This window comes from Streptomyces sp. NPDC002701 (assembly GCF_042889045.1).
Classification (GTDB): domain Bacteria; phylum Actinomycetota; class Actinomycetes; order Streptomycetales; family Streptomycetaceae; genus Streptomyces.
Genome location: NZ_JBIAQL010000011.1, coordinates 111,320 through 168,990, shown reverse-complemented (window position 1 = coordinate 168,990; position 57,671 = coordinate 111,320). Strand labels below are relative to the sequence as shown.

Below are 57,671 nucleotides of genomic sequence, written 5' to 3'. Positions count from 1 at the left end.
GCCGTCAGCAGGTAGGGCACCGCGGCCAGCGCGAAGGCGGCGGCGTGCGTGGACGCCGACCCGACCGCCGCGTAGACGCCGAACACGGCGATGGTCGTCAGGTCGGTGCCCACCCCGGCCACCGAGGTCAGGGTGGCCCGGCCGGTGCTGCCGATACGTTCCTGGAGGCGGGCGTCGGCCAGGACGCTCGCCAGCTGGAACCCGCAGAAGGCGAGGGCCAGCAGGGCGATGGCGGCCGGGGTCCGCGCCGCCGCGCCCGCGGCGAGCGCCAGCGCCGAGCCCGCCAGGAGCGCGGCGAACCCGCCCCTGCCCAGCCGCCGCCCCGCGCCGGCGAGCAGCCCGCCGACGGTCGCCCCGGCCCAGATCAGCAACAGCCAGTGCGAGACGCGGTCCTCGGCGACCCCGGTCTCCTGGACGAGGAGGGGGGTGTACTCGTCGAGCGCGCCCCACACCGCCGTGACGGCCGGTACGAGCAGCAGCGCGGCGCGTACGGACCGGTCCGCGCGGGCCTCGGCGAGCCCGGACCGCAACGGCGCGGCCCATCCCTCGCCGGAGCCCGCGGCCGTACTCGGCCTCCGGTGCTCCGGGAACCGTGCCGCGGTGGCCGCCGCCAGCAGACAGGCCAGCACGCTGGCGAGCCCGACCGCGTGGTAGCCGCCGAACGCGAAGACGGGCCCGGCGAGGCCCATCGCCGCCATCACGGCCACGAGTCCCGCCGCACGGGCCCGGCCCATGACGCGTCCGTAGTGGTCACCGGCTCCCCGCCGGTCGAGTTCCTCGTACACCAGCGCTTCCAGCGCGCCGGAGCCGAGGGCGCCCTTGGCGCCCCACAGCACGAAGCCCAGGGCGAACGCCCAGTACGACGGGACGAGCACCCAGAGCGTGAATCCGGCGGCGGTGAGCAGCGGCCCGCACCACAGGAGCGTCCGCCGCGAAACGGCGTCGGCCCAGGCGCCGGAAGGTATCTCCAGCACCACACCGGTGACGGACCAGACGGCGAACAGCGACGAGATCTGCCAGACGGTGAGCCCGTTGTCGGCGAACAGCAGCGCGTACACCGGGTAGAGCAGCACGAAGTCGTCGAGGAACGCGTAGGCGTACAGCGTGGCGGTGAGCCGCCGCGCGGAAGAGAGTGACATGAAGCCTTCCCGAAAGGACCGCGGAGAGTTCGGACGCCGGAGGTACGACGCCCGAGGCGGCCCTCGAGAGGCACAGGCACAGAATCAATGTCGCCAGGTCATGCCCCCATGCTAGGGCGCATCCCCACTCCGGCCCAACGATTTACCCGCACGGGCCCCGCGCCCCTACGGAGCGCCCCGTAGGGGCGCGGGGAACTGCGCGACAAGCCCCCACGGCCCCGCGGATACCCGACAAGCACCCCCACCCCCCACCCCCTCCCACCCCCAAGCGGAGCGCTACGTGGGGGATCCGGAGGAGAACCGACGCAACAAGGGCGAGAGCACCAGCACGGACTTCGTCCGTTCCACGAACGGCTCCCCCGCGATCCGCTCCAGCACCCGCTCGAAGTGCCGCATGTCGGAGGCGAAGACCTGCACGACCGCATCCGCCTCCCCTGTGACGGTGGACGCGGCCACCACCTCCTGGTACCGCTCCAGCCCCCGCTGGATGGTCTCCGGAGACGTGTTCCTGCGGCAGTAGATCTCGACGAACCCCTCGGTCTCCCACCCGAGCGCCGCGGGATCGACCCGAACCGTGAACCCGGTGATCGCCCCGGTGGACCGCAACCGGTCCACCCGCCGCTTCACGGCGGGCGCGGACAGCCCGACCTCCTGCCCGATGTCGGCGTAGGAGCGCCGGGCGTCCTCGGCGAGGGCGTGCACGATACGTTCGTCGAGATCGTTCAGCACTGCGGATGGATCACTTCTCTTCGCTGGACGCGCTGACCGCGCTGGTCACACCGGCTGCCCCTGCCACGAGCCACACCCTCCGGCAACCGCCCCAGAAGTAGAACACGCCCCCGGCACCAGAGCCCGGCACCCCGTCAGAGGCACACCGTACAGAGGCGCGCCCCTCAGGGGCGCGGGGAACTGCGCGCCCAGCCCCCACCGCCCCGCACATACCCACGACCCCCAGGGGGCCCGCCCCCACGCTCAGCCCCGAGCCCGGGTTCCGCGTCAAAACGCGAACCCAGGGCTCACCCCCAACTCGCATGCAACGGCTTGCCCTCCGCATACCCCGCCGCACTCTGCACGCCCACGACCGCCCGCTCCGCGAACTCCGCCAGCGAGTTCGCCCCGGCGTACGTGCACGACGACCGCACACCCGCGATGATCGAGTCGACCAGGTCCTCGACCCCCGGCCGGGCCGGGTCGAGGAACATCCGGGACGTCGAGATCCCCTCCTCGAACAACGCCTTGCGGGCCCGGTCGTACGCCGACTCCTCCGACGTACGGTTGCGCACCGCCCGCGCCGACGCCATGCCGAACGACTCCTTGTAGGGCCGCCCGTGGGCGTCCTGCTGCAGGTCGCCCGGCGACTCGTACGTACCGGCGAACCACGAGCCGACCATGACGTTCGACGCGCCCGCGGCCAGTGCCATGGCGACGTCACGGGGGTGCCGCACCCCGCCGTCGGCCCACACGTGCTTGCCGAACTTCGCCGCCTCGGCCGCGCACTCCAGGACGGCCGAGAACTGCGGGCGGCCCACGCCGGTCATCATGCGCGTGGTGCACATGGCGCCCGGTCCGACACCGACCTTGACGATGTCCGCGCCGGCCTCGATCAGGTCGCGTACGCCCTCGGCGGCGACGACGTTGCCCGCGACGACCGGCACCTGGGGGTCGAGTCCGCGGACGGCTCGGACCGCGGAGATCATCGACTCCTGGTGACCGTGGGCGGTGTCCACGACGAGCGTGTCGACGCCCGCCGCGAGCAGCTGCTTGGCCTTGCCGGCGACATCGCCGTTGATACCGACGGCGGCCGCGATGCGCAGCCGGCCGTCCGCGTCGGTGGCCGGTGTGTAGAGGGTGGCGCGCAGGGCGCCCTTGCGGGTGAGGATGCCGGCGAGCCTGCCGTCCTGGTCGACGGCCGGGGCGTACCGCCGGTTGGCGTGGTCGAGCCTGTTGAACGCCTCGCCCGGCTCGATGTCCGCGTCGAGCAGCAGCAGGTCACGGGACATGACCTCGGAGAGCTGGGTGAAGCGGTCGACGCCGCTGAGGTCGGCGTCGGTGACGACACCGACGGGCCTGCCCTCGCCGTCCACCACGACACCGGCGTCGTGCGCGCGCTTGGGCAGCAGGGACAGCGCGTCGGCGACGGTCTGGTGCGGGGCGAGGATGATCGGGGTGTCCAGCACGAGGTGGCGGCTCTTGACCCAGGAGACCACCTCGGTGACGACCTCGATCGGGATGTCCTGCGGGATGACGACGAGACCGCCGCGGCGGGCCATGGTCTCGGCCATCCGGCGGCCGGCGATCGCCGTCATGTTGGCGACCACGAGCGGGATCGTGGTGCCGGTGCCGTCCGGCGAAGCCAGGTCGACGCCCTGCCGCGAGCCGACCGCGGAACGGCTCGGCACCATGAAGACGTCGTCGTACGTGAGGTCGTACGGAGGCTGGATGTCGTTCAGGAAACGCACGTGCTGCACATCCCAGTCGATCAGAGGTGGCCCCCGAACAGGTCAGCCCGGGGGAAGAGCACGTACCTCATTGTCCCATGTCGGGTGGTCGGCACGCCCCGGGCCGATCGTCCAGGCCGGTCAGGGGGTCACTAGTGGGATCCTCCAAGGGCCAGCGCCACGGTGAGCAGTCCCTCCGGGGCGCGGTCCGCCGCCTGGGCGAAGACGTCCTCCGCGACCGTCCACTCGTCGGGCCGCGTAGCCGCGTACGCCCGCCAGCCGGTGACGACGACGAGCAGCCCGCCCTCGCGGGCGGCTCCGGGCCACACGGTGGGGTCGCCGAGGCTGTCGGCGAGCGCGTCCCAGTTGCCGCCGAACCACTCGGGCAGCTCCAGGGCGCGTGCGCAGCGCTCCATGAGGCCCGCCCTGTCCGCGATCCCGTCGAGGTCCAGCGTGACCACGTGACGGCTCGGCGCCTCGTGGTCCGGCACGTCGTGCGTCATCTCAGCACCGCCCTGAACGAGTTGTGGTGATCATCCGTGCGGGTGGACCTCGTCGTCCCCGCCCTGCGCGCTGCCGGACCGCCCGCGGGGTCCGGCCGGACGAGGGCCGCGCACCCGCTCGCCTCGGCCGGGGATCAGAGCCCGTCGGGGTCGGCCCGGTCCAGGGCCGGACGCGGGGTCGGGCCCGTCGTCATCAGGGCGTCCGCGGCGGCCGTGTCCGTCACCAGGCTGGTGACGAGCCCGGACCGCAGCACCGCGTCGATGGCGCCCGACTTGCGCTGCCCGCCGGCGATCGCGACGACCTCGGGGATGCGCCGCAGCCGGTCGGCCTCGACGGTGATGCACCGCTCCCCCAGGTCGCGCCCGACGCGGCGGCCCTCGACGTCGAAGAGGTGCGCGGACATCTCGGCCTCGACCCCCAGGGAGGCGTAGTGGGCGCGCTCCTCCTCGCTGAGCATGTCGTGCACCGTCGAGATGCCGGCCTCCCAGGACCCGATGGACACGCAGGCCACCGTGACCTTGTCGAAGTACTCGAAGGCCCGGGCGATCCCCGTCTGGCTGCGCAGGGCGGCCGCGGTGGCCACGTCCGGCAGCAGCATCGGCGCGTAGATGGGGTGGGCGTCGCCGCCGGAGACCTGGGCGGCCCGGCGGACGGCCTCGACCGAGCCGCGCTCGGCCGTCCCGGCGTCGTAGACACCCGTCAGCTGCACCACCGTGCACGGCGGCAGCCGGTCGAGCGCCGCCGCCATGTGGATGGTGGAGCGGCCCCAGGCGAGGCCCAGCACGTCACCTTCGGCGACCAGCTCACCGAGCAGGTCGGCGGCCACCTCGCCGAGGTTCTCCGGGTCGGGCGACTCCTCGGCCTCGGCCGGGGACTCGACGACGACGGCATGCCGCAGGCCGTAGCGGGCACGCAGCGCGTCGGAGCGCTCCGCGTCCAGCTCGGCGGGGACACGGATCTCGATCCTCACGAGATCCCGTTCGAGAGCGGTCTCCAGGACCCGGGCCACCTTGAAGCGGCTGACGCCGAACTCCTCGGCGATCTGGATCTTGGATTTGCCCTCGAGGTAGAAGCGGCGGGCCATGGCCGCCGCCTGGACCAGCTCGGCGGGTCCCATCCGCATGGCTGACCGGCCCGCCGACATACCCGACACGGCGATCTCCTCACTGCTGTTCACACTCTGGATTCGCCGTTCATCCTTGCAGATCCGGCGTACTTGATCAGCCCTGAGGGGCGGCGTTCACGTTCCCTTGGTTCAGTGGTCGCATGCCCATGCCGCCTGGGCCGTCGCCTGCTCCGCCTGCGTGCGCAATGCACGTACCGCCTGGGCGGGGTCGTCGGCCCCGTAGACGGCCGAGCCGGCGACGAAGACGTCGGCCCCCGCCTCGGCGCAGCGCTCGATGGTGGAGGCCGAGACTCCGCCGTCGACCTGCAGCCACAGCTCCAGACCGTGCTTGCTGATGAGCTCGCGGGTGCGGCGGATCTTGGGAAGCATGATGTCGAGGAACGACTGGCCTCCGAAGCCGGGCTCGACGGTCATGATCAGCAGCATGTCGAGCTCGGAGAGCAGATCCTCGTACGGTTCGACGGGCGTCGCGGGCTTGAGCGCCATGGAGGCACGGGCGCCCTTGGCCCGGATCTCGCGGGCGAGCCGCACGGGCGCCGCGGCCGCCTCGGCGTGGAAGGTGACGGAACCGGCACCCGCTTCGACGTACTGGGGCGCCCACCGATCGGCGTCCTCGATCATCAGATGGCAGTCCAGCGGCGTGTCCGTCGCTCGCGCCAGTGCCTCTACGACCGGCACGCCGAGCGTGAGGTTCGGGACGAAATGGTTGTCCATCACGTCGACATGCAGCCAGTCGGCCCCTTCCACGGCTTGTGCCTCCTCGGCGAGGCGGGCGAAGTCGGCGGACAGGATGCTGGGGTTGATCTGCGCGGCCATGCCACAAGCCTGCCATGCCCGGCGCCGGTTGCCCTCCCCGGTCCCCGGCCCCGGCCGGCCGGTGGGCACCGGCCCGGCCGCCGAGCCCGACGACGAGTCCGCCGCAGTGGCCGACGGACCGCAGCGCACGACTGTCGTACGGGCCCGTCACGCCCGTCCACCGGTGCCCGCTCGGCATGTCCGTGCCCCCGCGGCACAGGACGGCCCTGCCGCGGTGGGCGCGGCGGTGCCGGAGGACGACGCCGACAGCGGGTTCCGGCTCAGCCCGTTCGCCGGATCAGGGCCAGGTACATCGCGTCCGTGCCGTGCAGGTGCGGCCACAGCTGGACGTCCGGGCCGTCGCCCAGGGCCGGGACGTCCGGGAAGAGCGGCCGGGCGTCGAGGAGTTCGGCGTCCTGCTGCTTGAGCACGTCGTCCACCACGGCCCGGGTCTCGGCGAGGTGCGGCGAGCAGGTGGCGTACCCGACGACACCGCCGACCCGCACGGAGTCCAGCGCGGTACGCAGGAGACCGCGCTGCAGGGGCGCGAACCCGTCCAGGTCGGCGGGCCGCCGCCGCCAGCGGGCCTCGGGGCGCCGCCGTAGGGCGCCGAGTCCCGTGCAGGGCACGTCCATCAGGACACGGTCGAAGGTGCCCGATCGCCACGGCGGCCGCGTCCCGTCGGCGGCGATGACCTGGTATGGACCGGGGTTGCCGGCGAGTGCCTTCGCGACCAGCCCGGCCCGGTGCGGCTGCTTCTCGGAGGCGAGCAGCACGGCCCCGCGCTCGGCGGCGAGTCCGGCGAGCATGGCCGCCTTGCCGCCCGGCCCCGCGCACCCGTCGAGCCAGGCCCGGTCCGGCCCGTCGAGGGGCGCGTTGGCGAGGGCGAGGGCCACCAGCTGGCTGCCCTCGTCCTGGACGCCGGCCCGCCCTTCCCGTACGGCGTCGATGGCACCCGGCTCGCCGCCCTCGGACAACCGCACGGCGTACGGCGACCAGCGCCCCGGCAGCGCGCTCTCCTCGCCGAGCGTGCCGAGGAGCTCGTCCGCGGTGGCGCGCCCGGGCCGGGCGACCAGGGTCACCTCGGGCCGCTCGTTGTCGGCCTCCAGCAGGTCCTCGATCCCGGCACGGCCGCCGCCGAGCGAGTCCCACAGCGCGGAGACGATCCACCGCGGATGCGAGTGCACGACGGCGAGGTGGTCCTCGGCGTCCTCCTCGTAGGGCGGCGCGACCTGCTCGATCCAGGCGTCCAGCTCGTGCTGCGAGATCTTGCGCAGGACGGCGTTGACGAACTTCGCCCGCCCGTCGCCGAGCACGATCCGCGCGAGGTCGACGGTCGCCGACACGGCGGCGTGCGTCGGGATCCGCGTCCCGAGCAACTGGTGGGCGCCCAGACTCAGCACGTCCAGCACCGGCGGGTCGACCTCGCGCAGCGGCCGGTCCACGCAGGCGGCGATGACGGCGTCGTACGTGCCCTGCCGGCGCAGTGTCCCGTAGACCAGCTCCGTCGCCAGCGCCGCGTCCCGCCCGTCGAAGTCGCCCTTCTCGCGGGCCTTGCGCAGCAGCGGCGGCAGTACGAGGTTCGCGTACGCGTCCCGCTCGTCCACCGCCCGCAACGCATCGAAGGCAAGCATCCGCACGGGGTCCTTCTTGGGACGGCGGTACGGCTTGCCCTGCTGACGACCCCGACGAGGCTGCTCACTCACGAAAAAGGTGCTCCGGCTCAGTGGAAGAGATACCTCCCCAGATTACGTCGCCCTGTCGGGTCGCCCCTCCAGGGGCGCCCCACAGGGGCGCGGGGAACTGCGCGACCAGCCCCCACCCACCCGCAGGTGACACGACACCCAGCCCACCCGCACGTCACCGACGGAGGTCACCCCACCACCTCGCCGGAGGCGATCCGCACACCCCGGGCCCAGTCGGCCGCCCGCATCGGCTTCTTCCCCTGCGCCTGCACCCACGACAACTCCACCGCGTGCGAGCCGGTCCCCACGTACACGGTGTTCTTCCCGACCCCCAGCGCCCCCGGCGCCAGGTCCGTCCGCTCGGGCACCGGCGCCACCTGGATCAACTTCAGCCGCTCGCCGCGGAACACGGTCCACGCCCCGGGCGCGGGCGTGCACCCCCGTACGACGCGGTCGACCCGGAGCGCCGGCGCGGCCCAGTCCACCCGGGCGTCCTCGACGGTGATCTTCGGTGCCAGGGTGACCCCGTCCGCCGGCTGCGGCACGGCCTTCAGCGTGCCGTCCTCGATCCCGTCCATGGTCGCCGCGAGCAGCCCGGACCCGGCGAACGCGAGCCGCGTCAGCAGGTCCCCGCTGGTGTCGGTGGACCGCACCTCCTCGGTGACGGTCCCGTAGACGGGCCCGGAGTCGAGCCCCTCCTCGATGAGGAAGGTGGACGCGCCGGTGATCTCGTCCCCGGCCATGACCGCGTGCTGTACGGGCGCCGCGCCGCGCCAGGCGGGCAGCAGCGAGAAGTGCAGGTTGACCCACCCGTGGGCGGGGATGTCGAGCGCGACCCGGGGCAGCAGCGCGCCGTAGGCGACGACGGGGCAGCAGTCCGGGGCGATCTCCCGCAGCCGTGCGAGGAAGTCCTCGTCCCGCGGCCGCGCCGGCCTGAGCACCTCGATCCCGGCCTCCTCCGCGCGCTGCGCGACGGGGCTCGCGACGAGCCTGCGCCCCCGCCCGGCCGGCGCGTCGGGCCGCGTCACGACGGCGGCGACCTCGTGCCGCCCGGAGGCGATCAGGGCGTCCAGAGCGGGAACGGCGACCTCGGGGGTACCGGCGAAGACGAGCTTCATGGGTGGCAGTCGGCCTCTCGGGCGAGTTCAACGGGCAGCGCACCAGTCTATGGGCCGCGGTACCGGAGGGCCCCCGGCGGCCACGGCTCCGTATCCGCCGTCCCGGACGGCAACGCACGACGACGACCGGGCGCCTCCCCCGCTCGTCCGGCGCACGTCGGCCCCTGCTGCCACCGGCGGGGGCCGGCCGCCCTGCAGGACCGCCACACGGCTGACGCGGGCGACGAAGTGCTGGTCAGAGCGGTGTCGAGCCGAGCACTCAGCCGATCGCCGGGGGCGTACGGATGCGCCCCCACGCCCCTGCTGCGTGACCACTCACCCGGAAACGCGTTGGTCAAGAAAGAGTTGACCAAAACGGGCCGTAATCGCGGCCCGGACCTTTTCAACGCCGGTTCGAGAGGCTTGTTCATGGCCGACCACGCAACCCACGACGCCCAGGCTCGGGCCAGCCTGCACTTGCTGGTGCGGGACATCGAGCGGGTCCGCCGGCAGGTGGACGCACTGCGCACGCTGACAGCCCAGCTGGGCAACGTCTACCGCCCGCGCCGCTCCGGCCCCTCCACGGGCTTCGTCGTCTACGGACGCGCTCCCGCTCCGACCGTCCGCCTCGCGCAGGAGCTGCGGGACAGCGTCGAGACCCTGGTCACGGCCGCCGTGGACTTCGACCGCTCACTGGGCTTCTCGTGGGACGCGGTGGGCTCGGCCCTCGGGGTCACGAAGCAGGCGGTGCACCGCCGTTACGGCGCCCGCCGGGCGACCGCTCAGGCAGCCGCCGAGGCCGAGCGCGCGACCGAGCCCTCGGGAGCCCGCATCGCCGTCAACACCGGCATGCCCACGGTCCCGGCCGCCCGTTCCATGCCGATGCCGATGCCCATGCCGACCCAGCCGACGGCGGGCAGTCCCACCCTCCGCGAGGAGGCCAGGCCGTCCCTTCGCGAGGAGGTCAGGCCCCCTCTCCGCGACGAGGTCAGGCCCAACGCCTTCCCTGGTCCGCGCAACGGCTGACGTACGCGTCTGTCAGCGGCGAAGCACCAGCTCCCCGTCTGCCCCCGGACGCACTCGGGGGCAGACGCGTACACGGCCTCACCCGATGTCGGGCGGGTCGATCCGGATCCGGACCGCCTCGCTGCCGCCCCCGCCGCGCGCCATCCGGGCAGCCTGCGCACTCTTCAGGGCGAACGCCAGCGCGGCCCCCTTCCCCGGCGGCACCCGGATCAGCGCCCGCTCCCCCTGCTCACCCGCGGGCGGCGCCCCCGCCCGCCGCGGCCAGCCCGGATCCGGCGCGGGCACCGGCACAGGGCCCAGCACCTCCGCGTCGCTCGGCAGTTCGACCGCGGCGAGGAACCCGGCGAGCGCCTCCGTGGTCCCGGACACGGACGCCATCCGGGAGACCGGCGGGAAACCCAGTTCGGCCCGCTCGGCCAGCTCACGGACGGCGTGCCCGACCGGATCCCACCGCACCAGCGCCTGCACGGGCCGCAGGGTCGGCTCGGCGACGACCACCACGGTCCCGCCGTCGCGCTGCCCGCGCACCAGCGCCGCCGCCTCGATCCAGCGCCGCAGCGCCTCCTCACCGGCCCGCAGGTCCGGCCGCCCGAGCATCGCCCAGCCGTCGAGCAGCAGCGCCGCCGCGTAGCCGCCCTCGGCGACGGGCTCCGCGCCGGGCGTACTGACGACGAGCGCGGGCGACCCCGGCACCGTGTCCAGCACCTGTTCACGCCCCGAGGTCCGCACGGGCACGGCGGGGAACGCACGGCCCAGCTCCTCGGCGGTCCGCCGCGCCCCCACGACCTGCGCCCGCAGCCGGAACCCGCCGCACTCGGGACAGTGCCAGCCACTCTCCTCACGCCCGCACCACCCGCACCGCAGGCCCCCGGCGTCCTCTCCCTGCAACGGTCCCGCGCAGTGCCGGCACCGCGCGGGCGCCCGGCACTGCGCGCAGGCCAGCCGCGGTACGTAACCCCGCCGGGGCACCTGGACCAGTACGGGCCCCTGCTTCAGCCCTTCGCGCACGGCCTGCCAGGCGAGGGTGGGCAGCCGCGCGGCCCGGGCCGCCTCGTCGCGCGCGAGATCCTGGTCCCCGACGGTCCGTACGAGCGGCGCGGCGGCCCGTACCTGCTCCCGCTCGGCGACGATCGGCGCCGCCCAGCCGCTCTCCACGAGCTGTGCGGCCTCGACGGTGCAGCTCCAACTCCCCAACAGGAAGGCGCTCTTGTCGTGGGCGGCCCGCAGCAACAGCACTTCCCTGGCGTGCGGCTGCGGGGCGTGCGGTTCGCTGTGGCTGCTGTCCCCGTCCTCCCAGAGGGCCACCAGCCCCAGGTCCCGGACGGGCGCGAACATGGCGGCCCTGGTCCCCACCACGGCCCGTACGGACCCGCGCCGTACCGCCAGCCACTGCCGGTAGCGCTTCTCGGGCCCGGCGTCGGCGGTGAGCACGGCATGCCGCCCCTCCCCCAGGACCGAGGTCAGCGCGGCGTCGACCCGGCCGACGGCCCGCCCGTCCGGCACGACGACGAGCGCGCCACGTCCCGAGGCGAGGGTCGCCGCCACGGCCCGGGCCAGCTCCTCGGCCCAGCCGGGCCCGGGCAGCGCGTTCCACACGGCCCTGGGCGCCCCGCCGCCCGCGAGCGACTCGATGAAGGCGGCACCGCGCGCATATCTGGCCCAGGGCCCCGGCGCGGGGGTCCCGGGGACGGGCAGCGGCTCGGGCGACGGCTTCGCCTCGGCCCGTGCGTTGCGCGGCGGGACGGCCAGTTGCAGGACGTCGGCCAGGCTCCCCGCGTACCGGTCGGCGACGGCCCGGGCGAGGCCGAGCAACTCCTCGCTCAGCACGGGCTCGGGCGACACGACGTGGGCCAGGGCCGCGAGGGGTCCCGGGTAGTCGGACTCGGCCAGCCGCTCGACGAGGAACCCGTCGATCAGCCCGCCGCCCTCGCGCCGCCCCTCCCGCACCCGGTGTCGTCCGGCCCCGAACCGCACCCGCACCCGCACCCCGGGCTGCGCGTCGGCGTCGAGTTCCTCGGGCACGGCGTAGTCGAAGTACCGGTCGAGGTGCAGGACGCCCTTGTCGACGAGGACCCGGGCGACGGGCAGGTTCTTGGCGACGGCGGCCCCGCGCCAGGTCCGCGGCTTGGCCCGCGGCGCCTTGCGCACGGCGTCCCGGATCAGCGCGAGCTGCTCGGGCGGCGCCCCGTCGCCCCCCGTGTCCGCCTGCCCGTCCTCGCTGCTCACACCAGCATTCCTACCAGACCCCACCGACAGCGCCGCGCGCCCGGGAACGCCGGGGCCCGGCACCCCTCCGGGATGCCGGGCCCATGAGCAGAGAGGACTGCCCGGGTGGAAGGGCTACAGCCCCGCCGCCCTGCGCAGCGCGTCGACCCGGTCCGTCTTCTCCCAGGTGAAGTCGGGCAGCGGGCGCCCGAAGTGGCCGTACGCGGCGGTCTGGGAGTAGATCGGGCGGAGCAGGTCGAGGTCGCGGATGATCGCGGCCGGGCGGAGGTCGAAGACCTCGGAGATGGCCGTCTCGATCTTCTCCGCGTCGATCTTCGCGGTGCCGAAGGTCTCGACGAAGAGACCGACGGGCTCGGCCTTGCCGATCGCGTAGGCGACCTGGACCTCGCAGCGGGAGGCGAGGCCCGCCGCGACGACGTTCTTGGCGACCCAGCGCATGGCGTACGCGGCGGAGCGGTCGACCTTGGACGGGTCCTTGCCGGAGAAGGCGCCGCCACCGTGGCGGGCCATGCCGCCGTAGGTGTCGATGATGATCTTGCGGCCGGTCAGGCCGGCGTCGCCCATCGGGCCGCCGATCTCGAAGCGGCCGGTGGGGTTGACCAGGAGGCGGTAGCCCTCCGTCTCCAGCTTGATGCCGTCGTCCAGGAGGGCCTTCAGTTCGGGCTCCACCACGAACTCGCGGATGTCGGGCGCGAGCAGCGAGTCCAGGTCGATGTCCGACGCGTGCTGCGAGGAGACGACGACCGTGTCCAGGCGGACCGCCTTGTCGCCGTCGTACTCGATGGTGACCTGGGTCTTGCCGTCGGGACGCAGGTAGGGGATCGTGCCGTTCTTGCGGACCTCGGAGAGGCGGCGCGACAGGCGGTGCGCGAGGTGGATCGGGAGCGGCATGAGCTCCGGGGTCTCGTCCGTCGCGTAACCGAACATCAGGCCCTGGTCGCCGGCGCCCTGCTTGTCGAGCTCGTCCCCTGCCTCACCTGCGTCGGAACCCTCGACCCGCTTCTCGTACGCGGTGTCGACACCCTGCGCGATGTCGGGCGACTGGGAGCCGATCGACACGGACACGCCGCAGGAGGCGCCGTCGAAGCCCTTCTTCGACGAGTCGTAGCCGATCTCGAGGATCTTGTCGCGCACGAGCTGTGCGATCGGCGCGTACGCCTTGGTCGTGACCTCGCCGGCCACGTGGACGAGGCCGGTCGTGATCAGGGTCTCGACGGCGACCCGGGACGTCGGGTCCTCTCTCAGGAGCGCATCGAGGATGGTGTCGCTGATCTGGTCAGCGATCTTGTCGGGGTGACCCTCGGTCACGGACTCCGAGGTGAACAGGCGACGGGACACAACGCTCCCTGTGGTTGCAGCGGCTGCTGGCTGATCATTGGCGGACGGCCGGGAGCTGCGCCCGGCGTCGTCCGAGAACAGCTTATCGGTCGCACTTCGCCGCAGGGCTACCGTCTCGCCTCTCGGAAGCGCTGTGACCTGCGGCACGAGCATTCTGCGACACGAGGACACGTCTGCGCCAGGCTCCCACACCCTGTGTGTGCCGGATTCGAGGGGCGCTCGAGACGAATGCGACGCTCAGCCCAGCCGGCGCGCCACGAGGTCCCACACGGTTTCGGCCAGCGCCTCCTTCGGCCCGTACGGCACCGGGGTCTCACTGCCGTCGGCGCCGAGCACGACCGCCTCGTTCTCCTCGGAGCCGAAGGTCTTGCGCTCACCGACCTCGTTGACGACGAGGAGGTCGCAGCCCTTGCGCCGGAGCTTCGTCCGGCCGTTGGCCAGCACGTCGTCCGTCTCGGCGGCGAAGCCGACGATCACCTGTCCGGTGCGGGCACGGTCCGCGGAGATCTCCGCGAGGATGTCGGGGTTGCGGACGAGAACGATCGGCTCCGGTTCCTGCCCGTCCTTTTTCTTGATCTTGCCCGCCGCGTAGGCCGCGGGCCGGAAGTCGGCCACCGCGGCCGCCATCACCACGGCGTCGGCGTCCGGGGCCGCCTTGAGCACGGCCTCGCGCAGTTGCACGGCGGTACCGACCTCGACGACGTCGACGCCCGCCGGGTCCGGCATCCCGGTGTTGGCGGCGATCAGCGTGACCCGGGCGCCCCGGGCGGCGGCGGTGCGCGCGAGGGCGTACCCCTGCTTCCCCGAGGAGCGGTTGCCGAGGAAGCGGACCGGGTCGAGGGGCTCGCGTGTGCCGCCCGCGCTGACGACGACGTGCCGGCCGGCGAGGTCCGCCTCGGCCGCGCCGCGCGCGAGCACCCGGCGGCAGGTCTCGAAGATCTCCACGGGGTCGGGCAGCCGTCCCTTGCCGGTGTCGACGCCGGTCAGCCGGCCCACCGCGGGCTCGATGACGACGGCGCCCCGGCGGCGCAGCGTCGCCACGTTCTCCTGGGTGGCCGGGTGCTCCCACATCTCGGTGTGCATGGCGGGCGCGAAGACGACCGGACAGCGGGCGGTGAGCAGCGTGTTCGTGAGGAGGTCGTCGGCGAGGCCGTGGGCGGCCTTCGCCAGCAGGTCCGCGGTGGCGGGCGCGACGACGACCAGGTCGGCCGTCTGGCCGATCCGCACGTGCGGCACCTCGTGGACGTCCGTCCAGACCTCCGTCGAGACCGGGTGTCCGGAGAGGGCGGACCAGGTGGCGGCGCCGACGAAGTGCAGCGCCGACTCCGTCGGTACGACCCGCACGTCGTGGCCCGACTCGGTCAGTCGGCGCAGCAGCTCGCACGCCTTGTAGGCGGCGATGCCACCGCTGACTCCCAGCACGACCTTCGGCTTGTCCACGTCTCTCCCCGACCTCGGCACCCGTACGTCCCCATCACACACCACAGGCCCGGCAGACGTACTGCCGGGCCTGTGGACAACTGAGCTGTGAGCCGAAAATACTACTGAGCCGGGCCCTCGATGGCCTCCGACGTCAGCAGGCCGGCGTTGATCTCCCGGAGGGCGATCGACAGCGGCTTCTCGTGGACGTGCGTGTCCACGAGGGGACCGACGTACTCGAGGAGACCCTCACCGAGCTGCGAGTAGTACGCGTTGATCTGGCGGGCGCGCTTGGCCGCGTAGATCACGAGGCTGTACTTCGAGTCGGTTGCCTCGAGGAGCTCGTCGATCGGAGGGTTGATGATGCCCTCGGGAGCAGTGATGGAAGAGGACACGCTCTGCCTTCCGAAAAGTGGAAATTGACCTTGAAGGTGACCTTTAAGATCAGACAACTTCCATCAAGGCTAGCAGCTCACGAGCCACGTCCTCGACGGAGGTGTTGACCAGGGTGGTGTCGAACTCCGGCTCGGCAGCCAGTTCGATCTTGGCGGCCGCCAGCCGGCGTTCGATGACCTCGGGCGGCTCGGTGCCCCGCCCGGTGAGTCTGCGCACCAGCTCCTCCCAGGAGGGAGGAGCCAGGAACACCAGCAGGGCCTCGGGCATGGACTCGCGGACCTGCCGGGCTCCCTGGAGGTCGATCTCCAGGAGGACCGGCTCGCCCGACTCCAGCCGTTCGAGCACGGCATCGCGGGGCGTCCCGTAGCGGTTGCCCGCGAACTCGGCCCACTCGAGCAGCTCGCCGTTGGCGATCAGCTTGTCCATCTCCTCGTCGCTGACGAAGAAGTAGTGGACACCGTGCTTCTCCCCGGGGCGCGGCCTGCGGGTCGTCGCCGACACCGAGAGCCATACCTCGGGGTGTTCCTTGCGCATATGGGCGACGACCGTGCTCTTGCCGACCCCGGAGGGGCCGGAGAGCACGGTCAGCCGCGGACGTACGTCCGGGGGTACGGGGGACGTCCCCCGGGGTGTTGCAGCCATGCGGCGATTATCCAGGTTCTCAGGGGTGCCCGAGAACGTCAGGCCGCACCGCCGCCGAACTCGCGCTCCAAAGAGGCGATCTGGTTGGAGCCGAGACCCCGCACACGCCGGCTCTCGGAGATCCCGAGCCGTTCCATGATCTGCTTGGCGCGGACCTTGCCCACGCCGGGCAGGGACTCGAGAAGGGCGGAGACCTTCATCTTGCCGATGACGTCGTTCTCCTGGCCCTGCTTGATGACCTCGTGGAGGGAGGCGCCGGAGTGCTTGAGTCGATTCTTGACCTCGGCCCGCTCCCGGCGAGCCGCGGCGGCCTTTTCGAGCGCGGCTGCGCGCTGTTCAGGGGTAAGGGGCGGAAGAGCCACGCCTACGTCACCTCGGATGTCGAACTGTCGGATACGGACCGGTGAGGAACCTGATCGCTCCACACCTGGTGAGCAACGAGCAACGCTTCTGCCCGTCGACTCTCGTCGGAGACTAGCGGGCAAGTCCGCCGGAGTCAGCGAGAACAGCGGAAAAGTCCTGGTCAGCCTCTATGGAGTCAGACATTCCAGACAAAACACCCAGGATTTGAGCATGTATTCAGACGCTCGGCGCCCGGAAGTCGCGTGCCGAGGGCGCGGCGCCGGCCACTAGGCCGCCTCCACCGCCGCCCTGATCTGTTCCGCGAAGAGGTCGGATGACGCGCGTAGCGCGTCGATGCCGGGCCCGTGCCGCAGGACTCCGCGGCTGACGTTCGGCACCACCTGGCGCACCGCCGCCCCGAAGACCCGGGGCAGGTCGGCCGGCGTCGCGCCCTGGGCGCCGATGCCGGGAGCGAGGAGCGGGCCGTTGATGCCGAGGTCGTAGGAGGACAGATCGCCGAGCGTGGCGCCGACGACCGCCCCGAAGGAGCCCATCGGGGTCTGTCCCGCGTTCTCCTCGGCGAGGTGCGCCAGCATGGTCGCGCCCACGTTCCGCCGCGCCGTGTCGGCATGCGGGGGCCGGACCGCGTGCTGCACCTCGGCGCCCTCCGGATTGGAGGTCAGCGCGAGCACGAAGAGCCCCGCGCCGTTCTCCCGGGCGAGTTCGACCGCGGGCCGCAGCGACCCGTAGCCGAGGTACGGCGAGACGGTGAGCGCGTCCGAGAAGAGCGGCGAGCCTTTCTCCAGGAAGGCGGCGGCGTACGCGGCCATGGTCGAGCCGATGTCACCGCGCTTGGCGTCCATGACGACCAGCGCCCCGGCCGCGCGCGCCTCCTCGACCGACTTCTCCAGCACGGCGACGCCGCGCGACCCGAAGCGCTCGAAGAACGCGCTCTGCGGCTTGAGCACGGCGACCCGGCCGGCCAGCGCCTCCACGACGGTGCGGCTGAACCGCTCCAGGCCCGCGACGTCGTCGTTCAGACCCCAGTCGGCGAGCAGGGAGGCGTGCGGGTCGATGCCGACGCACAGAGGACCCCGCTCGTCCATGGCGCGGCGCAGTCGGGCACCGAAGGGTTCCGGGCTCATACGGTCGTCTTCCTCACGTCGGCGCCGACCGCGTCGGCGAGGGTGGCGTACGGGCTCGTACGAAGGCGTGCGGCGAGGCCCTTGTGGATGCCGCGCGCCCAGAACGGGCCCTCGTAGACGAAGGCGCTGTAGCCCTGGACCAGGGTGGCGCCGGCCAGGATGCGCTGCCAGGCGTCCTCGGCGTTCTCCACGCCGCCGACGCCCACCAGGGTGATCCTGTCCCCCACGCGCGCGTAGAGGCGTCGCAGCACCTCCAGGGAGCGTGCCTTGAGAGGCGCGCCGGAGAGCCCGCCGGTCTCGGCGACGAGGGAGGTGCCGGACCGCAGCCCCAGCTCCGCGCGCGCGATGGTGGTGTTCGTGGCGATGATGCCGTCCAGGCCGAGCTCGACGGCGAGGTCGGCGACGGCGTCGACGTCCTCGTCCGCGAGGTCGGGCGCGATCTTCACGAGCAGCGGCACGCGGCGCGTGGTGACGGTCCGGTCGGCGGCCTCGCGGACCGCGGTGAGCAGGGGCCGCAGCGACTCGGTGGCCTGGAGGTTGCGCAGTCCGGGGGTGTTCGGCGAGCTGACGTTGACCACGAGGTAGTCGGCGTGGGGGGCGAGTCGCTCGGTGGACTTCACGTAGTCGGCGGCGGCCTCGGCCTCCGGGACTGCCTTGGTCTTGCCGATGTTGACGCCGAGGACCGTCCTGAGGACGGGCGTGCGGGTGCGCAGGCGCTCCGCCACGGCCGCGGAGCCCTCGTTGTTGAACCCCATGCGGTTGATCAGCGCGCGGTCCGGCAGGAGGCGGAACAGCCGCTTCTGGGGGTTGCCCGGCTGCGCCTCCCCGGTGACCGTGCCGATCTCGACGTGGTCGAAGCCGAGCATCGCCATGCCGTCGACGGCGACCGCGTTCTTGTCGAAGCCCGCGGCGAGCCCGAACGGCCCGTGCATCCGCAGTCCGAACGCCTCGGTCCGCAACTCCTCGTACCGGGGTGCGAGGACGGCGGCGGCGAAGGTCCGCAGCACGGGCACGCGGACGGCCAGCCGGATCCACCGGAAGGCGAGGTGATGGGCCTGCTCGGGATCCATACGCCGGAACACGAGCCGAAAGAAGAGCTTGTACATGGTGGGCTTCCTGATGAAGAGGCTGGTCCCGCAGCACCGCGCCCCTGAGGGGCGCGGGGCTGTATTCGATCTGCGGCTCCGCCGCGGGGCGCGACCAGCCACGACGGACCCGCAGACGAAGCACCCGCGGCAGGCGGAGCGCTCAGCCGCGCGCCGCGGTCAGATGCTCCGCGTGTTCCTGCAGCGAGCGCACACCCACGTCGCCGCCGTTGAGCGCGTCGATGCCCTGGACGGCCGCGGCGAGCGCCTGGACGGTCGTCAGGCACGGCACGGAGCGGGCCACGGCGGCCGTACGGATGTCGTAGCCGTCGAGCCTGCCCCCGGTGCCGTACGGCGTGTTGACGATGAGGTCGACGCCGCCCTCGTGGATGAGCTGGACGATCGTCTTCTCGCCGTTCGGGCCCTCGCCCTCGGACTGCTTGCGCACGACGGTGGCGTTGATGCCGTTGCGCCGCAGGACCTCGGCCGTGCCGGACGTGGCGAACAGTTCGAAGCCGTGGGCGACGAGTTCCCGCGCAGGGAAGATCATCGAGCGTTTGTCGCGGTTGGCGACGGAGATGAAGGCGCGGCCCTTGGTCGGCAGCGGACCGTACGCGCCGGCCTGGGACTTGGCGTACGCCGTGCCGAACACCGAGTCGATGCCCATGACCTCGCCGGTGGAGCGCATCTCCGGGCCGAGGATGGTGTCGACACCGCGGCCGTGGATGTCGCGGAAGCGCGACCACGGCATGACGGCCTCCTTGACGGAGATCGGCGCGTCCAGCGGCAGTTCACCGCCGTCGCCGACGGCCGGCAGCAGGCCCTCGGCGCGCAGTTCGGCGACGGTCGCGCCCAGCGAGATCCTGGCGGCGGCCTTGGCGAGCGGCACCGCGGTCGCCTTGGAGGTGAAGGGAACCGTGCGCGACGCGCGCGGGTTGGCCTCCAGGACGTACAGGATGTCGCCGGCCAGCGCGAACTGGATGTTGATCAGTCCGCGCACGCCGACGCCCTTGGCGATGGCCTCGGTGGACGCGCGCAGCCGCTTGATGTCGAAGCCGCCGAGCGTGATCGGGGGCAGCGCGCACGCCGAGTCGCCGGAGTGGATGCCGGCCTCCTCGATGTGCTCCATGACGCCGCCGAGGTACAGCTCGTGGCCGTCGTACAGGGCGTCCACGTCGATCTCGATCGCGTCGTCCAGGAAGCGGTCGACGAGAACCGGCCGGGAGGGGCTGATCTCGGTCGACTCCTCGATGTACGAGGCCAGCCGCGTCTCGTCGTACACGATCTCCATGCCGCGTCCGCCGAGGACGTACGACGGGCGGACCAGGACGGGGTAGCCGATCTCGTCCGCGATGGCCTTGGCCCCGGCGAAGGTGGTGGCGGTGCCGTGCTTGGGCGCGGGCAGTCCGGCCTCGGCGAGCACCTGGCCGAAGGCGCCGCGGTCCTCGGCGGCGTGGATGGCCTCGGGCGGGGTGCCCACGACCGGGACGCCGTTGTCCTTGAGGGCCTGCGACAGGCCGAGCGGGGTCTGTCCGCCGAGCTGGACGATGACGCCCGCGATCGGGCCCGCCAGCGTCTCGGCGTGCACGATCTCCAGCACGTCCTCGAGGGTGAGCGGCTCGAAGTACAGGCGGTCGGAGGTGTCGTAGTCCGTGGAGACGGTCTCGGGGTTGCAGTTGACCATCACCGTCTCGTAGCCGACGTCGCTCAGCGCGAAGGAGGCGTGGACACAGGAGTAGTCGAACTCGATGCCCTGGCCGATGCGGTTCGGGCCGGAGCCGAGGATGATCACCGCGGGCTTCTCGCGCGGGGCGACCTCCGTCTCCTCGTCGTAGGAGGAGTAGAAGTAGGGCGTCTTCGCGGCGAACTCGGCGGCGCAGGTGTCGACGGTCTTGTAGACCGGCCGGACGCCGAGCGCGTGCCGCACCTCGCGCACGACGTCCTCGCGCAGGCCGCGGATCTCGCCGATCTGGACGTCGGAGAAGCCGTGGCGCTTGGCCTCGGCGAGCAGCTCCGGGTGCAGCTTGTCGGCGGCGGCCAGCTCGTCCGCGATCTCCTTGAGCAGGAAGAGCTGGTCCACGAACCACGGGTCGATCTTCGTCGCGTCGAAGACCTCCTCCGGCGTGGCGCCCGCGCGGACGGCCTGCATGACGGTGTTGATGCGCCCGTCGGTGGGACGGACGGCCTCCGCGAGCAGCTCGGCCTTGTCGCCGGGCTCGCCGACGAAGGTGAACTGGCTGCCCTTCTTCTCCAGGGAGCGCAGGGCCTTCTGGAGCGCCTCGGTGAAGTTGCGGCCGATCGCCATGGCCTCGCCGACCGACTTCATGGTGGTGGTCAGCGTGGAGTCGGCGGACGGGAACTTCTCGAAGGCGAACCGGGGCGCCTTGACGACCACGTAGTCGAGGGTCGGCTCGAAGGACGCCGGGGTCTTCTCGGTGATGTCGTTCGGGATCTCGTCGAGCGTGTAGCCGACGGCCAGCTTGGCGGCGATCTTGGCGATGGGGAAACCGGTGGCCTTCGACGCGAGGGCCGAGGAGCGGGACACGCGCGGGTTCATCTCGATGACGATGATCCGGCCGTCCTCGGGGTCCACCGCGAACTGGATGTTGCAGCCGCCGGTGTCGACGCCGACCTCGCGGATGATCGCGATGCCGATGTCCCGCAGCCGCTGGTACTCGCGGTCGGTCAGCGTCATCGCGGGAGCCACGGTGATGGAGTCGCCGGTGTGGACGCCCATCGGGTCGAAGTTCTCGATGGAGCAGACGACCACGACGTTGTCGTGCTTGTCGCGCATCAGCTCCAGCTCGTACTCCTTCCAGCCGAGGATGGACTCCTCCAGGAGCACCTCGGTGGTCGGGGAGAGCGTGAGGCCCTGGCCGGCGATGCGGCGCAGTTCGTCCTCGTCGTGGGCGAAGCCGCTGCCCGCGCCGCCCATGGTGAAGGAGGGGCGGACGACGACGGGGTAGCCGCCGAGCGTCTCGACGCCCTTGAGCACGTCGTCCATGGAGTGGCAGATGACGGAGCGGGCGGACTCGCCGTGCCCGATCTTCTTGCGGACCTCCTCCACGACGCCCTTGAAGAGGTCGCGGTCCTCGCCCTTGTTGATCGCCTCGACGTTGGCGCCGATCAGCTCGACGCCGTACTTCTCCAGCACCCCCTGCTCATGCATGGAGATCGCGGTGTTGAGGGCGGTCTGGCCGCCGAGGGTCGGCAGCAGGGCGTCGGGCCGCTCCTTGGCGATGATCTTCTCGACGAACTCCGGGGTGATCGGCTCGACGTACGTGGCGTCGGCGATCTCCGGGTCGGTCATGATCGTCGCGGGGTTGGAGTTGACCAGGATCACCCGCAGGCCCTCGGCCTTGAGGACGCGGCACGCCTGGGTGCCGGAGTAGTCGAACTCGGCGGCCTGGCCGATGACGATCGGGCCGGAGCCGATGACCAGGACGGACTGGATATCGGAGCGCTTAGGCACGCTGGCCCTCCATCTGGGCGGTGTTCATCAAAGACGTGAAGCGGTCGAACAGGTAGGCGGCGTCGTGCGGGCCCGCTGCCGCCTCGGGGTGGTACTGGACGCTGAACGCGGGCCGGTCGAGCAGCCGCAGCCCTTCGACGACCTGGTCGTTCAGGCAGACGTGGCTGACCTCGGCGCGCCCGTAGGGGGTCTCGGAGACCCGGTCGAGCGGGGCGTCGACGGCGAAGCCGTGGTTGTGCGCGGTGACCTCGACCTTGCCGGTCGTACGGTCCTGCACGGGCTGGTTGATGCCCCGGTGCCCGTACTTCAGCTTGTACGTGCCGAAGCCGAGGGCACGGCCGAGGATCTGGTTGCCGAAGCAGATGCCGAACAGGGGCGTCCCGCGCTCCAGCACGGCGCGCATCAGGGCGACCGGGTGGTCGGCCTGCTCCGGGTCACCGGGGCCGTTGGAGAAGAACACGCCGTCCGGGGCGACCGCGTAAATCTCCTCGACGGTGGCGGTGGCCGGCAGGACGTGCACCTCTATGCCGCGCTCGGCCATGCGGTGCGGGGTCATGCCCTTGATGCCGAGGTCCACGGCGGCGACGGTGAACTTCTTCTCACCGACGGCCGGGACGACGTACGCCTCCTCGGTGGCGACCTCCTCGTAGAGGCTGGCGCCCTTCATCTCGGGGGCCTCGCGCACCTGTGCCAGCAGGGTGGCGTCGTCGGGCAGCGTGCCGCCGGAGAAGATGCCGACGCGCATGGCGCCGCGCTCGCGCAGGTGGCGGGTGAGCGCGCGGGTGTCGATGCCGCTGATGCCGACGACGCCCTGTGCGGCGAGTTCGTCGTCCAGTGTGCGGCGGGAGCGCCAGCTGGAGGGCACGCGCGCGGGGTCGCGTACGACGTAGCCGGAGACCCAGATCTTCCTGGACTCCATGTCCTCGTCGTTGATGCCGGTGTTGCCGACGTGCGGGGCGGTCATCACGACGACCTGGCGGTGGTACGACGGGTCGGTGAGGGTCTCCTGGTAGCCGGTCATGCCGGTGGAGAACACCGCTTCGCCGAAGGTCACCCCCACGGCCCCGTAGGCGCGGCCGCGGAAGGTCCGGCCGTCCTCCAGGACGAGTACGGCGGGCGCCGCCTGCTGCCTGCGCGAGGCGGTCCCCTGGTCGGAGGTGGTCATCGTGCGCCTTCCGTGTCGTTGCTCTTGTCGATCATGCGGTTCAGGGTGTCGACCCATGCGTGGTGCTCCGCCGCGTGGTCCGAGCGGAACCCGGAGTCGATCAGCCGGTCGCCGTGCTTCCAGGTGACGACGAGCAGCCCGCCCTCGGTGAGGACCTTGCCGGCGATGCCCTTGTCCAGCCGGGCCTCACGCAGCTGCGCGCGGGGGACGAAGAAGTCGGCCGCGCCGGGCCGTACGACGTCGAGGCCCGCGTCCGTCAGGGTGAGCTCGGCCCTGCTGCGGGTGCCCAGGCCGTGCGCCACGATGCGGTCCAGCCACTGACCTGCCGTGGTGGAGCCGTGGTAGCGGCCGGTCATGCTCAGTCTGGCCGCACCGGGCTCGCTCGGCACGACGGGCAGTTCGGGGAGGTCGCCCTGGAGGGTGCCGCGCCACTTCCAGCCCTCGCGCATCAGCCAGTAGACGAGCGCGATGAACAGGACGAGGCCGACGAGCCAGCCGATGCGGGCGGCCCAGTCGGTCACCTCGGCGGACTTCTGGTCCGCCGCGAGACCGGTGGCGCGCCCCGCGGTGAGGTCCGTGGCGATCTGCGCTGCAAGGGGGGTGAGTGATGTCACGCGAGCTTCCCGTCGACGAGCGTGGCCCTGCCCCGCAGCCACGTGTGCGTGACACGGCCCGGCAGCTCACGACCCTCGTACGGAGTGTTGCGGCTGCGTGAGGCGAAGCCCGCGGGGTCCACCTCACCACGGTATGCCGTGTCGACCAGCGTGAGGTTGGCGGGCTCACCTGCCGAGACGGGGCGTCCGTGGCCCTGCGCCCGGCCGATCGCGGCGGGCTTGTGGGACATGCGGTCCGCGACGCCGGCCCAGTCGAGCAGCCCGGTCTCGACCATCGTCTGCTGGACGACGGAGAGGGCGGTCTCCAGGCCGACCATGCCCATGGCGGCGGCGGCCCACTCGCAGTCCTTGTCCTCGTGCGGGTGCGGGGCGTGGTCGGTGGCGACGATGTCGATGGTGCCGTCGGCGAGCGCCTCGCGCAGGGCCAGCACGTCGCGCTCGGTGCGCAGCGGCGGGTTGACCTTGTAGACGGGGTTGTACGAGCGGACCAGCTCGTCGGTGAGGAGCAGGTGGTGCGGGGTGACCTCGGCGGTGACGTCGATACCGCGGGACTTGGCCCAGCGGACGATCTCGACGGAGCCGGCGGTCGACAGGTGGCAGATGTGGACGCGGGAGCCGACGTGCTCGGCGAGCAGGACGTCCCGGGCGATGATCGACTCCTCGGCCACCGCGGGCCAGCCGCCCAGTCCCAGTTCCGCGGAGACGACGCCCTCGTTCATCTGGGCGCCCTCGGTGAGGCGGGGCTCCTGGGCGTGCTGGGCGACGACGCCGCCGAACGCCTTCACGTACTCCAGCGCCCGGCGCATGATCACGGCGTCGTCGACGCACTTGCCGTCGTCCGAGAAGACGGTGACGCCGGCGGCGGACTCGTGCATCGCGCCCAGCTCGGCGAGCTTCCTGCCCTCCAGGCCGACGGTGACGGCGCCGATGGGCTGCACGTCGCAGTAGCCGTGCTCCCGGCCGAGCCGGTAGACCTGCTCGACGACGCCGGCGGTGTCGGCCACCGGGAAGGTGTTGGCCATGGCGAACACGGCGGTGTAGCCGCCGCTCGCGGCGGCGCGGGTGCCGGTCAGGACCGTCTCGGAGTCCTCGCGGCCGGGCTCGCGCAGATGCGTGTGCAGGTCGACGAGGCCCGGCAGGAGCACCCGGCCGGCCGCCTCGACGACCTCGGCGCCCTCGGCCGGGAGCCCCGTACCGATCTCGGCGATCGTCTCGCCGTCGAGGAGCACGTCCTGCCGCTCGCCGCCGAGCACCTTCGCACCACGGATCAGAATCCTGCTCATGTGACCTACTTCTCCTCGGTACGGGTGTGGGTGGCGGCGACGGCGGGTTCGTTGCCGCCGAGCAGCAGGTACAGGACGGCCATCCGGATGGAGACGCCGTTGGCGACCTGCTCGATCGCGGTGCAGCGCTCCGAGTCGGCGACCTCCGCGGTGATCTCCATGCCGCGGACCATCGGGCCGGGGTGCATCACGACGGCGTGCCCGGGCATCTTCGCCATGCGGTCGCCGTCGAGCCCGTAGCGCCGCGAGTACTCGCGCTCGGTGGGGAAGAACGCCGCGTTCATCCGCTCGCGCTGGACGCGCAGCAGCATCACCGCGTCGGACTTGGACAGCGTGCTGTCGAGGTCGTACGAGACCTCGCAGGGCCAGCTCTCGACGCCGACCGGCACCAGGGTCGGCGGGGCCACGAGGGTGACCTCGGCGCCGAGGGTGTGCAGCAGGTCGACGTTCGAGCGGGCCACGCGGCTGTGCAGGATGTCGCCGACGAGCGTGATGCGCTTGCCGGCCAGGTCCTGGCCGAGGCCCGCGTCCCGGCCGACGAGCCGGCGCCGCATGGTGAAGGCGTCGAGCAGCGCCTGCGTGGGGTGCTGGTGGGTGCCGTCCCCGGCGTTGATGACCGCGGCGTCGATCCAGCCGGAGGTGGCGAGCCGGTAGGGGGCTCCGGAGGCGCCGTGCCGGATGACGACGGCGTCGACGCCCATCGCCTCCAGGGTCTGCGCGGTGTCCTTCAGGGACTCGCCCTTGGAGACGCTCGACCCCTTGGCGGTGAAGTTGATGACGTCCGCGGACAGGCGCTTCTCGGCGGCCTCGAAGGAGATCCGGGTCCGTGTGGAGTCCTCGAAGAAGAGGTTGACGACGGTGCGGCCGCGCAGGGTCGGCAGTTTCTTGATCGGCCGGTCGGCGACCCGGGCCATCTCCTCGGCGGTGTCGAGGATCAGGACGGCGTCGTCGCGGGAGAGGTCGGCGGCCGAGATGAGATGACGCTGCATCTTTCAGGCTCCGTAAGGCAGTTCAGGTCGGGAAGCGGGCACCCGGGTGGGCCGTGCGGGCGCAGCCGGGCGGGCGGGGGCGCGAGCGGGCACGGCGTACGACGGCGGCCGTACGCCGGAGAGCTACTGCTGTCCGCCGGGGGAGGTCTGCTTCACACCGAGCAGGACGGTGTCGCGGCCGTCCTCCTCGGCGAGCTGGACCTTGACCGTCTCCCGCAACGACGTGGGGAGGTTCTTGCCGACGTAGTCGGCGCGGATCGGGAGTTCACGGTGACCGCGGTCGACGAGGACCGCGAGCTGCACGGCGCGCGGGCGGCCGATGTCGTTCAGCGCGTCGAGGGCGGCGCGGATGGTGCGGCCGGAGAAGAGCACGTCGTCGACGAGGACGACCAGGCGGCCGTCGATGCCGTCACCGGGGATGTCGGTGCGGGCCAGCGCGCGGGGCGGGTGCATGCGCAGGTCGTCGCGGTACATGGTGATGTCGAGGGAGCCGACCGGGATGGTGCGGTCGGTGATCTCCTGGAGCTTGGCGGCCAGCCGCCGGGCCAGGTGCACGCCCCGGGTCGGGATGCCGAGGAGGACCACGTCCTCCGCGCCCTTGGCGCGCTCGACGATCTCGTGGGCGATGCGGGTCAGGACCCGCGCGATGTCGGGCGCCTCGAGAACGGGCCGCGCATCGGACTCGTACTGCTGCTTCTGCTGTTCGGTGTCCATACGAAACGGACCTCCTTCTCCGCCTCACGGGACGGATCATTAAAGGACGTCGGAATTGCGCCATCCACGGTACCAGCCCGGCAACGCCCCTGATCACCCCCCTGGCACCGGTCGTGCACCCCTTGCACGCGGAGGCCGGTCCGGACCATTCGGCTTGACGAGCCAGAGTCACGCTGCGTAACCTCACAGTGAGTCACCAGCCGCGCGGCCGAGCCGCACGTCGACACAGTGTCCGGGGAGCCATATGTCCAGCGAATACGCCAAACAGCTCGGGGCCAAGCTCCGTGCCATCCGTACCCAGCAGGGCCTTTCCCTCCACGGCGTCGAGGAGAAGTCCCAGGGCCGCTGGAAGGCGGTCGTGGTCGGTTCGTACGAGCGCGGCGACCGCGCCGTGACCGTACAGCGTCTCGCGGAGCTGGCGGACTTCTACGGCGTCCCCGTGCAGGAGCTGCTGCCCGGCACCACGCCTGGTGGAGCCGCCGAGCCGCCGCCGAAGCTGGTCCTCGACCTGGAGCGGCTGGCGCACGTGCCGGCCGAGAAGGCGGGCCCCCTGCAGCGCTACGCGGCGACGATCCAGTCGCAGCGCGGCGACTACAACGGCAAGGTGCTGTCGATCCGCCAGGACGACCTGCGCACCCTCGCCGTCATCTACGACCAGTCTCCCTCGGTCCTCACCGAGCAGCTGATCAGCTGGGGCGTCCTGGACGCGGACGCGCGCCGCGCGGTCTCCCACGAAGACGCCTGACCCGCACCAGCACTGAGAAGAAACGTGCCCTCGGGGTGGCCGGAACCGATCGGTTCCGGCCACCCCGAGGGCGTTTCGCACGAGAACGCCGGAGGGCCCCCAGCAAGGAACTGGGGGCCCTCCGGCGTACCAAGGGGCGCGAGGAACTGCGCGACCGGCCCCCACCGGCCCGCACCTGACGTGGGACCGAGCGGAGCGTTCAGACGTCGTCGCGCCGCAGCGACGACTTGAGCTCCTTGAACCGGCCGAGCAGCCCGTTCACGAACGCGGGCGACTCATCCGTGGAGAACTCCTTGGCGAGCTGCACCGCCTCGTCGAGCACGACCGCGTCCGGAGTCCCGTCCACCCAGATCAGCTCGTACGCGCCGAGGCGCAGGATGTTGCGGTCGACGACCGGCATCCTGTCGAGCGTCCAGCCGACGGCGTACTGCGAGATGAGCTCGTCGATGCGCTTCGCGTAGGACGCGTAGCCCTCGACCAGCTGCATCGTGAACTCGCTCACCGGCGGCTGCCGGGTGTCGGTCCTGGAGTGCCGGATCCAGTCCGCCAGGACCGTCACGACGTCCACGCCGCGCTGGTCCCCTTCGAAGAGGATCTGGAAGGCGCGCTTGCGGGCCGTATTGCGGGCAGCCACGGTTAGCTGTTCACCCGGCCGAGGTAGTCGCTCGTGCGGGTGTCGACCTTGATCTTCTCACCGGTGGTGATGAAGAGCGGGACGTTGATCTGGTGACCGGTCTCCAGGGTGGCGGGCTTGGTGCCACCCGTGGAGCGGTCGCCCTGGACGCCCGGCTCGGTCTCCTGGACGACGAGCTCGACGGCGGCCGGCAGCTCGACGAAGAGCACCTCGCCCTCGTGCTGCGCCACGGTGGCGGTGAAGCCCTCGATCAGGAAGTTGGCGGCGTCGCCGACGGCCTTGCGGTCGACCATGAGCTGGTCGTAGGTCTGCATGTCCATGAAGACGAAGTACTCGCCGTCCATGTACGAGAACTGCATGTCGCGCTTGTCGACAGTGGCCGTCTCGACCTTGACGCCGGCGTTGAACGTCTTGTCGACGACCTTGCCGGAAAGCACGTTCTTCAGCTTGGTGCGCACGAAGGCCGGGCCCTTGCCGGGCTTGACGTGCTGGAACTCGACTACGGACCAGAGCTGGCCGCCTTCGAGCTTGAGCACCAGGCCGTTCTTGAGGTCGTTCGTGGAAGCCACGGTTGCGGAATCTCCTGGACTGACGTGGACGACCCCGGTGGCACGCGCACGGCTCGAAGCGTTCCAAGCTAGAGCGCGAGCAGTTCCTTGGTCGTGATGGTGAGTAGCTCGGGTCCGCCGTCCGCCTCAGGGCGCACGACGAGCGTGTCATCGATCCGGACGCCGCCCCGGCCCGGGAGGTGGACCCCCGGTTCGACGGTGACCGGCACGCAAGCGTCCAGTTTACCCATGGCCGCGGGGGCCAACTGCGGCTCCTCGTCGATTTCGAGCCCCACGCCGTGTCCGGTCGACTCGGGGAGGCCCTCCGTGTGCCCCGCGGAGTCCAGTACCTGGCGGGCCGCGCGGTCCACGTCACGGTAGGCGGTGCCGGGTACGAGGGCTTCGCGGCCGGCCCGCTGGGAGGCGAAGACGAGGTCGTACAGCTCGATCTGCCAGGCGGCGGGCGAGGTGCCGATGACGAAGGTGCGGCCGATCTCGCAGCGGTAGCCGCGGTAGGTCGCGCCCAGGCAGACGGAGAGGAAGTCCCCCTCCTCGACCCGGCGGTCGGTCGGGAGGTGCCGGCGGCGGCCCGAGTGCGGGCCCGTGCCGACCGACGTCCTGAACGCCGGCCCGTCGGCGCCGTGGTCGACGAGGCGGCGTTCCAGCTCCAGCGCGAGGTGCCGTTCGGTGCGGCCGACGAGGATCGACTCCAGGAGTTCCCCCAGGGCCTGGTCGGCGATCTCCGCGCCGATGCGCAGACAGGAGATCTCCCCCTCGTCCTTGATCACACGCAGCTGCTCGACGGCGCAGCCGACGTCGGCGAGGCGCAGCGCGGGTGCGACCGAGCCGATCGCCCGGTGGCGGCCGACCGTCAGGTGGTGTTCCTCGACGGCGAGGGAGTCCGCGCCCTGGGCGGCGGCGAGGCCCGCGGCGGCGACCGCGGGGTCGCCACCGGGGCCCGGCAGCGTGTGGACGCGCAGGGCGTCGTCCGGGCGGGCCGCGCCGGGCGCGGCCTCCGCCGGGGCGCCCTGCACGAGGAGGTCCTCGGTCCTGCCCAGGAGGAGGACCGCGCCGGGTACGGCCGCGCCGGTGAGGTAGCGGACGTTGGCGGGGCGGGAGACCAGCGCGGTGGCGCTGCCGCTCGCGTTGCAGCGGTCCCGAAGGCGGGCTCGGCGGGTCTCGTACACCTCTGGCATGTTCCGAGGGTATGAGACTTGCCCGTTTTGTGCCGTTTTGGAGAGGCCGGGCGGGGGCGGCTGAAGGCCGAGTGCCGGGTGCGGGCTTGTGGGGGCCGGTCGCGCAGTTCCCCGCCCCTCCGGGGCACGGCTCCTAGGTGGGGGCTACCACTGGGGTGGGCTGGCGATCGACCGGGACAGGACGTCGTTCAGGACCTGGGCCGTCTGGGGGACGTCCAGTTGGGAGTTGTCGATGATCGGCAGGCCCGAGCCGTACCAGCCGGCCATCCTGCCGTGGATGCGCGCGACTTCCTCGTCGGTGAGACGGCGGTTTCCGGAGCGCTTGGCGTTGCGCTCCAGGACTATCTCCAGGCCCGGCAGGAGGACGACCGGCAGCAGGCCGGGGCCGACGTGCCGCTTCCAGCCGCCGAGGCCCACCACGGGCCGGTCGGGGAAGACGGCGTCGTCGAGGATGCAGGAGATGCTGTTGGCCAGGAAGTTGCGGGCCGCGAAGCCGCAGGTGCGGCGGGCGAGACGATACTGCGCCTCCGACATGTCGTTCCAGCCCGACTGCGGGTCGGCGAACCCCGCGCGCACCCACTCACGGACGTCGTCCAGGCTGATGTGCGCCGTGGGCACCCGGCGGTGGTCCGCCCAGTACTTGGCGACGCTGGTCTTGCCCGCGCCCGCGGGCCCGATGAGCAGCACGGCGAGCGTAGTGGACGTCGGATCGGGCGTACCGGTCGCGGGCGGCGCGCTCGGCATCGGGACGGGTCCGCCCGGCGGCAACTGGACATGTCCCGTGGTGTCGGGCGTCGGCGGTACGGGAGCGTGGTGCGGGACCGCGTGGTGCGGCGCGGGCGGATGGCCCGGCGGGTGCGGTGCGGCGGGCCCGGACTGCGCTCCGGCCCCGGCTCCGGTGAAGACCGGCGGGCCCGCGGGCGGGTGCACCGGCCCAGGTCCCGCCTGCGCGCCGGCGGGCGGGACCGGGTGGTGCGGTCCCGGGTGTGGTGCGGCCCCCGACCAGCCGGCGGCCGGTCCGTGCCCCTGCTGATGGGGCGGCGGCAGCGGAGACCCCACTGCGTGCTGCATCCGGTGCCACTCCGTCTCGTACAGGCAATGGGCGCTGGCAGCGAGACACCTGCCCCGCTTCCCTACCGAACGGTACCGTCCCCGGCCGCCGTTTGGTGAACGGCCGGGGACGGCCCGAAGTGCCCGTCCGCACCCGGCGGAGCGGCGCGATGGCCGCCCGCGGGGCTATTCGCCCACTTCGCCGTAGGCGGCGAGGAGCACCGCGGGGTCGGGGCCCTCCAGGACGGTCGGCTTGGCCAGTCCGTCGAGGACGATGAAGCGCAGCAGGTCGCCGCGGGACTTCTTGTCGACCTTCATGTTCTCCAGGAGCTTCGGCCACTGGTCGTAGCGGTAGCTCAGCGGCAGTCCGACGGACTCCAGGATCGTGCGGTGCCGGTCCGCGGTCAGGTCGTCGAGGCGTCCCGCGAGACGGCCCAGTTCGGCCGCGAAGTGCATACCGACCGCGACCGCCGCGCCGTGGCGCCACTCGTAGCGCTCGTTCTTCTCGATGGCGTGGGCGAGGGTGTGCCCGTAGTTGAGGATCTCGCGCAGCCCGGACTCCTTGAGGTCGGACGAGACGACCTCGGCCTTGACCCTGACGGAGCGCTCGATGAGTTCGGCGGTGTGCGGTCCGGCCGGCGTACGGGCGCCCTGGGGGTCTGCCTCGATGAGTTCGAGGATCTCCGGGTCGGCGATGAAGCCGGCCTTGATGATCTCGGCGAGTCCCGACACGAAGTCGTGGACCGGCAGCGAGTCGAGCGCGGCCAGGTCGCACAGCACGCCGGCCGGCGGGTGGAAGGCGCCGACGAGGTTCTTGCCCTCGGCGGTGTTGATGCCGGTCTTGCCGCCGACGGCGGCGTCCACCATGGCCAGCACGGTGGTGGGGATGGCGATCCAGCGCACCCCGCGCAGCCAGGTCGCCGCGACGAATCCGGCCAGGTCGGTGGTGGACCCGCCGCCGACGCCGACGATCACGTCGGTGCGGGTGAAGCCGGACTGGCCGAGCGCCTTCCAGCAGTACGCGGCGACCTCGGCGGTCTTCGCCTCCTCGGCGTTGGGCACCTGGATGGCGACGGCCTCGAAGCCCTGCTCCGCCAGGTCGGCGCGCAGCGCGTCACCGGTCTCGGCGAGCGCCTCGGGGTGGATCACCGCGACCCGCTTGGCCTTCTCCCCCACCAGCGCGCCGAGTTCACCCAGCAGCTGCCGGCCGACCAGGACCTCGTACGGCTCGCTGCCCGCCGTGCCGCCGACGTGGATCCGCGTCACTGCCTCGCTCATGCTTCTTTCAACTCCAGTGCGTCGAGGACCGCTCGGGTGACCTCTTCGGGGGTACGGCCGTCGGTGGCGACCACGGCGCTCGCGACCTCGCCGTACAGGGGACGGCGGGCGTCCATCAGCTCGCGCCACTGCCGGCGCGGATTGACCGCCAGCAGCGGCCTGGCCGCGTTCAGTCCGGTGCGCTGGACCGCTTCCTCGACGTCCATCGAGAGGTACACGACGGGCCGGTCGGCGAGCAGCGCCCGGGTGTCCGCGTCGAGGATCGAGCCGCCGCCCAGCGCGAGGACGCCGTCGTGTTCCGCGAGGGCCCGGCGCACGGCCTGCTTCTCGACGGCACGGAAGACGGACTCGCCCTCGTCCACGAAGATGTCCGCGATGGTGCGGCCCTGCTCGGCCACGATGTCCTCGTCGGTGTCCCGGAACCGGCAGCCGAGCCGCTCCGCGAGCAGCGCGCCGACCGTGGACTTGCCGACTCCCATCGGGCCGACCAGCACGACCCTGGGACCGGTCACCGTACGACCAGGTGCTGGAGGTAGGACTCGACGTTGCGGCGGGTCTCCGGCACGCTGTCGCCGCCGAACTTCTCCGCCACCGCGTCCGCCAGGACCAGCGCGACCATGGCCTCGGCGACGATGCCCGCGGCCGGTACCGCGCACACGTCCGAGCGCTGGTGGTGCGCCCTGGTCGCCTCGCCGGTCGCCACGTCGACGGTGGCGAGGGCCCGCGGGACGGTGGCGATGGGCTTCATCGCCGCCCGCACGCGCAGCAGTTCGCCCGTCGTCAGACCGCCCTCGGTACCGCCGGAACGGCCCGAGGTACGGCGGATGCCCTCGTCGGTGTGGACGATCTCGTCGTGTGCCCGGGAACCGGGGACCCGCGCGAGGTCGAAGCCGTCGCCGACCTCCACGCCCTTGATCGCCTGGATGCCCATCAGCGCTGCCGCGAGCCGGGCGTCGAGGCGCCGGTCCCAGTGCACGTGCGAGCCGAGGCCGACCGGCACTCCGTACGCCAGGACCTCGACGACGCCGCCGAGCGTGTCGCCGTCCTTGTGGGCCTGGTCGATCTCCGCGACCATCGCCTTCGAGGCGTCCGCGTCCAGGCAGCGCACCGGGTCCGCGTCCAGCTTGTCCACGTCGGCGGGGGTCGGGAGGACGCCGTAGGGGGCCTTCGCCGCCGCCAGCTCCACCACGTGCGAGACGATCTCGATGCCGGCGGTCTCCTTCAGATACGACCGGGCCACCGCGCCCAGCGCCACCCGGGCGGCCGTCTCCCGTGCGGAGGCCCGCTCCAGGATCGGCCGCGCCTCGTCGAAGCCGTACTTCTGCATACCGGCGAGGTCGGCGTGGCCGGGCCGCGGGCGGGTCAGCGGGGCGTTGCGGGCCAGGTCACCGAGGATCTGCGGGTCGACCGGATCGGCGGCCATCACCTGTTCCCACTTCGGCCACTCGGTGTTGCCGACCATCACCGCGACCGGCGAACCGAGGGTGAGGCCGTGCCGTACCCCGCCGAGGAAGGTGATCTCGTCGCGCTCGAACTTCATCCGCGCACCGCGTCCATAGCCCAGGCGCCGCCGGGCCAGGTGGTCCGCCACCATCTCCGTGGTGACGGGCACGCCGGCGGGAAGACCCTCCAGCGTCGCCACGAGTGCGGGGCCGTGCGACTCCCCCGCGGTCAGCCAGCGCAACCTGCTCAACGGTGCTCCTCATGCTCGCGCCCTGGTACTGCGTACTGTCTTTGCGTACGCGCGTCCTCGCGTACGGCGACGGCGCGACCGGGTGCGCGGCCCTGGCCCGCCGCCCTCGATCCTCCCACGTCCGCGCCCTCGGCCCGGCCGCAGGTCCACCAGGCGGACGCCCCCGTCACGCCGCGGGTGCCGCCTCCGCGGAATCGAGAACCGGACCGGGCCGGCCTCTCCTACCGGGCCGCGAGGGACTTCTCCCCTGCCGTGCGCATCGTGTGGACCGGGGCCGGGGCGAGGCCCGTCATCTGTTCGACCTGGAGGACCGCCTGGTGGACGAGCAGGTCGAGGCCGCTGACGACGGCACCGCCGTAGGCGGACCAGCGGGCCGCGAGCTCGGTCGGCCACGGGTCGTACAGGACGTCGAAGAGGGTGGCGGGCCGCTCCGGGACGGACGGGCCGAGAGCGTCGGTGGCACCGGCCGGGGTGGTCGCGATCACCAGCGGGGCGCGCAGGCCCTGCCCGGCGTCCGCCCAGTCCGCCGTACGCACCCCGACGCCGAGCCGCTCGCCCCACTGCCGCATCTCGGCGGCGCGCGCCGCGCTGCGGACGTACGCGACGACCTCGCCCGTGCAGATGCGGGCGAGCGCGGCCAGCGCGGAGGAGGCGGTGGCGCCCGCGCCGAGGATCGCCGCGGATTCCACTTGTTCGATGCCCCGCTCGCGCAGGGCGGCGACGATGCCGGGGATGTCGGTGTTGTCACCGGCGCGGCGCCCGTCCTCGGTGAGCACCACCGTGTTCACGGCCTCGACGGAGGCCGCGGTGTCACTGATGGTGTCGAGCAGGGGAATGACGGCCCGTTTCAGCGGCATGGTCAGCGAGAGCCCGGCCCATTCGGGGCCGAGTGTGCCGACGAACTCGGGGAGTGCGGCTTCGTCGACGTCGAAGCGGTCGTACGACCAGTCGTCCAGGCCCAGTTCCTCGTACGCGGCGCGGTGCAGTACCGGGGAGAGGGAATGGTCGATCGGGGAACCGAGAACGGCGGCACGGCACCGCCGGTCCCCGTCAGTCCTTCTTGCGCCGTTCATTGAATTTCTGAACCAGCTTCTCGTGGTCGGCCAACGTCTTGGTGAAGTCGGTCTTCTTGCCGTCGATGGAGATGAAGAACATCCACGCACCGCCGTCCGGGTCCACCGCGGCCTTCAGTGCTTCCCCGCCCGGGTTACCGATGGGCCCGGGCGGCAGACCCTTGTAGAAGTACGTGTTGTACGGGTCGTCGTAGTTGCGGATCTCGTCGACGGAGATGTCGATCTCGCTCTGACCCTTGAGGTAGTTGTACGTCGAGTCGAACTCGAGTTTCTGGTTGGTGACGTCGTTCGTCGGCTTCAGACGGTTGTAGACGACGGCCGCCATCTTCCTGAAGTCGTCGTGCGTGATGCCTTCGGCCTGTACCAGGCTCGCCACGGTGACGACCTGCAGCGGATCCTCCAGGCCGAGGTCCTCGGCCTTGGCCTCCAGGTCGTACTTGGCGTACTCCTTGTTGGCCTGCGACACCATTTCCTTCAGGACGGCCTCGGGCTTCATGTCCTTGTCGGCCGGGTAGGTCGCCGGGTAGAGGAATCCTTCCAGCGGGTCCTTGATGTCGGTGTCGTCGTTCGCCCAGTCCGGCAGTCCGAGGCTCTCGTACTTCTCCTCGGCGACCTTCGCGGTGCTGCCCTTGGGGAGATCCAGCTGTTTGTCGATCGCCTCGTACACGGTGACGTTGCGCTGTCCCTCCCTGACGACCAGGTTGTTCTGGCTCTTGGGATCGAGCATCAGCTCGACAGCGCTTTCCGCGGACATCTGCTTCTTCAGCAGATAGGACCCCGGCTGGATCTTGTCCCCTTCGGAATTCTGGGACTGGGCCGCCACGAACGCGTCCACGCTCTTGACGACGCCTGCCGCTTTCAGCCGCTGGCCGATCACCGAGCCGAAAGCGCCCTTGGGAATGACGACGGTCACCTGCTCGCCCGTGCCGTCACCGGCATAATCGGGGGCCGAGCCGAAACGGTTCTGATAGAACTGGTAGCCGAAATATCCGACTCCACCGATCATCGAGGTGAAGACGAGCGAGACGACCAGGCAGGCGCAGCCGCTGCGGCTCTTCTTCTCGCCCTTTCCCTTGCTCCCCTTGCCGCCCTTGCCGCGTCGGCGGCTCTGCGGGTCGTCGCCGTCGTCGACGCCGTCATCGTCGTCGTCTCCGCCCGCGAAGAAGGCGTGCTCGCCCTGATCCGGGCCCGGGTCCCAGTCGGTGCGCTGCGGTTCCGGTTCGGCACGGCGGCGGCCCGGCGGCTCCGGCGGCGGATACGCGTCGGGGGTCCCGTACTGGTCGGGCTGCTGACCGGCGTACGCCGCGGCCTGATCGCCGTAGGGATCGTTCGGATCGCCGTTGTAGGGGACCTGCTGCTGCTGGTACTGCTGGCCCGTGCCCCAGCCGGCGTTGTACGGCTGACCGTTCTGGTCGTACTGCTGACCGCTCTGGTCATACGGTTGACCGTTCTGATCGTACGGTCGGCCGTTCGGGTCGTACTGCGGGCCGCCCTGACCGGGGTAGCCCTGTCCGCCCTGGCCGGTGTATTGCTGCGGGGAATGACCGCCGTACTGCTGCTGTCCCTGGGCGTACTGCTGCGGGCCCTGGTCGTAGCCGGCCTGCTGCCCCGCGCCCCAGTCGCCGTACTCCGGCTGCTGCGGCTGCTCCGGATGGTGCTGCGGCTGGCCGCCGTAGGGGGACTGGGCCGCCTGGGCCTCCTGTCCTCCCCATCCGCCGTCCCCGTACAACGGGTCCTCGGGATGCCACGGTTCGGAGCCCGGGCCCCGGCCATACTCAGTCATCGATCCCCTAGAGCCGCGAGGCGGCGGTCGCGCGGTGGCTGGGCTCGGCTACCGTTCGCCTCTCTCTTGTGCGGAGGCTATTCGAACACCACCGCATCGCGCGGAACGTTACCGTACCGCGATCAGATGACCACTTCGACGCCCTCGCCGGGGGATGTGCCTGACGCCCGTTCGGACTCCAGTGCCTGCTGGAGGATGATCACGGCCGCTGCCTGGTCGATGACCGATCTGCCCTTCTTGGACTTCACGCCCGAGGCACGCAGTCCCTGACTGGCCGTCACTGTGGTCATCCTCTCGTCCAGGAGCCGCACCGGAACGGGTGCGATGCCCCGCGCGAACTCCTGCGCGAAGGCCCGGACCTTCACCGCGGCGGGGCCCTCGCCCCCCTTGAGGGAGCGTGGGAGACCGACGACGACCTCGATCGGTTCGTACTCCTCGACGAGCTGCCGCAGCCGCCGGTGGGCGGCCGGGACGTCACGTCCCGGCACGGTCTCCACCGGGGTGGCGAGGATCCCGTCGGGGTCGCACGAGGCGACCCCGATCCGGGCGTCCCCGACGTCGAGGGCGAGTCGGCGTCCGCGGCGCATGACCCGCTCGCCCTCGCTCACCTGGCGGACTCGGCCACGAGACGCTCGACGGCGTCGACGGCCTCACCGATGGCCGACGCGTTCTGGCCACCGCCCTGGGCCACGTCGGGCTTGCCGCCACCGCCGCCACCGAGGGTCTTGGCGGCCGTACGCACCAGGTCACCGGCCTTGAGACCGCGCTCGCGGGCGGCCTCGTTGGTGGCGATGACCGTCAGCGGCTTGCCGTTCACCGTGGTGAACAGGGCGACCACGGCGGCCCGTCCGCCCTGGATACGGCCGCGCACGTCGAGGACCAGCCTGCGCAGGTCGTCGGCGCTCGTGCCGTCCGGGACCTGGCCGGTGACCAGGGCGATGCCCTGGACGTCCTTGGCGGACCCGGCGAGACCGGCGGCGGCCTGGAGGACCTTCTCCGCGCGGAACTTCTCGATCTCCTTCTCGGCGTCCTTCAGCTTGCCGAGCATGGCCGAGACCTTCTCCGGGAGCTCCTCGGGGCGGCCCTTGATCAGCTCCTGGAGCTGGGCGACGACCGTGTGCTCGCGGGCGAGGAAGTTGTAGGCGTCGACACCCACCAGGGCCTCGATGCGCCGTACACCCGAACCGATCGACGACTCGCCGAGCAGCTTCACCAGACCGAGCTGCGCGGTGTTGTGCACGTGCGTGCCGCCGCACAGTTCCTTGGAGAAGTCCCCGATGGTGACGACCCGGACGCGCTCGCCGTACTTCTCGCCGAACTCGGCGATGGCGCCCTGCTTCTTGGCCTCGTCGATGCTGAGGATCTCGGCGTGCACGTCCAGGTCGCGGGCGAGCACCTCGTTGATCTTCTGCTCGACGTCCGTCATCACGGCCGTGGGCACGGCGGCCGGGGAACCGAAGTCGAAGCGGAAGCGGCCGGGCTGGTTCTCGGAGCCTGCCTGGGCGGCCGTCGGGCCGAGGGCGTCGCGCAGGGCCTGGTGGGTGAGGTGCGTGGCCGAGTGGGCGCGGGCGATGGCCGTGCGGCGGCGCACGTCGATGACGGCCTGGGCCTTGGCTCCGACGGTCACCTCGCCGACCTGGACGACGCCCTTGTGGACGTACACCCCGGGGACCGGCTTCTGGCAGTCGCGGACCTCGATCACGGCACCGGTGTCGATCCTGATCCGGCCGGTGTCGCCGATCTGGCCGCCGCCCTCGGCGTAGAACGGGGTGCGGTCGAGGACGATCTCGACCTCGTCGCCCTCGGTCGCGGCCGGCGAGGAGGCACCGTCGACGAGGATGCCGACGACCGTGGACTCGCCCTCGGTGCTGGTGTAGCCGATGAAGTCGGTCTCGCCGGCGGCGTCGGCGATCTCCCGGTAGGCGCCCATGTCCGCGTGCCCGGTCTTCTTGGCCTTGGCGTCGGCCTTGGCGCGTTCCCGCTGCTCCTTCATGAGGCGCCGGAAACCGTCCTCGTCCACGGACAGGCCCTGTTCGGCGGCCATCTCCAGGGTGAGGTCGATGGGGAAGCCCCAGGTGTCGTGGAGCAGGAACGCCTTGTCGCCGGAGAGGACCCTGCCACCGGCGGCCTTGGTCTCCGTGACGGCGGTGTCGAGGATGTTGGTGCCGCCCTTGAGGGCCTTGAGGAAGGCGGCCTCCTCGGCGAGGGCCACGGTCTCGATGCGCTGCCGGTCGCTGACGAGCTCGGGGTACTGCTGCCCCATCATGCCGATCACGACGTCGACGAGGTCCTTGACGACCGGGCCGGTGGCGCCGAGCAGCCGCATGTTGCGGATGGCGCGGCGCATGATGCGGCGCAGCACGTAGCCGCGGCCCTCGTTGCCCGGGGTGACGCCGTCACCGATGAGCATCACGGACGTGCGCATGTGGTCGGTGACCACGCGCAGGGAGACGTCGGAGTCCTGGCCGGCGCCGTACTCGACACCGGTGAGCTCGGTGGCCTTCTTGATGACGGCCATGGAGGTGTCGATCTCGTACAGGTTCTGCACGTCCTGCAGGATCATGGCGAGGCGTTCCAGGCCGAGACCCGTGTCGATGTTCTGGCTCGGGAGGTCCCCGAGGATCTCGAAGTCCTCCTTCGAGGTGCCCTCGCCGCGCTCGTACTGCATGAAGACGAGGTTCCAGATCTCCACGTACCGCTCGTCGTTGACGGCGGGGCCGCCCTCGGCGCCGAACTCGGGGCCGCGGTCGTAGTTGATCTCGGAACACGGGCCGCAGGGGCCCGGGACGCCCATGGACCAGTAGTTGTCCTTCTTGCCGAGACGCTGGATGCGCTCTCTGGGGACGCCGACGACCTCGTGCCAGATGCGCTCGGCCTCGTCGTCCTCCAGGTACACGGTGATCCAGAGCTTCTCCGGCTCCAGGCCGTAACCGCCCTTGTCCTGGGGGCTGGTGAGCAGCTCCCAGGCGTACTTGATGGCGCCTTCCTTGAAGTAGTCGCCGAAGGAGAAGTTGCCGCACATCTGGAAGAACGTGCCGTGCCGGGTGGTCTTGCCGACCTCCTCGATGTCCGGCGTGCGGACGCACTTCTGGACGCTGGTGGCGCGGTCGAACGGCGGCTTGACCTCACCGAGGAAGTAGGGCTTGAAGGGCACCATGCCGGCCGGGACCAGGAGGAGGGTCGGATCGTCCGCGATGAGCGACGCCGAAGGGACGACGGTGTGCCCGCGCTCCTCGAAGAAGCTCAACCAGCGGCGACGAATCTCGGCCGACTCCATCAGTGGTCCTCATTCCGGTTGCGCGAGTACGTCGACCTCTCGACGTACGTCGGGTTCTTGCTGTACTGCGGGTCGTTGCGGTTCTCGAGGGCGGCGACGCGACGCGGGGAGGGCAGTTCGGGATCGGCGTCCAGTCCGAGGACCTCGCCGAGTTCCGCCTCGCGCTGGGCCATTCCCTCGCGGACGTCGAGTGCGAAGTCCTTGAGCCGGTGGCCCGCTTCGATCGCCTTGTTGGCGGCCTGGGCCGCGAGGCTCTCGGGCGTCAGCTGCTTGATCTTGCGGTTGACCTTGGTGGTGGCCCACACACCGGCGGCTGCGCCCGCGGTGAACCAGAACGTACGGCGGAACATCGCTGCGTCAGTCCTTCTTCCGCTTGGCCCGTCGCGCCGACGGGACGGTGCGGCCCACGATCACGGTACGACGCGCGGGCTTGGCAGGCATGTCCTCCCGGCGGCCGCCCATGGCCCGGCGCACGCCGTAGCCGAACGCCGCCACCTTCACCAGCGGTCCGCCGAAGGTCGACGCAACGGTGGTGGAGAGCGCCGACGCGTTCGACGTGACCTCCTGGACGTCGGAGGCGATGGCGTCGACCCGGTCGATCTGGGTCTGCGCCGAGCGCACGGCCGCGGAGGCGTCCGCGAGGAGCGGGACCGTCTGTTCGGTCACGTCCGCGACGAGTTTGGTGGTCGCCCTGAGCGTCTGGGCCAGCCTCGCGAGTGCCACCGCGAGGAAGGAGACCAGAATCGCCCAGAAGACGGCCACCAGAATCCCGGCCACCTCTCCACCGGACACCGCGCACCCGCTCCCTGGATCGTGCCTCACCATCGAAAAGTCGTCCTGTGACCCTATCGCGCCGGGGCAGCCGGTCCGTACCGGATTACCGCCCGCCGCAACCGGAGTTGCGTGAACGGATTGTACGGAGTGCGTATGGATGAGTACGCTCAGTTGCCCATGCGGGCTTCTCAGCGTTCTCAGCGTTCTCGGCGTCCGGGCGCGGGGGCAGGCGGTCACCCGGCCGGCAATCTGCCCCTGGAGCTCAACGCGTTCGTGGGCCGCTCGGCCGAACTGTCGCAGCTGGGCACGGCCCTCGACGCGGCGCGGCTGGTGACGGTGACCGGCCCGGGCGGGGTCGGCAAGTCGCGGCTCGCGGCGCGCGCGGCGGCCGGGTCGCGGCCGCGCGACGGGGTGTGGCTCGTGGAGCTGGCCGCGGTGCGCGATCCGGAACTGGTCGAGTACGCGGTCGTGGAGGCGCTGGGTCTGACGGACCACACCTCGCGCCCGCCGCGCCGGGTACTGCTGGAGCATCTCGCGGAGCGCCGGGTCCTGCTCGTCGTCGACGGGTTCGAGCATCTCGTGGACGCGTGCGCGTCGCTGGTCGGTGACCTGCTGAGGCGCTCCGCGGGCCTGCGGGTGCTCGCCGTGGGGCGCAGACCGCTGTCGGTGGACGGTGAGCGGGTCTTCCCGCTGGCGCCGTTGAGCGAACCGGAGGCGGCCGAGCTGTTCGCGGACCGTGCCGCCGCCGGGGCACCGCAGTTCGCGCTGGACGACGGCAACCGCGCGGACGTGCACGAGATCTGCCGGCGGCTCGACGGTGTCCCGCTCGCCGTGGAACTGGCCGCGGGACGGTTGCGGGCCCTCTCCCCCGCCCAGTTGCTGGCCCGGCTCGACGACCGCTTCCGGCTGCTGACGGGGGGCGGGCGCGACATGCTGCCGCGCCACCGGACGCTGCGTACGGCGATCGGCTGGAGCCACGAGCTGTGCACACCGCGGGAACGGCTGCTGTGGGCACGGCTGTCGGTGTTCGCCGGGCCGTTCGACCTGGAGGCCGTGGAGTACGTGTGCGGGGGCGGCGGGCTGCGTCCCGACAACATCCTCGACGTGCTCGGCGAGTTGCTCGCCCAGTCGGTCGTCACCCGCGAGGAGACCCCGGCGGGGGCGCGCTACCGGATGCTGGACACGGTCCGGTCGTACGGCGCGGACTGGCTGGAGGCCATGGGCGACGCGGCGCGACTGAGGCGGCGCCACCGCGACTGGTACCTGGGGCTGGCGACCTGGGGCGAGCTGGACTGGTTCTCGCCCCGGCAGCGCGAGGTGGCCGCGCGGGTGGAGGCGGAGCTGCCGAACCTGCGCCACGCCCTGGAGCACTGCCTCAGCGAGCCGGACGGCGGACATCTGGGCCAGTACCTCGCGGGGACCCTCTGGTACTACTGGGTCGGCTGCGGGCGGCTGTCGGAGGGACGGCACTGGCTGGAGCGGAGCGTCGGCCTGGAGACGGGCCACGAGCGCTCGCGGCTGAAGGCGCTGTGGGTGCTCGGCTACGTGGCGGTCCTGCAGGGCGACAGCGTGCCCGCGCTCGCCGCGCTCGACGAGTGCCGGCAGCGGGCCGAGCTGTCCGGGAACGCCACCGCGCTGGCCTACGCGGAGCACCGCACCGGCTGTCTGGCCCTGGTCACCGACGACATGCTCCGTGCGGAAACGCTCCTTCGTTCGGCGCTCGAGCGGTATCACGAGATCGGCGAGCTCAACAGCAACGTCCTGATGGGCCAGGTCGAGCTGGGGATGGCCCTGGCCTTCCAGGGCGACCTGCCGGGCGCGGTGCGGCTGTGCGAGGAGGTGCGCCGGGTCTGCGTGGACCACGGGGAGCGCTGGGCCCTGGCGTACGCGCTGTACGTGCTGGCGTACGCGGCCTGGACCGAGGGCGACCTGCCGGGGGCCCGGCGGCTGCTGGCCGAGTGCCTGGACACCACCCACGTCTTCCACGACCTGCTCGGCACGGTCCTGGCGGTGGAACTGCTCGCGCTGGTCACCGTGTCGGAGGGCGACGCCGGCGAGGCCGCGGTGCTGCAGGGGTCCGCGGCCTCGATGTGGCCGTCGGTGGGTCTGCCGCTGTTCGGCTCGGCGCACTACAACGCCCCGCACGAGCTGTGCGAGGCGACGGCCCGGGAACAGCTGGGCGACGAACGGTACGAGGAGTGCGTACGCGCGGGGGCGCGGCTCGGCCTGCGGGCGGCGGTGGGCCGGGCACTGGGGCACTCCCGGCAGCGGGCGCCGGGCACGTCCTGCGGGCAGCGAGGCGGTGCGGTACCCCCGGACATGCGAGAACCCGCCGCCTCGCCCACCCACAGGGGCGGCGAGGCGACGGGCTGAAGCAGGCGCGGGGCCGGTGCTGAGAGGTACGCCTGATCAGCGGGCGTAGTACTCGACGACGAGCTGCTCGTCGCAGATCACCGGGATCTCCTTGCGGTTCGGCTCGCGGTCCAGGCGGAACGCCAGGGCGCCGAGGTTCACCTGGAGGTAGCGCGGGGTCTCGCCGTCGGGGGCGAAGCCACCGGCGCGGGCGACCTCGAACAGCGTCTTGCTGCGGCTGCGCTCGCGGACCATCACGACGTCGTCGGGCCGGACGCGGAAGGACGGCTTGTCGACCTTCTGGCCGTTGACCTCGATGTGGCCGTGCACGACCATCTGGCGGGCCTGGTAGATCGTGCGGGCGATGCCCGAACGCAGGACCAGCGCGTCGAGACGGCGCTCGAGCTCGATGACCAGGGCCTCACCGGTCTTGCCCTGCGTCTTGGCGGCACGCTCGTAGGCGCGGACGAGCTGGCGCTCGGACACGTCGTACTGCGCGCGCAGACGCTGCTTCTCGAGCAGACGGACCTTGTAGTCCGAGTTCTGCTTGCGGCCACGGCCGTGCTCGCCCGGCGGGTAGGGGCGGGCCTCGAAGTACTTGACGGCCTTCGGGGTCAGCGCGATGCCGAGGGCACGCGACTTCTTGACCTTGGGGCGGGACTGGTTCGCCACTTCTTTTCCTTCTTCTCTTCGGCTGCCTCAGGGTTACGGGAGGTCGCATCCGCAACCGGGGATTCCCGTCAGGTCCGCGGGGGACATGCCGGGCAGCCGCTCCCCTGGCTGGGCACATACGTGCAGCACACGAACGGCCCACCGACCGATCCCGGAACTCCGGGTGGTGGTGGGCTGCCCGCGACACCTACAACCGGTGCGCGACGCTCCTGGATCGAAAGATCCGGCTGGGTGTCCCGCCTGAGGCGCCGACCGGGGCCGGACACGGGACTCAGCACTGCGGGGAAGTCTACAGGGTCCTGCGGCTTCCTCAGGACCGCCCTCGGCCGAGGTGCTTCCTGGTCCACTCGACCGCGTCCGCGTAGCGTGCCTCGGCGCCGTGCCGGGTCGGCGTGTAGTACTCGCGGTCCTTGAGCTCCTCCGGCGCGTACTGCTGGGCGGCGATGCCCTCCGGCAGGTCGTGCGGGTACACGTACCCCTGCGCGTGGCCGAGCTTGGCCGCGCCCTTGTAGTGCCCGTCGCGCAGGTGGGTGGGCACGGGGCCCGCGTGGCCCTTGCGCACGTCCTCCATGGCGGCGCCGATCGCCATGGTCGCCGCGTTCGACTTCGGGGCCAGGGCGAGGGCGATGGTGGCGTGGCTGAGGGTGAGCGCGGCCTCGGGGAAGCCGATCATGGCGACGGCCTGCGCGGCCGCGACGGCGATGGGCAGGGCGGTCGGGTCGGCGAGCCCGATGTCCTCGCTGGCCGAGATCATCAGCCGGCGGGCGATGAACCGGGGATCCTCGCCCGCCTCGATCATCCGGGCCAGGTAGTGCAGCGCGGCGTCGACGTCCGAGCCGCGGATGGACTTGATGAGGGCGCTGGCCACGTCGTAGTGCTGGTCGCCGTCTCGGTCGTACTTCACCGCGGCCCGGTCGACGGTCTCCTCCAGCGTCTGGAGGGTGATCTGCGGCTCGCCCTTGTCGAGCGCGGATCCGGCCGCCGCCTCCAGAGCCGTCAGTGCGCGGCGGGCGTCGCCCCCGGCGATCCGCAGGAGGTGCTCCTCGCTGTCCTCGGGGAGGGTGAGGGCGCCCTTGAGGCCACGGTCGTCGGTGAGGGCCCGGCGCAGCAGCGCGCGCAGGTCGTCGTCCGTGAGCGGTTCGAGGGTGAGGAGGAGCGAGCGGGACAGGAGGGGGGAGATGATGGAGAAGTACGGGTTCTCCGTGGTCGCCGCGATCAGCGTGACCCAGCGGTTCTCCACGGCCGGCAGCAGGGAGTCCTGCTGGGCCTTGCTGAAGCGGTGGATCTCGTCGAGGAAGAGGACGGTCTCCTTGCCGAAGCCGCCGGTGGCACGGCGGGCGCCCTCGATGACCGCGCGCACCTCCTTGACGCCCGCGGTGATCGCGGACAGCTCCACGAAGCGCTTGTTCGTCGCCTTGGAGACCACGTACGCCAGGGTCGTCTTGCCGGTGCCCGGCGGGCCCCAGAGGATCACCGAGGAGGGGCCGGCCGGGCCCCCGCCGCTCTCGCCGACGAGTCTGCGCAGCGGCGAGCCCGGCTTCAGCAGATGCTGCTGGCCCACGACCTCGTCGAGGGTGCGCGGGCGCATCCGGACGGCCAGGGGGCTGCTGGACGGGTCCTTCTCCTGGCGTTCTTCGGCTGCGGCGGTAAACAGGTCGGGCTCCACGTCGGAAACCCTATGTCACGCCACTGACAGAGCGGTCCAGCCCTTGGCGCGCAAGGGACGAGCCGGTCCCGTCAGCTGGTCCAGAAGTCCCACCAGCGCGTCAGGACCAGCATGCCGATGACCCCGATGTGCATGACCGGCAGCACCCAGGCGAACTCGCCGAGGAAGCCCTTCAGCCAGCCGGGGGCGGGCAGCACGCCGTTGCGGACGTTGTGCGCGGTCACGGCCCAGAACATGATGATGGTCGCGACCCAGGCGAGGCAGCACCACAGGCACAGCGAGTTGATGTTGTACAGCGACTGGTACTGGAGCCAGGTCACGAAACCGACGCCGAACAGCATGCCCGCGTCGAGGGTGAGCCAGTACCAGCGCGGGAAGGAGGCGCGGCCGAGCAGGCTCATGCCGACGCAGATCACCATGCCGTAGGCGACGAGGCCCAGCATCGGGTTGGGGAACCCGAAGACGGATGCCTGGTCGCTCTTCATGATGTTGCCGCAGGAGACGACCGGGTTCAGGCTGCAGCCCGGCGTGAAGTTCGGGTCCTCGAGCAGCTTGAACTTGTCGATGGTGATGACCCAGGAGGCCAGCACGCCGGCCGCGCCGGTGATCACCAGCAGCAGGGCGAGGACACGGCCTCCGCCCACGGCTCGCGGGGCACCGGCGGCGTCCTGGTCGGTGGGGACGCCTTCCCTGACTGTCGTCTTGCTCATCACGCCGTTTCCGTAGCTCGAGAGGGCTTTCCGGGCACGGTCATTGTGCCGCACGGGCGTGGGTGTCCACCGTTCGATGGGCATAAGGAAGTGCGTGCGGGTGTGCTGGGGCGGGGCTGCGTGTGCAGGGAATCGCCCGGTGGGGCGAATCCGAGGGCGCGGGGTTGACGACCGCGGGCCCCGGAGCGGTTCTCGCCCCCGCCGCCCCTTCCCGTCCCGACCCTGGGGGCTGCGCCCCCAGACCCCCCTTGTCGCGCTGCGCGCTCGTCCTCAAGCGCCGGACGGGCCGGATTTCCGGCCCGTCCGGCGCTTGAGGACCGGGGGTTCGGGGGCTGGCCCCCGAGAAATGCCCGCTTCAGCTGAGCCGGGACTCCAGTTCGGCCACGATCTCGTTCACGCCCACCGGGACCTGCTCGCCCGACTCCATGTCCTTGAGCTGGACGACCCCCTCGGCGAGATCACGCTCACCGGCCACGACGGCATACCTCGCCCCACTGCGGTTGGCGTTCTTCATGGCCCCCTTGAGCCCCTTCCCGCCGTACGAGAAGTCCGCCGCGACCCCGGTCCTGCGCAGCTCGGTCACCACACCGAACAGCACGCGGCGCGCCTCCTCACCGAGCGGCACGGCGAACACGCTGGTGGCCGGGGGCAGTTGCAGCGACACCCCTTCGGCCTCGAGCGCGAGGACCGTACGGTCGACGCCCAGTGCCCAGCCGACGGACGGCAGCGCGGGGCCGCCGATCATCTCGGACAGGCCGTCGTACCGTCCGCCCCCGCCGACCGCGGACTGCGAGCCGAGGCCGTCGTGCACGAACTCGAAGGTGGTCCGGGTGTAGTAGTCCAGGCCGCGCACCAGCTTCGCGTCGTCCTCGAAGGAGACGCCCGCGGCCGTGATCAGCTCGCGCACCTCCTCGTGGTACGCCTTGCACGCGTCGCAGAGGTAGTCGCGCAGCAGCGGGGCGCCGACGAGCTGCTTCTGGACGTCGTCCCGCTTGTCGTCGAGGACGCGCAGCGGGTTGATGTCGGCGCGGCGCAGGGTCTCCTCGTCCAGGTCGAGCCCGCGCAGGAAGTCCTGGAGCGCGGCCCGGTAGACGGGCCGGCACTCCTTGTCGCCCAGCGAGTTGAGCAGGATCCGGAAGTCGCGCAGTCCGAGCGAGCGGTACGCCTGGTCGGCCAGGATGATCAACTCGGCGTCGAGGGCCGGGTCCTCGGCCCCGATCGCCTCGGCGCCGACCTGCGAGAAGTGCCTGTACCGGCCCTTCTGCGGGCGCTCGTAGCGGTAGTAGGAGCCCGAGTACCAGAGCTTGACCGGCAGGTTGCCGAGCTTGTGGAGGTTGGCCTCCAGAGCGGCCCGCAGCACGGAGGCCGTGCCCTCGGGGCGCAGTGCCAGCTGGTCGCCGCCCTTGGTCTCGAAGGCGTACATCTCCTTGGTCACGATGTCGGTGGACTCACCGACGCCGCGCGCGAACAGCTCGACGCTCTCGAATCCGGGGGTCTCGATGTATCCGTAACCGGAGTTGCGCAGCGGGGCGGCGATCGCCTCGCGCACCGCGAGATACTGCGCGCTGTCCGGCGGGATCAGGTCGTACGTGCCCTTGGGTGCCTTGAAGGTGCTCAACGGAAGTCTCTCGTCACATTCCTCGTCGAGGAGCGGAGGTGGGGTCCGCTCCCTGGCCGGCCGCCGCCACCTGCCGCAGATACGGGTTGGTGGCGCGTTCCTGGCCGATGGTCGTCTGGGCGCCGTGGCCGGACAGCACCACGGTCGAGTCGTCGAGCGGCAGGCACACGCGTGCCAGCGAGCCGAGCATCTCGTCCATGTCGCCGCCGGGCAGGTCGGTGCGTCCGATGGAGCCGGCGAAGAGCAGGTCACCGGAGAAGAACACGGACGGGATCTCCGTGTTCGCGGGCATCCGGAACGTCACCGACCCCTTCGTATGGCCCGGTGCGTGCGCGACGGAGAAGTCGAGTCCTGCGAGCTTCAGCGCGGCGCCGTCCGTCAGCTCCTTCACGTCGTCCGGTTCGCCGACCGTGAGCTCGCCCATCAGCGGCATGCCGATCGAGCGGCCGAGCGCCCGCTCCGGATCGCTCATCATGTACCGGTCCGCGGGGTGGATCCAGGCGGGTACGTCGTGCGCGCCGCAGACCGGGACCACCGAGGCGACATGGTCGATGTGGCCGTGCGTGAGGACGACGGCGACGGGCTTGAGCCGATGCTTGGCGAGTGCTTCCTCGACTCCCTGGGCGGCCTGGTGGCCCGGGTCGATGATCACGCACTCCTCACCGGCGGCGGGGGCGACCAGATAACAGTTGGTGCCCCAGGCCCCGGCGGGGAACCCGGCAATGAGCACGTTCGTCCTTCGGTATGTCGTACGGCAGGTCGTACGGGAATGGTTTCGCTGCGGATGAGAGCCTACCGGCGCTGCCGGAACCACAGCGAACCCATATACGGTACGGGGCACACGCAGGCGGTCGGCTCACAAGACGCACGCGTCCCACCTGACGTACGAGATGACGTACGAGACGCATGAGGAGATAACCCGGTGGTCACCCAGGAACAGCGGCGGCGTCAGCTCGCCCGGGAGAAGTTCTTGCGGCAACAGCAGCGGCGTACGTCCGCCCGTCGCAAGGCCCACGCTCGTAACGCGGTGATCGCGTCGGTCCTCGGCGTGGTCGTCGTGGGCAGCGTGGTGTCGTACGCGACCGGGGTGTTCAAGCAGGACGACGACAAGTCCAACGCGGCGGCGGAGGCCACCCCGAGTCCTTCCGCGCCCAGCAAGGCCCCGGACCCCTGTGACAAGGCCGCCGGGGGCAAGGTGAAGTCGCTGAGCTACAAGAAGGAGCCGGCGATGACCATCGACAGGTCGGCGGACTACACGATGAAGCTGCAGACGACCTGCGGCGCGATAGACATCGACATGCCGGCCACGAAGGCCCCGCACACGGTCAACTCGTTCAATTTCCTGGTGGGCAAGGGCTACCTGGACCACACCAAGTGCCACCGTCTGACGACGAACGGCATCTACGTGCTCCAGTGCGGCGACCCGCAGGGCACCGGCATGGGCGGCCCCGGCTACACCGTCCCCGACGAGAACCTCAAGGACAAGCGCCTCAAGGGCGGCGTGTATCCGGCGGGTACGGTCGCGATGGCCAACCAGTACAACGCGCAGACGAAGGAAGGCCGTGACACCGGCGGCAGCCAGTTCTTCCTCGTCTATCAGGACAGTCAGTTGCCCGCCAACTACACACCGTTCGGCACGATTTCCGAATCGGGCATGAAGGTGCTGAAGAAGATCGCGGCCGCCGGTGAGAGCACTGGCCAGGGCGACGGCGCACCCAACGCGACGGTCGTGATCGACAAGGCGACCGTCACGAAATCCTGACCGCCAAGTGCGAAATTTCGGTCGCGCGGGATGCGGACAGCCGCCCCGCCGGTCGCCTATGTTGGCCGTGACGAAACTGTGGACGATGCCCGGGGGCAGTGCTGCCCCACGCAGGCATCATGTGGAGGAGGCGCTGTGAGCAGCGACCCGTGGGGCCGCGTCGACGAGACGGGGACCGTGTACGTGCGTACGGCCGACGGCGAGCAGGTCGTCGGTTCCTGGCAGGCCGGAACTCCCGACGAGGCACTGGCCTACTTCGAGCGCAAGTACGAGGGCCTGGTCGTGGAGATCGGCCTCCTCGAACGACGAGTGAAGACGACCGACCTGTCCTCGAAGGACGCCCAGATCGCCATCGATCACATCCGCGAGCAGGTGGACGCCCACCACGCGGTCGGGGATCTGGACGCGCTGCGGAAGCGGTTGGACAAGCTCGTCGAGACGGTCGACGCTCGCCGTGAGGAGCGCAAGGCGCAGCGGGCCAAGCAGTCCGACGAGGCCCGGCACTCCAAGGAGGCGCTGGTCGTCGAGGCGGAGGAGCTGGCCCAGTCCGACCAGTGGCGGGCCGCCGGTGAGCGGCTGCGCGCCCTGGTGGACACCTGGAAGGGCCTGCCGCGGCTCGACCGGAAGTCCGACGACGAGCTGTGGCACCGTTTCTCGCACGCGCGCTCGGCGTTCTCCAAGCGCCGCAAGGCGCACTTCGCGTCGCTGGACGCCCAGCGCGAGGAGGCCCGCAAGACCAAGGAGAAGCTGGTCGCGGAGGCCGAGGCGCTCTCCGGTTCGGCGGACTGGGGTCCGACGGCGGCCCGTTACCGCGAGCTGATGGCGGACTGGAAGGCCGCGGGCCGTGCCCAGCGCGAGCACGAGGACGACCTGTGGAACCGCTTCCGCGGCGCCCAGGACGTGTTCTTCGCGGCGCGCAGCTCGGTCTTCGCCGAGCGGGACGCGGAGCAGACGGAGAACCTGAAGCTCAAGGAGGAGCTGGCCGAGGAGGCCGAGAAGCTCCTTCCGGTGCAGGATCTGAAGGCGGCGAGGGCAGCCTTCCGCTCGATCAACGAGCGCTGGGAGGCCATCGGGCATGTGCCGCGCGACGCCCGCCCGAAGGTCGAGGGCCGGATGCACGCGGTGGAGCGGGCGCTGCAGGAGTCCGAGGAGACCGAGTGGCGCCGGACGAACCCGGAGGCACGCGCGCGTGCCGAGGGTCTGACCGGTCAGCTGCAGGCCGCCGTGGACAAGCTGGAGGGCCAGATCGAGGCGGCGCGCTCCGCGGGCAACAACGCCAAGGCCGACAAGCTCCAGCGGGAGCTGGACGGGCGGCGGGCGCTGCTTGAGCAGGCGCTGAAGGGGTTGCAGGAGTTCGGCGGATAGCTCCGCCGGGGCGCTCCACTGCGAGGCCGGTTCTTGCCTGCGGGTGCGTTGCGGCTGGGCGCGCAGTTCCCCGCGCCCCTGAGAGGAGGGCTGCGCCCCCCTTCCAGGGGCGCAGCCCTAGGCGTCCGAGGGTCTGCGGGCCGAGGTCACCCGGTAGACGTCGTACACGCCCTCCACTCCCCTGACCGCCTTCAGGACGTGGCCCAGGTGTTTCGGGTCGCCCATCTCGAAGGTGAAGCGGGAGGTGGCCACCCGGTCGCGGGACGTCTGGACCGCCGCGGACAGGATGTTGACGTGCTGGTCGGACAGGACCCGTGTGACGTCCGACAGCAGACGGGAGCGGTCCAGGGCCTCGACCTGGATGGCGACCAGGAACACCGAGGACTGGGTGGGGGCCCACTCGACGTCCAGGATGCGCTCGGGTTCACGGGACAGCGAGTCGACGTTGACGCAGTCGCTGCGGTGCACGGACACCCCGCTGCCGCGCGTCACGAAGCCGATGATGGGGTCGCCGGGGACGGGCGTGCAGCAGCGGGCCAGTTTGACCCACACGTCGTCGACGCCCTTGACGACGACACCCGGGTCCGCGTTCGAGCGGCGCTTGCGGCCCCGGCCGCGGGCGGGCGGGACGCTCTCGTCGATCTCCTCGGACGCGGCCTCCTCGCCGCCGAGCGCCTGGACGAGTTTCTGCACGACGTTCTGCGCGGCCACATGGCCCTCGCCGATCGCCGCGTACAGGGACGAGATGTCGGGGTAGCGCATCTCGTGCGCGAGCGTGACCAGCGAGTCGCCGGTGAGGATGCGCTGGATCGGCAGGTTCTGCTTGCGCATGGCCCGCGCGATGGCGTCCTTGCCCTGCTCGATGGCCTCGTCCCGGCGCTCCTTGGAGAACCAGGCGCGGATCTTGTTGCGGGCACGGGGCGACTTGACGAAGCCCAGCCAGTCCCGGGAGGGTCCGGCGCCGGCCGCCTTGGAGGTGAACACCTCCACCAGGTCGCCGTTGTCGAGGGTCGACTCCAGCGGTACGAGGCGTCCGTTGACGCGTGCTCCTATGGTGCGGTGGCCCACCTCGGTGTGCACCGCGTACGAGAAGTCGACGGGGGTGGCGCCGGCCGGCAGCGCTATGACGTCGCCCTTCGGCGTGAAGACGAAGACCTCGTTGCGTGACAGGTCGAAGCGCAGGGACTCCAGGAACTCCCCGGGGTCCTCGGTCTCCTTCTGCCAGTCGAGGAGCTGGCGCAGCCACGCCATGTCGTTGAGGTGGTCGTCCTTGCCGGTGGTCCTCGGCTGATCCGAGCGCACCTTGGAGGCGCCGGCGACGGCCTCCTGCTTGTACTTCCAGTGGGCGGCGATGCCGTACTCGGCGCGGCGGTGCATGTCGAAGGTGCGGATCTGCAGCTCGACGGGCTTGCCGTTGGGGCCGATGACCGTCGTGTGCAGCGACTGGTACATGTTGAACTTGGGCATCGCGATGTAGTCCTTGAACCGGCCGGGGACCGGGTTCCATCGCGCGTGCACGGTGCCGAGGGCGGCGTAGCAGTCGCGGACCGTGTCGACGAGGACGCGGATGCCCACCAGGTCGTAGATCTCCGCGAAGTCACGGCCGCGGACGATCATCTTCTGGTAGACGCTGTAGTAGTGCTTCGGACGCCCTGTGACGGTCGCCTTGATGCGGGCCGCGCGCAGGTCGGACTGGACCTCGTGGGTCACTATGGCGAGGTACTCGTCGCGCTTGGGGGCGCGCTCGGCGACCAGGCGCACGATCTCGTCGTACATCTTGGGGTAGAGGATCGCGAAGGCGAGGTCCTCCAGCTCCCACTTGATGGTGTTCATGCCCAGGCGGTGGGCGAGCGGCGCGTAGATCTCCAGGGTCTCGCGCGCCTTCTTCTCCTGCTTCTCGCGCTTGAGGTAGCGCATGGTGCGCATGTTGTGCAGCCGGTCGGCGAGCTTGATGACCAGGACGCGCGGGTCCTTGGCCATGGCGACGACCATCTTGCGGACGGTCTCGGCCTGCGCGGCCTCGCCGAACTTGACCTTGTCGAGCTTGGTGACGCCGTCGACGAGGAGGGCGACCTGGTCGCCGAAGTCCTTGCGGAGGGTGTCGAGGCCGTACTCGGTGTCCTCGACCGTGTCGTGCAGGAGGCCGGCCATCAGCGTGGCCGGGTCCATGCCCAGCTCGGCGAGGATCGTGGTCACCGCGAGCGGGTGCGTGATGTACGGGTCACCGCTCTTGCGCTTCTGTCCGCGGTGCCAGCGTTCGGCGACCTGGTAGGCGCGCTCGACCTGGCGGAGCGTGGACGTCTCGATCTTCGGGTCGTTGCTGCGCACTATCCGCAGCAGCGGCTCCAGGACCGGGTTGTACGGGTTGGACCGCTGGACGCCGAGACGGGCGAGCCGGGCCCGTACGCGGTTGGAGGAACCGCCGCCGGAGCGGGCGGGCTGACCGGCCGCGGGGCGCGCGGCGGGCGGTGCCGCCTGTCGCTCGGGAGCCGTCTGCTGCGTGGAGCCCTGCCGCTCGACGGCCGCCTGCTGGTCCGGGCCCTGCCGCTCCGGGGCCGCCGGCTCGGGGCGTGGCCGCTCGGCGGCCCCGGCCGCCGGGGCGGTCGTGCCGTTCTTCGCGGGCGCGGGCGGCGTGGGCGTGCCTGCGGGCGCCGCGGACTGGTCGGGCCTGGCGGCTGGGGGTACGCCCGGGCGTTCGGCCCTGGGGGCGAGTGGCTGGGCCTCGTCTGGCAAGAGGGCTCCTCGTGCGCGATCCGGGTCCCCGGTCAGGTTCCGGAAACCCCATGGTAGCGATCCCGGGCTCGGGTCTCCCCTTCGGCCGGTGAGACGGCCTTCTACGGAAGAAACACGAGAGGCGGGTCCCGGATTCCTCCGGGACCCGCCCACGTGGTGTCGTACGGGCTTCTGAGCGGTGTCGGGCGGGTGACGGCCCGGGAGGCCGGGCCGCTTCCCGTCCGGTCGCTCAGACCTTCAGGAGCGCCTCCAGCGGGGCCCCGTCCAGGGCCGGCTCCAGGCGGGCGCGGCCGCCCAGGAAGCCGAGCTCCATCAGGACGGCGACCCCGGCGATCTCGGCGCCCGCCCGGCGGATCAGCCGGAGCGACGCCTCCGCGGTGCCGCCGGTGGCGAGGACGTCGTCGACGACCAGGACCCGGTCGCCCGGCGTCAGGTCCTCGGCGTGCACCTCGATCTCGGCGGAGCCGTACTCCAGGTCGTACGCCTGGCTGAGGGTCGCTCCGGGGAGCTTGCCCGCCTTGCGCACCGGGATGAAGCCCAGTCCGGTGCGGACCGCGACGGGCGCGCCGAGGATGAAGCCGCGGGCCTCCAGGCCGACGATCTTCGTGGCGCCGGTGCGGACACCGACCTCGGCCAGGGCGTCGGTGAGCGCCGTGAACGCCACCGGGTCCGCGAGGAGCGGGGTGATGTCCTTGAACATCACGCCCGGCTCCGGGTGGTCCGGTACGTCACGGATGCGGCTGAGCAGCAGCTCCGTGACGTCCGCGGGTCCGGTCATCGGCGCTTGCCCGAGGGACGGCCGCGGCCACGGCCGCGGGACGACGGCTGGGCGCGCTGGGCACGGGGTCCGACGACGGCGGGCGTCGCGTCCTCCGGCTCGTCCTCGTCGTCGTACGTCCGGTCGGCGACGGGGGTCTCCAGGGACTCGCCCTTCGCCGCGGCGGCGGAACGCTTGGCCAGGACGCGCTTCTTCAGCGCCTTCATCTGCGGCTCGCGCTCCTTGAGGTCGGCGACGAGCGGCGTGGCGATGAAGATCGAGGAGTACGCACCGGCCGCGAGGCCGACGAACAGCGACAGCGAGATGTCGTTGAGCATGCCCGCGCCGAGGACACCGCCGCCGATGAACAGCAGGCCCGCCACCGGGAGCAGCGCGACCACCGTGGTGTTGATCGACCGCACCAGCGTGCCGTTGATCGAGCGGTCGGCGATCTCGCTGTAGGTCCAGCGGGTCTGTTTGGTGATGTCCTTCGTCTGTTCCTTGAGGCTGTCGAAGACGACCACCGTGTCGTAGAGCGAGTAACCGAGGATCGTGAGCAGACCGATCACGGTACCCGGGGTGACTTCGAAGCCGACCAGTGCGTAGACGCCGACCGTGATGGTGATGTCGTGGATGAGCGCCACGAGCGCGGCCACGGCCATCCGCCACTCGAAGGCGATCGCCAGATAGATCACGACCAGGACCAGGAAGATCGCCAGGCCCTGCCACGCCTTGTCGGCCACCTGATCACCCCAGCTGGGGCCGACCAGGTCCGCGTTGATCTTCTCCGCGTCGACCTTCAGGTTCTTGGCGAGCTCTTCCTTGATCTGGTCGGACTTGCCGGTGTCGACCCCGGCGACCTGGATGCGCAGTCCGCCGTTGCCGAGCTTCTGGACGATCGCGTCGTGGCCGGACGCCTCTTCCGCGTAGGTCTCGGCCTGGCTGACCGAGATGCTGGTCCGCTCGGTGGTGAAGACGGCGCCGCCCTGGAACTCGATGCCCATGTTCAGGCCACGCACCGCGAGGCCGACGATGGCCGTGATGGTGATCAGGATCGAGACGCCGTACCAGATCTTGCGCTTGCCGACGAAGTCGTAGCCGATCTCGCCGCGGTGGAGCCGGGCGCCGAGGGTGCCGAGTTTCGACATCTCACGCCTCCTTCGTGTCGACGGGGGCGGACACACGACGGGTGCGGCGCAGCGGCGGCTGGACGCCCAGTCGCTTCGGGTCGAGACCGGACCAGCTGTGGCCCTCCGCGAAGAACTTCTTGCGGGCCAGGATCGTCATCAGCGGCTTGGTGAAGAAGAAGACGACGACCACGTCGAGCAGAGTGGTCAGACCGAGCGTGAACGCGAAGCCCTGGACCTTGCCGACGGTGACGACGAAGAGCACGGCGGCGGCGAGGAACGACACGAAGTCGGAGACCAGGATCGTGCGCCGGGCGCGCGGCCAGGCACGCTCGACCGCGGGGCGCATCGACCGGCCTTCGCGGATCTCGTCACGGATGCGTTCGAAGAACACGATGAACGAGTCCGCCGTGATGCCGATGGCGACGATGGCGCCGCAGACCGCGGGCAGGTTCAGCGCGAAGCCGATGGTCGGGCCGAGCAGCGACATGATCACGTAGGTCATGACCGCGGAGACCAGCAGCGAGGCGATCGCGATGAGCGACAGGCCGCGGTAGTAGACGACCAGGTAGATGATGACCAGGGCCAGGCCGATGGCGCCGGCGATCAGGCCGGCCTCCAGCTGCTCGCCGCCGAGCGCGGCGGTGACGGTGGTGACGCTCGCCTCCGTGAAGGTGAGCGGCAGTGCGCCGTACGACAGCATGTTGGCCAGGTCCTGCGACTCCTGCTGGTCGAAGCTGCCGGAGATCTCCGCGCTGCCGCCGGTCAGCGCCTGGCTGACGTACGGGTCGGAGACGACCTCACCGTCGAGGACGATGGCGAACTGGTTCTGCGGGGACTGGTTCTGCGCGAGCTTGCCCGTGATGCTCGCGAACTTCTTGGCACCCTTGGACGTGAAGTCCATGGTGACCTTCCAGCCCGCGGCACCCTGGGTGTCGAAGACGGCCGACGCCTTGTCGACGTCGGTGCCCTCCACCTCGGCCGGGCCGAGGATGTACTTCTGCCACTGGCCCTGCGCGTTCTGACCGCAGGCCACGGTCGGGTCCGACGCCTTGACGCCGTCACCGGCCGTCGCGCGGGTCGTCTTCTTGCTGCAGTCCAGCGCGGTGTACTCGGCCTGCAGCTTGGCGGTGGCCGGGTCGGCGCTCGGGGCGTCCGAGGCGGGCGGGCTGGCGGGGGCGGACGCGTCTCCCGTGGTGCTCGCCGAGGGAGTGGGGTCGGCCTTCAGCGCCTCGGTGACCGCCCGGCCCTGCGAGGTGGCGGTGGCCGTCGGCGTCGCGGACGAGGTGGCCTTCTCGTCGCCCTTGTCCGAACCGGCGGAAGGGCTGCCGGAGGGGCTGCCGGAGCCGCTCGGCGAGGGGGTGGCGGCGGGGTCGCCGCCGGAGACCTCGGTGGTCAGGACGGGACGGAAGTAGAGCTTGGCGGTGGTACCGACCTGTTCCCGGGCCTGCTTGGAGTTCGTGCCCTTGGGGATGTTGACGATGATGTTGCTCTCGCCCTGGGTCTGCACCTCCGCCTCGGTGACGCCCAGACCGTTGACACGGCGGTTCATGATGTCGACCGCGGTGTCCATGTTGGTCTTGTTGATCGCGTTCTTCTGACCGGGCTCGTTCTTCGCCTGGAGCGTGATGCTCGTACCGCCGGCGAGGTCGATGCCCAGTCGCGGTGTCGTGTGCCCGGAGGCGAACATGCCGCCGGTGAGCGCCACGATGGCGATCAGGATCAGGGCCAAGGTGCGCCCCGGCCTGCCCTGGGTGCCCTGTCGGCCCTTCTTAGGTGCTGCCACCTTCTCGTTCTCCCTCTTCGTCCGCCCGGTCTCTCGGTACCTTCGCGGACGGGCATCAAATGGTGTCGAGGTTCCGCGCCAAGCCGCACGCTCCCGGGACCACGGCGCGCGAGCGGCGCACTCCGCGGTCCCCGGCCGTGACTACTTCGCGTCGGACTCGCCGTCGGACTTCTTCAGGTCTGCGCCATCGGTCTTCTTCGGCTCCACGACGGCGGGCTCGTCGACGGGCCGGGCGACGGGCTCGTCGGCGGGCTCGTCGGCCGTCTTCTTGCCGAGGTCGATGGGCTGGTCGTCGGAAGCGTCGGCGGGCTCGTCCGTCTCGGTGAGGGAGGAGGCGTCGTCCGGCACGACCGACTCGTCGGACTTCAGGTCGTGCTCGATGCCGTGGACGATGCGGTTGTACTCGTCGTCGCCGAGGACCGCGCCGATGGC

50 protein-coding genes (2 of these 50 running past the window's edge) are annotated in these 57,671 nt (G+C 71.4%); 5 read left to right on the top strand and 45 right to left on the bottom strand.

Annotated elements, in window-relative coordinates; genetic code table 11:
* The 8 genes from ACFYXC_RS26890 to fmt all read right to left on the bottom strand — a co-directional run.
* Positions 1-1,139 carry the 5' portion of an MFS transporter gene (locus tag ACFYXC_RS26890; RefSeq protein WP_388918324.1) on the bottom strand. 64 nt of this gene lie to the left of the window's left edge, so the window shows 1,139 of its 1,203 coding nt (coding positions 1-1,139); its start codon is at positions 1,137-1,139; its stop codon lies beyond the left edge, outside the window.
* A gap of 276 nt (positions 1,140-1,415) precedes the next feature.
* On the bottom strand, positions 1,416-1,868 hold the full coding sequence (locus tag ACFYXC_RS26885) for an Lrp/AsnC family transcriptional regulator (RefSeq protein ID WP_388918321.1): 453 nt from the start codon (positions 1,866-1,868) through the stop codon (positions 1,416-1,418).
* A gap of 287 nt (positions 1,869-2,155) precedes the next feature.
* Complete coding sequence (locus tag ACFYXC_RS26880; RefSeq protein ID WP_388918556.1) at positions 2,156-3,598, bottom strand: GuaB1 family IMP dehydrogenase-related protein; 1,443 nt, start codon at positions 3,596-3,598, stop codon at positions 2,156-2,158.
* Between the two features lie 131 nt (positions 3,599-3,729).
* Entirely contained in the window at positions 3,730-4,080 is a 351-nt protein-coding gene (locus ACFYXC_RS26875; protein ID WP_389554342.1) for a barstar family protein, read from the bottom strand.
* A gap of 134 nt (positions 4,081-4,214) precedes the next feature.
* Positions 4,215-5,258 (bottom strand): sugar-binding transcriptional regulator, encoded by a 1,044-nt coding sequence (locus tag ACFYXC_RS26870; protein ID WP_388918315.1) that lies wholly within the window; start codon positions 5,256-5,258, stop codon positions 4,215-4,217.
* Between the two features lie 78 nt (positions 5,259-5,336).
* A complete protein-coding gene (rpe, locus tag ACFYXC_RS26865) occupies positions 5,337-6,023 on the bottom strand; it encodes a ribulose-phosphate 3-epimerase (RefSeq protein WP_389554341.1) in 687 nt (228 codons plus the stop codon).
* A gap of 260 nt (positions 6,024-6,283) precedes the next feature.
* On the bottom strand, positions 6,284-7,708 hold the full coding sequence (locus tag ACFYXC_RS26860; protein ID WP_388918309.1) for an RsmB/NOP family class I SAM-dependent RNA methyltransferase: 1,425 nt from the start codon (positions 7,706-7,708) through the stop codon (positions 6,284-6,286).
* A 167-nt stretch (positions 7,709-7,875) separates the two neighbouring features.
* Complete coding sequence (fmt, locus tag ACFYXC_RS26855) at positions 7,876-8,805, bottom strand: methionyl-tRNA formyltransferase (RefSeq protein ID WP_388918306.1); 930 nt, start codon at positions 8,803-8,805, stop codon at positions 7,876-7,878.
* Positions 8,806-9,213: 408 nt separating this feature from the next.
* Between fmt and ACFYXC_RS26850 the strand changes: the two genes are divergently transcribed.
* Positions 9,214-9,810 (top strand): hypothetical protein, encoded by a 597-nt coding sequence (locus ACFYXC_RS26850; protein WP_389554340.1) that lies wholly within the window; start codon positions 9,214-9,216, stop codon positions 9,808-9,810.
* A gap of 78 nt (positions 9,811-9,888) precedes the next feature.
* Here ACFYXC_RS26850 and ACFYXC_RS26845 read toward each other — a convergent pair whose 3' ends face one another.
* The 14 genes from ACFYXC_RS26845 to pyrR form a co-directional block, all read right to left on the bottom strand.
* A complete protein-coding gene (locus ACFYXC_RS26845; RefSeq protein WP_389554339.1) occupies positions 9,889-12,036 on the bottom strand; it encodes a primosomal protein N' in 2,148 nt (715 codons plus the stop codon).
* A gap of 114 nt (positions 12,037-12,150) precedes the next feature.
* A complete protein-coding gene (gene metK / locus ACFYXC_RS26840) occupies positions 12,151-13,374 on the bottom strand; it encodes a methionine adenosyltransferase (RefSeq protein WP_388918297.1) in 1,224 nt (407 codons plus the stop codon).
* 237 nt (positions 13,375-13,611) lie between these two features.
* Positions 13,612-14,814: a bifunctional phosphopantothenoylcysteine decarboxylase/phosphopantothenate--cysteine ligase CoaBC gene (coaBC, locus tag ACFYXC_RS26835; protein WP_389554338.1), complete on the bottom strand. Its 1,203-nt coding sequence runs from the start codon at positions 14,812-14,814 to the stop codon at positions 13,612-13,614.
* A gap of 101 nt (positions 14,815-14,915) precedes the next feature.
* Positions 14,916-15,188 carry a DNA-directed RNA polymerase subunit omega gene (gene rpoZ / locus ACFYXC_RS26830; protein ID WP_005319902.1) on the bottom strand — a complete coding sequence of 91 codons (273 nt, stop codon included), beginning with the start codon at positions 15,186-15,188 and terminating at the stop codon, positions 14,916-14,918.
* A gap of 49 nt (positions 15,189-15,237) precedes the next feature.
* Positions 15,238-15,831 carry a guanylate kinase gene (gene gmk / locus ACFYXC_RS26825; RefSeq protein ID WP_388918291.1) on the bottom strand — a complete coding sequence of 198 codons (594 nt, stop codon included), beginning with the start codon at positions 15,829-15,831 and terminating at the stop codon, positions 15,238-15,240.
* A 38-nt stretch (positions 15,832-15,869) separates the two neighbouring features.
* Positions 15,870-16,193 carry an integration host factor gene (locus ACFYXC_RS26820; RefSeq protein ID WP_005319887.1) on the bottom strand — a complete coding sequence of 108 codons (324 nt, stop codon included), beginning with the start codon at positions 16,191-16,193 and terminating at the stop codon, positions 15,870-15,872.
* Positions 16,194-16,460: 267 nt separating this feature from the next.
* Entirely contained in the window at positions 16,461-17,318 is an 858-nt protein-coding gene (gene pyrF / locus ACFYXC_RS26815; protein WP_388918288.1) for an orotidine-5'-phosphate decarboxylase, read from the bottom strand.
* The gene (locus ACFYXC_RS26810) at positions 17,315-18,424 is read right to left on the bottom strand and encodes a quinone-dependent dihydroorotate dehydrogenase (RefSeq protein ID WP_388918285.1); all 1,110 of its coding nucleotides are present in this window, start codon (positions 18,422-18,424) and stop codon (positions 17,315-17,317) included. Before ACFYXC_RS26810 ends, pyrF begins: the two co-directional genes overlap by 4 nt.
* Positions 18,425-18,566: 142 nt before the next feature.
* Positions 18,567-21,875, bottom strand: a complete 3,309-nt coding sequence (gene carB, locus ACFYXC_RS26805; protein WP_389554337.1) for a carbamoyl-phosphate synthase large subunit — start codon at positions 21,873-21,875, stop codon at positions 18,567-18,569.
* Entirely contained in the window at positions 21,868-23,040 is a 1,173-nt protein-coding gene (carA, locus tag ACFYXC_RS26800; protein ID WP_388918279.1) for a glutamine-hydrolyzing carbamoyl-phosphate synthase small subunit, read from the bottom strand. Before carA ends, carB begins: the two co-directional genes overlap by 8 nt.
* Positions 23,037-23,624, bottom strand: coding sequence for a hypothetical protein (locus ACFYXC_RS26795; RefSeq protein WP_388918553.1), 588 nt, complete (start codon positions 23,622-23,624; stop codon positions 23,037-23,039). The genes carA and ACFYXC_RS26795 overlap by 4 nt, the downstream gene beginning before the upstream one ends.
* 26 nt (positions 23,625-23,650) lie before the next feature.
* Entirely contained in the window at positions 23,651-24,937 is a 1,287-nt protein-coding gene (locus tag ACFYXC_RS26790) for a dihydroorotase (protein WP_389554336.1), read from the bottom strand.
* A 5-nt stretch (positions 24,938-24,942) separates the two neighbouring features.
* Complete coding sequence (locus tag ACFYXC_RS26785; RefSeq protein ID WP_388918273.1) at positions 24,943-25,926, bottom strand: aspartate carbamoyltransferase catalytic subunit; 984 nt, start codon at positions 25,924-25,926, stop codon at positions 24,943-24,945.
* Positions 25,927-26,049: 123 nt separating this feature from the next.
* A complete protein-coding gene (pyrR, locus tag ACFYXC_RS26780) occupies positions 26,050-26,640 on the bottom strand; it encodes a bifunctional pyr operon transcriptional regulator/uracil phosphoribosyltransferase PyrR (protein WP_388918270.1) in 591 nt (196 codons plus the stop codon).
* 244 nt (positions 26,641-26,884) lie between these two features.
* Here pyrR and bldD point away from each other — a divergent pair, with 244 nt between their 5' ends.
* Positions 26,885-27,385 (top strand): transcriptional regulator BldD, encoded by a 501-nt coding sequence (gene bldD, locus ACFYXC_RS26775; RefSeq protein WP_027751102.1) that lies wholly within the window; start codon positions 26,885-26,887, stop codon positions 27,383-27,385.
* A gap of 199 nt (positions 27,386-27,584) precedes the next feature.
* Here bldD and nusB read toward each other — a convergent pair whose 3' ends face one another.
* From nusB to ACFYXC_RS26710, 13 genes are all read right to left on the bottom strand, one after another.
* Positions 27,585-28,019: a transcription antitermination factor NusB gene (gene nusB, locus ACFYXC_RS26770; RefSeq protein ID WP_388918267.1), complete on the bottom strand. Its 435-nt coding sequence runs from the start codon at positions 28,017-28,019 to the stop codon at positions 27,585-27,587.
* A gap of 2 nt (positions 28,020-28,021) precedes the next feature.
* Complete coding sequence (gene efp, locus ACFYXC_RS26765) at positions 28,022-28,588, bottom strand: elongation factor P (protein WP_388918264.1); 567 nt, start codon at positions 28,586-28,588, stop codon at positions 28,022-28,024.
* 68 nt (positions 28,589-28,656) lie between these two features.
* Positions 28,657-29,763 carry an aminopeptidase P family protein gene (locus ACFYXC_RS26760; protein WP_389554335.1) on the bottom strand — a complete coding sequence of 369 codons (1,107 nt, stop codon included), beginning with the start codon at positions 29,761-29,763 and terminating at the stop codon, positions 28,657-28,659.
* 144 nt (positions 29,764-29,907) lie between these two features.
* The gene (locus ACFYXC_RS26755) at positions 29,908-30,834 is read right to left on the bottom strand and encodes a Pro-rich N-terminal domain-containing protein (RefSeq protein WP_389554334.1); all 927 of its coding nucleotides are present in this window, start codon (positions 30,832-30,834) and stop codon (positions 29,908-29,910) included.
* Positions 30,835-30,999: 165 nt separating this feature from the next.
* Complete coding sequence (gene aroB / locus ACFYXC_RS26750) at positions 31,000-32,091, bottom strand: 3-dehydroquinate synthase (protein ID WP_389554333.1); 1,092 nt, start codon at positions 32,089-32,091, stop codon at positions 31,000-31,002.
* A complete protein-coding gene (locus tag ACFYXC_RS26745) occupies positions 32,088-32,570 on the bottom strand; it encodes a shikimate kinase (RefSeq protein ID WP_389554420.1) in 483 nt (160 codons plus the stop codon). The genes aroB and ACFYXC_RS26745 overlap by 4 nt, the downstream gene beginning before the upstream one ends.
* 29 nt (positions 32,571-32,599) lie before the next feature.
* Positions 32,600-33,784, bottom strand: a complete 1,185-nt coding sequence (aroC, locus tag ACFYXC_RS26740) for a chorismate synthase (protein ID WP_388918252.1) — start codon at positions 33,782-33,784, stop codon at positions 32,600-32,602.
* A gap of 221 nt (positions 33,785-34,005) precedes the next feature.
* On the bottom strand, positions 34,006-34,857 hold the full coding sequence (locus tag ACFYXC_RS26735; RefSeq protein ID WP_389554332.1) for a shikimate dehydrogenase: 852 nt from the start codon (positions 34,855-34,857) through the stop codon (positions 34,006-34,008).
* Positions 34,835-36,640 (bottom strand): endolytic transglycosylase MltG, encoded by a 1,806-nt coding sequence (gene mltG, locus ACFYXC_RS26730; RefSeq protein ID WP_389554331.1) that lies wholly within the window; start codon positions 36,638-36,640, stop codon positions 34,835-34,837. Before mltG ends, ACFYXC_RS26735 begins: the two co-directional genes overlap by 23 nt.
* 122 nt (positions 36,641-36,762) lie before the next feature.
* On the bottom strand, positions 36,763-37,227 hold the full coding sequence (ruvX, locus tag ACFYXC_RS26725) for a Holliday junction resolvase RuvX (RefSeq protein WP_389554419.1): 465 nt from the start codon (positions 37,225-37,227) through the stop codon (positions 36,763-36,765).
* Positions 37,228-37,244: 17 nt separating this feature from the next.
* Positions 37,245-39,917 carry an alanine--tRNA ligase gene (alaS, locus tag ACFYXC_RS26720; RefSeq protein ID WP_389554330.1) on the bottom strand — a complete coding sequence of 891 codons (2,673 nt, stop codon included), beginning with the start codon at positions 39,915-39,917 and terminating at the stop codon, positions 37,245-37,247.
* Positions 39,917-40,267, bottom strand: a complete 351-nt coding sequence (locus ACFYXC_RS26715; RefSeq protein ID WP_389554329.1) for a DUF6167 family protein — start codon at positions 40,265-40,267, stop codon at positions 39,917-39,919. The genes alaS and ACFYXC_RS26715 overlap by 1 nt, the downstream gene beginning before the upstream one ends.
* Positions 40,268-40,274: 7 nt before the next feature.
* A complete protein-coding gene (locus ACFYXC_RS26710) occupies positions 40,275-40,742 on the bottom strand; it encodes a DUF948 domain-containing protein (RefSeq protein ID WP_388918237.1) in 468 nt (155 codons plus the stop codon).
* Between the two features lie 126 nt (positions 40,743-40,868).
* Between ACFYXC_RS26710 and ACFYXC_RS26705 the strand changes: the two genes are divergently transcribed.
* The gene (locus ACFYXC_RS26705) at positions 40,869-43,064 is read left to right on the top strand and encodes an ATP-binding protein (protein ID WP_389554417.1); all 2,196 of its coding nucleotides are present in this window, start codon (positions 40,869-40,871) and stop codon (positions 43,062-43,064) included.
* 36 nt (positions 43,065-43,100) lie between these two features.
* Here ACFYXC_RS26705 and rpsD read toward each other — a convergent pair whose 3' ends face one another.
* The 5 genes from rpsD to ACFYXC_RS26680 form a co-directional block, all read right to left on the bottom strand.
* Positions 43,101-43,715: a 30S ribosomal protein S4 gene (gene rpsD / locus ACFYXC_RS26700; protein WP_055526293.1), complete on the bottom strand. Its 615-nt coding sequence runs from the start codon at positions 43,713-43,715 to the stop codon at positions 43,101-43,103.
* 310 nt (positions 43,716-44,025) lie between these two features.
* Positions 44,026-45,381, bottom strand: a complete 1,356-nt coding sequence (locus ACFYXC_RS26695; protein ID WP_388918233.1) for a replication-associated recombination protein A — start codon at positions 45,379-45,381, stop codon at positions 44,026-44,028.
* A gap of 71 nt (positions 45,382-45,452) precedes the next feature.
* Positions 45,453-46,091 (bottom strand): vitamin K epoxide reductase family protein, encoded by a 639-nt coding sequence (locus tag ACFYXC_RS26690; RefSeq protein WP_388918230.1) that lies wholly within the window; start codon positions 46,089-46,091, stop codon positions 45,453-45,455.
* A gap of 355 nt (positions 46,092-46,446) precedes the next feature.
* On the bottom strand, positions 46,447-47,709 hold the full coding sequence (gene hisS, locus ACFYXC_RS26685; RefSeq protein WP_388918227.1) for a histidine--tRNA ligase: 1,263 nt from the start codon (positions 47,707-47,709) through the stop codon (positions 46,447-46,449).
* Between the two features lie 13 nt (positions 47,710-47,722).
* Positions 47,723-48,439: an MBL fold metallo-hydrolase gene (locus ACFYXC_RS26680; RefSeq protein WP_389554328.1), complete on the bottom strand. Its 717-nt coding sequence runs from the start codon at positions 48,437-48,439 to the stop codon at positions 47,723-47,725.
* A 192-nt stretch (positions 48,440-48,631) separates the two neighbouring features.
* On the opposite strand from ACFYXC_RS26680, the gene ACFYXC_RS26675 reads away from it, so the two are divergent.
* Together ACFYXC_RS26675 and ACFYXC_RS26670 are read left to right on the top strand one after the other, a co-directional pair.
* Positions 48,632-49,471 (top strand): peptidylprolyl isomerase, encoded by an 840-nt coding sequence (locus tag ACFYXC_RS26675; RefSeq protein WP_388918221.1) that lies wholly within the window; start codon positions 48,632-48,634, stop codon positions 49,469-49,471.
* A gap of 135 nt (positions 49,472-49,606) precedes the next feature.
* Positions 49,607-50,836: a DUF349 domain-containing protein gene (locus ACFYXC_RS26670; protein WP_389554327.1), complete on the top strand. Its 1,230-nt coding sequence runs from the start codon at positions 49,607-49,609 to the stop codon at positions 50,834-50,836.
* A 117-nt stretch (positions 50,837-50,953) separates the two neighbouring features.
* On the opposite strand, the gene ACFYXC_RS26665 is transcribed toward ACFYXC_RS26670, so the two are convergent.
* From ACFYXC_RS26665 to yajC, 5 genes are all read right to left on the bottom strand, one after another.
* The gene (locus ACFYXC_RS26665; protein WP_389554326.1) at positions 50,954-53,569 is read right to left on the bottom strand and encodes a RelA/SpoT family protein; all 2,616 of its coding nucleotides are present in this window, start codon (positions 53,567-53,569) and stop codon (positions 50,954-50,956) included.
* A gap of 229 nt (positions 53,570-53,798) precedes the next feature.
* Positions 53,799-54,347, bottom strand: a complete 549-nt coding sequence (locus tag ACFYXC_RS26660) for an adenine phosphoribosyltransferase (protein ID WP_389554325.1) — start codon at positions 54,345-54,347, stop codon at positions 53,799-53,801.
* Positions 54,344-55,474, bottom strand: a complete 1,131-nt coding sequence (secF, locus tag ACFYXC_RS26655; protein WP_388918210.1) for a protein translocase subunit SecF — start codon at positions 55,472-55,474, stop codon at positions 54,344-54,346. The genes ACFYXC_RS26660 and secF overlap by 4 nt, the downstream gene beginning before the upstream one ends.
* A 1-nt stretch (position 55,475) precedes the next feature.
* Positions 55,476-57,239 carry a protein translocase subunit SecD gene (secD, locus tag ACFYXC_RS26650; protein WP_389554324.1) on the bottom strand — a complete coding sequence of 588 codons (1,764 nt, stop codon included), beginning with the start codon at positions 57,237-57,239 and terminating at the stop codon, positions 55,476-55,478.
* A gap of 141 nt (positions 57,240-57,380) precedes the next feature.
* Positions 57,381-57,671: the 3' portion of a preprotein translocase subunit YajC gene (gene yajC, locus ACFYXC_RS26645; protein WP_388918204.1), read on the bottom strand. It continues 228 nt past the right edge of the window; the window shows 291 of its 519 coding nt (coding positions 229-519); its start codon lies beyond the right edge, outside the window; the stop codon is at positions 57,381-57,383.

Excerpts from the sequence above, each read along its gene's own strand:
- ACFYXC_RS26875 (WP_389554342.1), bottom strand. The coding sequence starts at position 4,080 with ATGACGCACGACGTGCCGGACCACGAGGCGCCGAGCCGTCACGTGGTC.
- rpe (WP_389554341.1), bottom strand. The coding sequence starts at position 6,023 with ATGGCCGCGCAGATCAACCCCAGCATCCTGTCCGCCGACTTCGCCCGC.
- fmt (WP_388918306.1), bottom strand. The coding sequence starts at position 8,805 with ATGAAGCTCGTCTTCGCCGGTACCCCCGAGGTCGCCGTTCCCGCTCTG.
- ACFYXC_RS26850 (WP_389554340.1), top strand. The coding sequence starts at position 9,214 with ATGGCCGACCACGCAACCCACGACGCCCAGGCTCGGGCCAGCCTGCAC.
- gmk (WP_388918291.1), bottom strand. The coding sequence starts at position 15,831 with ATGGCTGCAACACCCCGGGGGACGTCCCCCGTACCCCCGGACGTACGT.
- pyrF (WP_388918288.1), bottom strand. The coding sequence starts at position 17,318 with ATGAGCCCGGAACCCTTCGGTGCCCGACTGCGCCGCGCCATGGACGAG.
- ACFYXC_RS26810 (WP_388918285.1), bottom strand. The coding sequence starts at position 18,424 with ATGTACAAGCTCTTCTTTCGGCTCGTGTTCCGGCGTATGGATCCCGAG.
- carA (WP_388918279.1), bottom strand. The coding sequence starts at position 23,040 with ATGACCACCTCCGACCAGGGGACCGCCTCGCGCAGGCAGCAGGCGGCG.
- ACFYXC_RS26790 (WP_389554336.1), bottom strand. The coding sequence starts at position 24,937 with ATGAGCAGGATTCTGATCCGTGGTGCGAAGGTGCTCGGCGGCGAGCGG.
- ACFYXC_RS26785 (WP_388918273.1), bottom strand. The coding sequence starts at position 25,926 with ATGCAGCGTCATCTCATCTCGGCCGCCGACCTCTCCCGCGACGACGCC.
- pyrR (WP_388918270.1), bottom strand. The coding sequence starts at position 26,640 with ATGGACACCGAACAGCAGAAGCAGCAGTACGAGTCCGATGCGCGGCCC.
- bldD (WP_027751102.1), top strand. The coding sequence starts at position 26,885 with ATGTCCAGCGAATACGCCAAACAGCTCGGGGCCAAGCTCCGTGCCATC.
- ACFYXC_RS26760 (WP_389554335.1), bottom strand. The coding sequence starts at position 29,763 with ATGCCAGAGGTGTACGAGACCCGCCGAGCCCGCCTTCGGGACCGCTGC.
- ACFYXC_RS26755 (WP_389554334.1), bottom strand. The coding sequence starts at position 30,834 with ATGCAGCACGCAGTGGGGTCTCCGCTGCCGCCGCCCCATCAGCAGGGG.
- aroB (WP_389554333.1), bottom strand. The coding sequence starts at position 32,091 with ATGAGCGAGGCAGTGACGCGGATCCACGTCGGCGGCACGGCGGGCAGC.
- ACFYXC_RS26745 (WP_389554420.1), bottom strand. The coding sequence starts at position 32,570 with ATGGGAGTCGGCAAGTCCACGGTCGGCGCGCTGCTCGCGGAGCGGCTC.
- ACFYXC_RS26735 (WP_389554332.1), bottom strand. The coding sequence starts at position 34,857 with ATGAACGGCGCAAGAAGGACTGACGGGGACCGGCGGTGCCGTGCCGCC.
- mltG (WP_389554331.1), bottom strand. The coding sequence starts at position 36,640 with ATGACTGAGTATGGCCGGGGCCCGGGCTCCGAACCGTGGCATCCCGAG.
- ruvX (WP_389554419.1), bottom strand. The coding sequence starts at position 37,227 with ATGCGCCGCGGACGCCGACTCGCCCTCGACGTCGGGGACGCCCGGATC.
- alaS (WP_389554330.1), bottom strand. The coding sequence starts at position 39,917 with ATGGAGTCGGCCGAGATTCGTCGCCGCTGGTTGAGCTTCTTCGAGGAG.
- ACFYXC_RS26715 (WP_389554329.1), bottom strand. The coding sequence starts at position 40,267 with ATGTTCCGCCGTACGTTCTGGTTCACCGCGGGCGCAGCCGCCGGTGTG.
- ACFYXC_RS26710 (WP_388918237.1), bottom strand. The coding sequence starts at position 40,742 with ATGGTGAGGCACGATCCAGGGAGCGGGTGCGCGGTGTCCGGTGGAGAG.
- ACFYXC_RS26705 (WP_389554417.1), top strand. The coding sequence starts at position 40,869 with ATGCGGGCTTCTCAGCGTTCTCAGCGTTCTCGGCGTCCGGGCGCGGGG.
- ACFYXC_RS26690 (WP_388918230.1), bottom strand. The coding sequence starts at position 46,091 with ATGAGCAAGACGACAGTCAGGGAAGGCGTCCCCACCGACCAGGACGCC.
- ACFYXC_RS26660 (WP_389554325.1), bottom strand. The coding sequence starts at position 54,347 with ATGACCGGACCCGCGGACGTCACGGAGCTGCTGCTCAGCCGCATCCGT.
- secF (WP_388918210.1), bottom strand. The coding sequence starts at position 55,474 with ATGTCGAAACTCGGCACCCTCGGCGCCCGGCTCCACCGCGGCGAGATC.